This is a genomic window from Pediococcus ethanolidurans (assembly GCF_001437405.1).
Classification (GTDB): Bacteria; Bacillota; Bacilli; order Lactobacillales; family Lactobacillaceae; genus Pediococcus; species Pediococcus ethanolidurans.
In genome coordinates this window covers 1-57319 of the sequence record NZ_JQBY01000002.1, presented here as the reverse complement: position 1 = coordinate 57319, position 57319 = coordinate 1, and the positions used below count along the sequence as shown (strand labels likewise).

Here is a 57319-nt window from a genome sequence, read left to right as displayed (position 1 = left end):
GAAGTTGCAGAAAAAATGGGAACAAATACATCAACATTAAGATATTACGATAAAAAAGGATTACTGCCATTTGTAGATCGGGATACTGCGGGTCGACGCAAATTTAAAGATAATGATTTTAATTTTCTGGAAGTAATTGATTGTTTAAAGAAAAGTGGCGTTCCAATCAAAGATATTGGTAAGTTTATTAACCTGTGTTTACAAGGTGACGGAACGTTGCAAGAACGTTATGATTATTTAGATAAAGAAGAGAACGTGTTGGAGAAAAAGGTTCAAGAAATGCAGGATCAACTAGATTTTCTGAGATTCAAAAAGTGGTACTACAAAACATCTGTTGAAGCAGGTACTGAAACAATTCATTTCACACCAGGAACAAATTTTGTGGATCCAGGTACACATAACCAGTATCGTGCTAAATTGAAGCAGGCTAAAAACGTACATGACTTAATCAATTTAAAAAACTAATGTTGCCAGTCAGCGAGTGATTGAATCGGCCGGCGGTGTTTACGAAAATATGGTAATTGAAGAAAGTACCGGTTATCGGTTGAAACGGTATTGAATTGGCTTAACAACGTGATATAAATGTAGATAAAACGAACTAGAAAATTTGTTGAGCTTCGTTCGTGATTGTTACTTTCTACTAGTTTAATATACAAAGTAAGTATATAAGTTTAGAGATAGAAGGTGGCGACATGGGCAAAATCTTGTCGGTAAATTTGGGAAGCTCAACACTCAAATGGCGATTGTTTGAAATGCCAGAAGAACGACAAATTGCTTCTGGATTAGTTGATTTTTTTGATAACTCGAAAGCAAAAATTACGGTGAAATATGGGGATCAACAACGAGAACGAACCTTTGATAAAAAATTAAGTCTTAAAGATGCCATTATGATTTTAATGGATGAATTGAAAAGGTTGAAGCTAGTTGAACATCTTCATGAAATTGTTGGTATTGGCCATCGCGTGGTTGCTGGTGGTGAAGTATTTAAAGCATCCACCGTGATTACGGAAACTGTGCTAAAACAAATTGATGATTTAGGTATTTTTGCCCCACTCCATAATCATGTGGAGGTTGGGGGTATTGAACTTTTTCGCCAATTAATGCCATGGACCACACAAGTGGCTGTGTTTGATTCCGCATTTCACCAGACCATGAGCGAAGAAAACTATCTGTATGGTATTCCCTATGAATATTATCAAAAATATGGTGCTCGTAAATATGGTGCGCATGGAACTAGTGTGCGTTATGTTTCTAAACGCACAACCAAACTTTTGAACAAACCATTATCAGATTTACGATTGATTGTCATGCACCTAGGCGCTGGCTCGAGTATTACGGCTGTTAAAAATGGTCGTTCGGTTGATACGTCAATGGGATTTAGTCCACTAGATGGCTTAATCATGAATACCCGTAGTGGTCAAATTGATGCGTCATTAGTCACGTACTTGATGCAAAAGTTAAATCTGAAAGACCCGGAAGAAATAATAGATATTTTAAACAATCAATCTGGGTTATTGGGAATTTCGGGTCTTTCTGATGATCAGCGTGAATTAAAAAAATTGGCTGAAACGCATCCTCGCGCGCAATTGGCATTAAACATGTATGCTAATCGGGTGATTAAATTTGTGGGAAGCTATCTTGCTTTGATGAACGGGGTTGATGCACTTGTCTTTACTGGCGGAGTTGGCGAAAACAGTTTTGAAATGCGTGCCCAGATTATGGCGTCTTTTGGTTATGTTGGCGCCACAATTGATCTTGCTAAAAATAAAGTAATGGGTAAAGAGATCGATATTAGTACTTCTGACGCCAAAATTAAGACACTGATTGTTCCAACTAATGAAGAATTGATGATTGCTAGGGATGTTTACACCCGTTTATAGGTGAAATGATCTTAACAAAAAAGAAAGCTCTCAAAACGAATTTTTCGAATTGAGGGCTTTTAGTGACCGTTTATGCAGGCCAATTATGTTGAATATAGGTAATAACCGGAGCGACACGCTTTTTCTGTTCCTTTAAATAGTTAAAGTAAATTTTCATTTGCGCACTACTGTCAGTGATTGGAATAAGCACGCGGTTATCGTTATTTTTAAGTTTTGTAAAGGATAGATCAACTGCAGAAAGATTGGTACTAAAATAAGGAAAATCTGAATACTTTGTAATTTCGGCAAAGGCCTCTCGCTGAGCTTGATAAAGAAATTTAGCATCAGTAATTTCTTTTTGAATGATTTCTCGCCACGGTCCAATGTCGCTTAACACAACGAAACTTAAATCTTTTAATTCACTGAAACTGATTGTTGATTGATTGGCCTGAAACATAAATTTATCAAGATTAACAGCTAGTTTTTCAGTGCCCAGATAGTGAGAAGTAATGGTTGTTGTGGCAAGTGCTTGATTAGAAATTATTCCTGCATAGGCGTTAGTTGAAATTAGTTGTTCAGTTTTAACGGCCGAGAGTAACTTACTAGTTATTTGTAGATTTTGAGGAGAAGGGGTTACTAAATTTTTGAGCAGAATTAGCGGTCCTGGAATGACGGACCCAATTTGAAGACTACGCTGACTTTGATCAAAGTTATGAATTTTATCAATCATTTGTTGATTAGCTTGAACTAGATTAACGGCTTCTTTTGCGGCCAGTTTACCAGTTTCAGTGAGGGTGATTCGATTGGGCTGGCGGTCAAATAAGCGCACACCAAAATCATCTTCTAATTTCTGCATACCACGGGTCACAGTGGGCTGAGTCACGTTCAACTGTTCGGCCGTTTTAGCTAGGGTACCAGTTTGCAAAAAGACGGCTAATTCTTTTAATAGATAAGTTTCAATCATAATTTCACTTCCTAGCATACGATAACTGTATACTAGCATGCTTAACTAGTAATTTTCAAATGATTACTATGCGTTTATTATAAGGATGTTGAATAAAGTTGAGGTTAAAAATAGAAAGGATGTTTTAGAATGACAAAAGTACCAACAATTAAATTAAATAACGGCGTAGAGATGCCACAATTAGGATTTGGTGTTTTTCAAGTTCCTGATTTGAGTCAGGCTGAAGAGGCGGTTACCAATGCGTTACAGGCAGGTTATCGTTTGATTGATACCGCAACTGCTTATCAAAACGAAGAAGCGGTTGGTCGTGCCATTAAGAAGAGTGGCGTTAAACGGGAAGATATTTTCGTGACGTCAAAACTGTGGGTATCTGATTTCACCTATGATCGTGCGAAAAAGGGAATTGATGCTTCTTTACAAAAATTGGGCTTAGATTACATGGATCTTTATTTACTTCACCAACCATATGGGGATGTCATGGGTGCTTGGAGAGCATTGCAAGAAGCATACAAGGCTGGTAAGATTCGTGCAATCGGTGTTTCTAATTTCTATGCCGACCAATTAAAAAATCTTGAATTGACGATGCCGGTTAAACCAGTTATCAATCAGATTGAAGTTAATCCATGGTATCAACAAAAAGCAGAAGTTAAATTTAATCAAAACGAAGACATTCGAGTTGAGGCTTGGGCACCATTTGCGGAAGGTAAGCATGATATTTTCACAAACGAAACAATTGCCAAAATTGCGCAAAAGTATAATAAGGCAAACGGCCAGGTTATTTTACGGTGGCTCTTACAGCGTGGCATCACGGTTATTCCTAAGTCGGTTCATCGTAATCGCATGGAAGAAAACATGAATGTTTTCGATTTTGAATTAACAGATGCAGAAATGAAAACGATGGCTTCTTTAGATAAGAATGAAAGTCAGTTCTTCGACCACCGTGATCCTGTGACAATTGAACAAATCTTTGGTTCTAGTTTGAAACAATTACAGTAATCAGTCCTTAATAAGGAGAGTTTGAAAATGACAGCAATTAATACACCTAAAGTTAAATTAAACGATGGTACAGAAATCCCGGCAATTGGATTTGGAACTTTTCAGATTCCTAGTGATGGTTCGACTTATAAAGCTGTAAGTGAAGCTTTGAGAATTGGGTATCGTCATATTGATACAGCGGTAGCTTACTTTAATGAAGCAGAAGTTGGTAAAGCTGTTAAAGATAGCGGCATTCCACGGGATCAAATCTGGGTTACCAGTAAATTATGGTTACAAGATTTTGGTTATGAACCAGCTAAAAAGGCAATTGATCTTTCGCTGAAAAAACTAGGACTTGATTATATTGATTTATATTTAATTCATCAACCATATGGAGATGTTCCCGGAGCTTGGCAGGCTATGGAAGAAGCTAAGCGGGCTGGAAAGATTAAATCGATTGGTGTTTCTAATATGACACCAAAGATTTGGAATCATTTCGTGCCATTATTTGCAACGTTACCATCAGTTAATCAAGTTGAGTTTAATCCCTATTTTCAACAGAAACCATTACGCAAGATTTTGAATGCAGCTAATGTGAAAATTGAGGCCTGGGCACCATTGGGTCAAGGTAATCATGACTTGTTAAATGAACCAGTCATTACCAAATTAGCTGATAAATATGGTAAAAATGCGGGACAAGTTATTTTACGTTTTGAAAATCAGGAAGGCATTATTGTCTTTCCAAAGTCAGTTCATGAAAGTCGCATTAAGAGTAATCTTGATATCTTTGATTTTAAATTAACTGATGAAGAAATAGCACAAATTCGTGGTTTAGATAAAGGTAAAGGGAATCATGATCCGGATGCACCTGGTGTGCAAGAACGATTAGCGGGATATGATGTTCATGCTAATGATTAGAAAAACAAGAAATTGAGGAAAATAATTTTTCTCAATTTTTTAATACATATAGAAAAAATAACTTCAAACATCTGATTCTAATTCTATTGCGTACTTTATTTTGTCTGGTTTAATCAACGAGTTTGTTTCCCGTATGTTTTGTACAAAATATGGGTATAATATTGTACAAAAGAAGGAGATGCTTATGATGACAACTGAAGAAAAATTGACTTTAACCTACACACCATCAAATTTTCGAAAACAACAATCAAAATTACTAAAACAAGTGGCTAATAGTAATTCTCCGATTCGGATTACCCTTCCAAATAAAGAAGAAGGACCTAATCAAGACTTATTTGTTATAAGTGCTCAAGATTATGCAGAATATCAGAAATTAAAGAAAGATTATATGCAACAAATAGATTATGAAATTGGCGAATTATCGAATGCGATTCCTCACACAAAGACCTCGGATACTAAGAAAGTCGAGGAATGGTTGCGTGAAGATTAATGATATTGCAACTGCATTTGTACGTTATCTTAAATTTGATGATGGAAAAAGGCGTCCAATTTTAATTGTTAAGGTGAAGAATGAATTTGTTTTGGCGTTTAAGATTACTTCTAAATTTGCGTCTAAATCGAAATCAGTGAGAAAAAATTATTTTGAGATCACTCAATGGAAAAAGGCAAATTTAAAGAAACCATCGTGGGTGAATCTTAATGCGCAGCCATTGGAATTTCCTATTAAAATGGTTGGGAAATCATTTGGTCATTTAAGTGAAAAGGATCGCGTATCTTTTTATGAATTCTTGAAAAAACGTTATTAAGTTTCATTAACTGAATTAGATACCTCAAGATAGGTTTTTTGTCATAAATGCCGTATAATGAAATTATTCTAAAAAATCAAGGAGAGTATTATGGCAGAAATAACACGTTTTTATGAGACATTTCAACCCACTCACTATGATGTCTATTTAGATATCAATCGTGAAGCAAAACAATTTACGGGAAAAACCTCAATTACAGGTGATGCAAAAAGCAAGCAGGTTTCTATTCATCAAAAAGGTTTGACTGTTGATGCAGTACAAGCAGATGGAAAAGAGGTTTCATTTACAACAGACGATAACGCCGATGCTATTCGTATTGACCTCCCCAAATCTGGTGAGACGACTTTAACCATTACATATAAAGCACAACTTACTGACAGTATGATGGGCATTTATCCTTCATATTATGAAGTTGATGGCGAAAAGAAACAGATTATTGGAACTCAATTTGAAACTAATTTTGCCCGTCAAGCATTTCCATGTGTGGATGAACCCGAAGCTAAAGCAACGTTTAGTTTGGCAATCAAGTATGACGAACATGAAGGCGAAACAACCATCAGTAACATGCCCGAAACACGGGTTGAAAATGGTGTTCACTATTTCGATACCACGGTTCGGATGTCAACTTATCTAGTTGCGTTTGCGTTTGGTGAGTTACAAAGCAAACAAACGACTACTAAGAGTGGCGTTAAAGTTGGTGTCTTTGGGACGAAAGCACATAAGGCCAATGAACTTGATTTTGCACTTGATATTGCAAAACGTTCCATCGAATTTTATGAAGACTTCTATCAAACACCATATCCACTCCCACATTCATGGCAATTAGCTTTACCTGATTTCTCAGCTGGAGCTATGGAGAACTGGGGCCTTGTCACTTATCGAGAAGCCTATTTATTATTAGATCCTGATAATACAGCTTTAGATATGAAACAACTTGTTGCTACAGTTATTGCGCACGAACTGGCTCATCAATGGTTTGGTGATTTAGTTACCATGAAGTGGTGGGATGATCTATGGTTAAACGAAAGTTTTGCCAACATGATGGAATATGTCGCTATTGATGCCATTGAACCAGACTGGCACATTTGGGAAATGTTCCAAACTTCTGAGGCTTCATCTGCGCTACAACGGGATGCCATCGATGGCGTGCAATCTGTCCATGTACAAGTAAATAACCCAGCTGAAATTGATGCCTTGTTTGATGGAGCTATCGTTTATGCTAAGGGCGCTCGGATGTTAGTTATGGTGCGCGCTTTGCTTGGTGATGATGCTTTACGTGCGGGATTGAAGAAGTACTTTGCTAGTCATAAATATGGAAATGCGACTGGGGCAGACTTGTGGGCTGCTTTAGGAACTGCTTCTGATCTTGATGTTGGTGCCATCATGAATTCCTGGTTGGAACAACCCGGATATCCGGTTGTTAGTGCAGCAGTTGTGGATGGTAAGTTAACCTTGTCACAAAAGCAGTTCTTTAGTGGTGAAGGTAAAGACGTTGATCGTCATTGGCAAATTCCACTCAACAGTAATTATGAAGTGGCGCCAACGATTATGGCTGAAAAGAGCCTAACCCTTGGTGAGTATGCCGAATTACGGAATGAAAACGGCAAACCTTTCCGTTTGAACGTTGGAAATAACTCACACTTTATCGTGAAATATGATGAAACACTATTAAATGATATTTTGAACCATGTGAATGACTTGGATGCCATTTCACAATTACAAATTTTACAGGATTTGCGCTTATTAGCAGAAGGACGTCAGATTTCCTATGCTGCTGTTGTCCCATTGTTGAAACAGTTTGCAGATAGTCATTCTAACGTTGTGAATGCGGCATTGTACACAGTTACCAACAATTTGAAGAAATTTGTAACACCAGATTCAAAAGAAGAAAAAGACTTACAAAGTTTCTACGATCAATTAAGCGAAAAACAAGTGACACGTTTGGGCTGGACACCTAAGATTGGTGAATCTAACGACGATCAGTTAACACGGCCATATGTTTTGAGTGCTGCTTTGTATGCTAAAAACGAAGATGCTCAAAAAGCAGCTCATGAATTATTCGTTGCCAATCAAGATCGTTTAGAAACATTATCGGCTGACACACGTGTCTTCATTTTACGAAATGAAGTTAAAAATTATGGTAGTGCTGAATTATTTGACAAGCTCTTAGCAGCTCATCGTCAATCCTCAGATGCTAGTTATAAAGCAGACATTTGTGCAGCGCTAACTAGCACACCAGATGCTAAATTGATTGCGAAATTAATCGAGAAATTTGAAGATGCTGATACGATTAAACCACAAGATTTACGTGCTTGGTTCCGGGGCGTTTTAGCTAACGATAAGGGCCAACAAGCAGCTTGGGATTGGATTCGTAACGACTGGCAATGGTTGGAAGATACTGTTGGTGGTGATATGGAATTTACAACCTATATCACGGTTACAGCAGGAATTTTCCACACACCACAACGACTTGCAGAATTCAAAGCTTTCTTTGAGCCTAAATTAAACACACCAGGTTTGACCCGTGAAATTAAAATGGACACTAAAGTGATTGAGAGTCGTGTCGACTTGATTGAAGCTGAAAAAGATGCTGTTCATGAAGCGGTGGCTAATTCTTTAAATAAGTAAGTTAGATTTAAAACTAAATAGCGTAAAAGGTCCGCCATAACGAAAATGTGAATCACTCACAGTTCTCGTTATGACGGACCTTTTTAATTAGCTATTGTGTGTTATTTTCAAGGATTCCGGATAAAAGTACCGAGAATTTTTTTAGGAAAATATAGTTAATTTTAAGATTAAATGTAAATTCTTAAAGCTTTAGAAACGTGTTAATAGAGAAAAGCAGCGTATCAGGTTATACTTTGAGGCAATCATTGATCTTAATGAAGGAGGGATCCTAATGTTTGATTGGAAAGTATGGAACCTGCAGCGTATAGTCGGAAAGTTAGATATTTTCATTCGGTTAATTCCAACTTCTCCTGCCAAACAGAAAGTTGTTGAAGATCTTGGGAGCATAATTCATTATTCACTAACATTTTAAAAATGGTTGTCACGTTAACAGCATAAAGCTTTATGAGAGTTCGGCTTTTGGTACTCTTTTTTGATAACTCGGTGATGATTACTTTTTGAAATTTTTCTTCTAAACCAAGTGTAGGGTCATTGCGAATGGCTAACAAAACGCGCAACTGAGGCTGAGATGGGAGTATAAATTGGTTAATTAGTTGCTGGGAAATATATTCAAAATGGGTTGTTTGGCTGGATTCTAATCGTCTAGTTAAAAATTTTTGGAATTGAGATACGTAATGATCGGTAATTTCTTCTAGCAGGTCATTCTTTTGGGTATAGTGTGCATAAAAAGTTGAACGGCTGCAAAGCGCTTCCCGGCAAATTTGGTCAATTGTTACTAAAGAGTAGCTTTGCCCCTGTATTAGTAAGCTAAATAAAGCTTGTTGAATATTTCTTTTTGTTTTGAGAACACGAAGATTAGTTGACATGGGAATCCTCCTAATCGGACGAAATCGAACAAAGTGTTCGATAACCAACACTATGTCGTTCTTTGACCTTCACTTTAATCTTTATGATTGCTAAGATCAAGTTTGAAAGGTGATGATAGTATGAAAACGATAACTGGCAATCGTCAATTAGATTTTCAAATTGCTAGGTTTACAATGCCGTTTGCAAATGATCAAGAAGTGATCAATGATCTTAGAGACATGAAATTACATATAAACAATCTTGATGATTGGTACAATTGGTGGTCTGTTCATGCTCGAGATTATGAAAAAAAACAGAAATTTGCTATTGCTGCAAATTATTATAAAGCTGCTATGTTTTATTTAGGTGATGATTCATGAAAGAATATATTGTATGAAAGTTTTATTCGGTGCTTTTACAAATCTTATCATGATTTTCCCTTCACACGTGGGTGGGTTCCGTATGAAAATTCCTACTTACCAACTCTGTATTTAAAAAATAAGAACGCCAAAAAAACATTGTTAGTAATAGGTGGTTTTGATGGCTACTTGGAAGAAGTGGCTGGATTTTTTAAGTATTTGAAAGGTACCAATTATAATATTCTCATCTTTGATGGACCAGGCCAAGGGAACACATCCATGCATGGTCTGCATTTTATTCCGAATTTTGAAAGACCAGTTTCAGCAGTTTTAGATTACTATGGTCTGAAATCAGTTGTAGCGATTGGCCTATCGTGGGGTGGTTTGCTGGTCTTGCGAGCTGCAGCGTTTGAAAAACGAATTAAAAAAATAATTTGTATGGATATATTTTATACACCGATGGATACTTTGGCGATGAATTTAGGCCGTGTGAAGTATGGCATGCTACGCCTTTTACTTTGGGTTCGAGCACAAAAAATCGTGAATTTATTATTTACTGAAATTATGAAGAATAATATCGATATGACGTGGAAGATCAATAATGGATACTTGTTGACAGGAGAGAATTCTCCATTTCATTTAATCCAAAATTTACAACGACATAATGCTAAAAAATTCTTACCGCTGATTAACCAAGACTGCTTATTATTAGCAGGAAAGGAAGATCAATATGTGCCATATAAGCGCCTTCGGCAAATACAAAGGGAATTAATTAATTCTAGTTACGTGCAATTTAAATTATTTACCAAGGAAACTGGTGGGGAACAGCACTGTCAGGTGGGACAAATGAATTTGGCTTTTGATGAAATTAGACAATTTTTAAATGAAAATTGATCGCGTTTTAAAAGAACAAAAACAAAAGTGATGATCTTAACAAAATTTAGGGCTGGAATGCCATAACTGTTTTGCTTGAAAATAAGATTATTTAATATAAATAAAATAAACCACAAATAAATATGAAGTGCCTCGTAAACCGGTCTGTTGCACTTCATATTTTTTGAGATCTAATTTTATATATTCTTATTTTAAACGATACGCATGTTTCAACAGCAAGGGTGCCAGTAAGGTTGTCAATACGATGGCAGTGATAATGGCGGAGTAGTAAGTTGAAGAAATGAGGTGTGCGCTGTACCCAATTTGTGCAATGATCAACGCCATTTCGCCACGCGATACCATTCCGGACCCGACAATATAGGAATCTTTTAAGCTGAATTGCGAAAGCTTGGCACCCAATCCAGCACCTAATAACTTTGTGAAAGTGGCAAGAACTGTCAGTAAAACGATAAAAATAAAGTTTTTCATGAACCCTGCAAACGATAGCGATAGACCAATGCTAACGAAGAAAACGGGAATGAAAAAAGCATAACCGATTGGTTCAATGTTGGCTTCTACTTCATGTTTGACGGTGGTTTGTGAGATCGCAATTCCCGCAAAAAAGGCACCCACTACTGAACTTAAGCCAATGGCATCGGCTAGTAGTGCCATACTCAAACATAAAATAACAGCGATGAGGGTGGGGCCACCGACGACAAACAACCGTTTGCCAACGCTAGTGAGAATTGGAGCTATAAATTTAACCACAAAGTAAATGCCGACAAAAAAGAAGAGTTGATACATGAATGTAAGCCATAAATTTCCAGTGGTAGAGGGCGATGTCCCCATTAAACTCACCATAACGCTGAGAATAACAACGGCTAGGACATCATCCACAACGGCAGCTCCCAAAATTGTGGCCCCGGCCTTACCATGCAGGCCGCCTAATTCCTTTAAAACGGCAACCGAAATGGACACGGAGGTAGCAGCAAAGATCACCCCAATAAAGATACTTTCTGCTTGTGGAAGATGGAAAAGTAAGCTTAGTCCATATATTACGCCAACTGGCAGGATGACACCCAATAGGGCAACTAAAGTGCTGGGACGCAAATATTTTTTTAATAGCTGAAGATCACTTTCCATACCTGCGGTGAACATCAAAATAATGACGCCAATCTCTGAAAATAGGTGGGTAAATTCGTCTCCCTTAATCCAGCCCAAAACAGCGGGACCAATTAAAATCCCAATTAGTAGCTGACCCACCACGGCTGGCATCCCTAACCGGGCGCTATAGTGACCCGCAATCGTCGTGGCCACTAGAATTAAACAAAGTTCTGCAATTTCCTGCATGCTTTCACCTCAAAAATAGATTTTAAAGTTTCATGAGTATAAAAAATGAGCGCTAAACTTCAAGACTTTCTCACACCCCTGAGAAAGGAAAAAACTTGAAGCTTGCGCCCAACCGATTGAAACTATTTTAATTATCTTCATAAGTCTATCATAATTCATAAAACCTGTCATGAAATTAGTTTGTTCTGACCCCAAGCAGCTAGCATGTTAAATTTTACGAAAGTAACTGTGTTGAATACTTGGGAAGGTATAGATAAAGCGCTGCACCTGATCGTGTGTTAAACGCAATTCAATGATATCTAATAATCCGTTGATGGCATCTACTGCTTCATTACTGTATTCAACTGCCCCGACGAGAATGTGTTTCTTATCAAAAACGAGGGTTAAGGCTGCATCGATTTCGTTTTGAACCTGTTTGAACCAATCATCTCCATATTCAAAATGTGCAACTGTATATTTATCTGGAAAGTTTGCTGCCACATCAGGATTGATACCCACTTGAGAAATCCGTGGGGAAGAAAAGACAGTAGTCGCAACGCTTGGGTATTGAATCGCATCTGTGGTTTGCCCCGTAAATAACTGCGCCAAATACTGTGATTCAAAAATAGCAGTTGGCGTGATTTTAGGTTCGGTCTTGTCAAGCACGTCACCAGTTGCATAGACTCCGGGGACATTTGTTTGTAGATGATCATCCACCGTAATGCCACGTTTGGTGGTAGCGATGCCTAAGTTCTCAAGCCCAGTACCTTCAAGATTTGGTAACCGACCACTTGCGTCAATGATGTACTCACTTGCAAGTTCAAATTGATCCGGACCATGTAAGACCAGACCGGCATCGTCACGCGTAACACTTGTGAGTTGTTGATCATAGAAAAATTTAACGCCACGTTGTCGTAAGCTTTCGACCAAGCGTTTGACGTAAGGTTGATAAAAATCACGTAGAGGTTGATGACTATCTAAGACAACATTGACAGATGCTCCCGCAGCGTTGGCAATAGAAGCAAATTCCATACCGACATAACCGGCCCCAATAATGGTCAGACGTTTTGGCATTTTCGTGATTGATAGAAAATCTGTACTATCATGCAAAAGTTCTTTTCCAGGGATAGCTAAACGATGGGGATGCTGCCCCAGAGCTAACACAATTTTTTTTGCTTGATAGGCGGTATCACCAACTTGAACAGTCTGTGAATCCACTAAATTCGCGTGACCGATGATGACTTTGACGCCACCGTCAATTAACTTTTGTTTGTTACTTTCGGCAAGTTTTCCAATTACCTCGTGTTTATGACCCATTAAGTCTGGCCAGTTAATTTTAGGCACACTGTCGAATCCACGACCTTGTAGTTGCTCGATGGTCCGAACTAAATCAACGGGCTTATCTAAAGTAATTTTGGCATTACAGCCTCGATTGGTGCAAACACCACCAAATAAACCTTCTTCAACAACTGCTACTTTTAAACCGGCTTGACTCATTGGAATGGCACCATTCCAAGCACCTTGACCACTCCCAATAAATAACACATCATACATTCTTATCAGCTCCTTAACCGCTTACATTTAGTCTTAAATTAACACTTAACTAGCTGGTGAGCAAAAGAAACGCTTGAATTTGGCATTTAAAAAACAAATTTAGAAATACGTAAAGCTATATTGGACACTCTCAAAGTTCTTGTGCGCCAAATAAAAAGCATCCTATGCTATAATGGGGCTACTAAAAAAGAAATGAGATGAAGTTTTATGGCAATTGTAATTAAAGGTAGTCAGATGGCGGAGGTACGGATAGCCTAGACTTATCTAAACCTCCAGGATGAAATTTTACGGAGGCATCAGATTCATTGCAAAATAAACAATTAAAAGCTTGGGGATTACCAACAAATTTAGCAGATCAAACCTATCCACGAGGACTAATTATGGGACGGGTCGTTGGTCAAAATCATACCATGTATAAAGTAAAAACAGCTGCCGATGAGAGGCAAGCTGCCGTTTCCGGTCGCTTAGCCAATTTAGCGATTGAGGCGCAGGATTATCCCGCGGTGGGCGATTGGGTATTACTGCGCGAAAATACAGCAAGTGCCGACATGGCGATTATTGAGCGCCTATTACCACGTCACAGTTTGTTTCTACGAAAAACGGCGGGACGAAAAAGCACAGCCCAAATTGTGGCTACTAATGTCGATACCGTTTTTATATGTATGGCGTTAGATGAGAATTATAATTTGAATCGGTTGGCGCGCTATTTGGTAGTGGCCTGGGATAGTGGAGCAACGCCAGTAGTGGTCTTGACCAAGGCAGATCTCACGAATCAGTTGACCCAACGAGTTACACAGGTCACACAGATGGCAGCGGGGGCCCAAGTTGTGACTTGTTCGGTGACAAATGACACTGCACAGTATAGTACCATACGTGCGGCCTAGCGAGACCGTGGCCTTTATTGGGTCATCTGGTGTGGGGAAGACCACATTGATTAATCAGTTAATGGGTGAACAAGTTGGCCAAACGCAGGCAGTGCGCGAAAGTGATGCACACGGCCGCCATACCACTACGAGCCGCGACTTATTGCAGTTACCGAATGGCGGTTTGGTTATTGATACGCCAGGGATGCGGGAGCTTTCAGTTTTGAATGGTGATTTCAAAACCACCTTTGCTGATATTGAAGATCTTGCTAGAATGTGTAAATTCAATGATTGTACGCATACTAGTGAACCTGGCTGTGCGGTGCAAGCTGCCATTCAAGCAGGCCATTTGAGTCAGGAACGACTCGATAGCTATCGTCAGTTAAGTGAAGAAGCTACGACGAATCAAGCGTTGCATGGCAAGGCTCGTGAGGACGCTAAGTTGGCTCGCATGTTTGGAAGTAAAAAAACAAATGAAAGCAGTGATCAAGGAACGGCGTAAACATCGACGTTAAATGATCAAATAGGCTGGGAATTTTCCTAGCCTATTTAATTTGGTCGCTTGATGGTTGCTTGCAGACGGTGGAGAAATAACTGAGCCACGTTGGATAGCGTTTGATTTTTCTTCCATATAATTGTAATGGGATCAGTTACTTCGGGAGCCAGCCGTCGGAAAGTTAACTTAGAATTTTTGCTGGTGTCAATTAAATGCTCAAAGGCAAGGGTATAACCACTTCCGTTTTTCGCCAGCAAGGCAGCGTTGAAGATCAGATTATATGTGCCAACGATGTTCATCTGTTCACCAAGGTTTCCCCACCAATCTAAGAACCGCGATTGCATGAGTGCTTGTTCGGAAATGATAAGCGGTTGGCCCAATAAATCAGCAGGATGAATAACAGTTTGAGTGGCTAATCGAGCGTGGACAGGCATCAAGACACCCCAATGATCGACTTCCGGTAAGCGCAACGTATTGTACTGTTGTAAAGGTTGCTCACCCATGATTACGCCAAAATCCAAAACACCAGCATCCAATTTGGCTGCCACATCTCCAAAATCACCACTATGTAGCCGAATATGGACCTCTGGGTAATCCTTTAAAATATGGCTGATCACGTCCATAATGCGTTGCATCCCCACACTCTCGCCGGCCCCAATATCTAGGCGACCACTGATAATAACTTGGTTGGATTGTAAGTTAAACGCGGTTTTGTCGACCAAGGTAACAATTTCATTGGCTCGTTCTCGCAAATAATGACCATCTTGTGTGAGCTTGATTTCACGTGGGCCACGATCAAATAATTTGGTCCCTAATTCGGTTTCTAAATCATGCATTTGTCGGGACAAAGCAGGTTGTGACACGTGTAAAACCTGCGCAGCGTGTGAAATACTCCGTTCTTGGGCGATTGCTAAAAAGTATCGTAAAACACGAACATCCATTTACTCATCTCCATAACAATTAGTTATATCATGACATTAATTATAGGTATTTTACATATAATGACAAGCATTTTATACTGAAACTATCCTAAGAAATGAGGTGAAAAAATGCTTCCAGATAAGTTACAGAATCAAATTATTGATCAAAATCAGCGTTTAATTCAACATTTGAATTCAGGACAACATACACAAGCCGAAGTTCGTCAATTAGTGGGTGAAATCACAGGCCAAACCATCGATGACTCAGTGGAGATTAGATTGCCTTTCTACTCGGATTATGGTCGTAATCTTAAAATTGGCCGTGAGGTTTTTATTAATAGTAACGCCATGATGGTTGACTTGGGCGGAATTACGATCGCGGACCATGCCTTAATTGGTCCTGGGGCTTACCTCATTTCGGTTAATCATTACCTCGACGTTGACAAAAGGCGTGGTGTGACATTAAAACCAGTTCATATTGGTAAGAATGCTTGGATTGGGGCACGTGCCGTTGTCTTACCCGGCGTGAGTGTTGGGGAAAATACGGTGGTTGCGGCTGGCGCAGTAGTTTCAAAAAATGTGGCCGCCAATACTGTCGTTGCTGGGGTACCAGCTAAAGTCATTAAAATACTAGAAAATCATAAGGAGGAAATATAAATGAGTATTCAAGATAAGGTTGTTGTCATTACAGGAGCTTCTTCAGGAATTGGGGCCGCAACTGCCAAATTATTGGCTAAGAAGGGTGCCAAAGTTATCTTAGGTGCCCGTAGAGAAGCTCGCTTACAAGAATTAGTCGCAGAAATTGGTGAGAATGCCAGCTATCAAGTAACGGATGTCGCTAAAGCTGAAGATGTGCAAGCTTTAATTGAGTTAGCGGTGAAAAAATATGGCCGACTAGATGTGTTATATAACAACGCGGGCATTATGCCGCGTGAAAAGCTTGCTGATGCCAAATATGATAATTGGGAAAAAGAAATCCAAATTAATATTATGGGCGTTTTGCATGGCATCGGGGCAGCACTGCCTATCATGCAAAAACAAAATGATGGCCTAATTATCACCACTGATTCAGTGGCCGGTCATGTGGTGTACCCAGAGTCGGCTGTCTATAATGGCACCAAGTACGCAGTTCGTGCCATTATGGAAGGCTTACGCCAAGAAGAACGACTACATGGCATTCGTTCCACTATTGTGTCTCCTGGTGCAGTGGGCACTGAGTTAAATAAAACGATTGATAATCCAGAGATGCAAGCCGAGATTGATAAGGTCTTTAAAAATAGTACTTCGGAACAGCGGCGGATGAATACCTTGGATCCAGAAGATATTGCCAACGCTGTGGCTTATGTAGCGGCTCAACCTAAACACGTCGCCATTTCAGACATGCTGATCCGACCAACGGCACAAGAAGTTTAAGATAAGCAAGTCGGTCTAAAATAGTATCACCGGTGCTAGTCATTTTAAATAAAGAAGCAATCAAGATTTTATAACAAATTTCTTGATTGCTTTTTTGTTAGATTTATTTATTGTCGATAAGTTTTCGCAGCTTGTGTGCGCAACTTTCGAATGGCAAATAAGGTATTGTCGATGCGTGGTTTATGTCTTTTTTCAAGGGCCGTCACTTCGTCAAGTAGCTCATTGCCAAGCGTCCAATCACCAAAGTAAAGTTCCCAAATGCCGATCCAAAATTGTTGAGCCAAACGGCCATCCCAATTCAAGTTGTGGGAATTAAGTGCCGTGATTTTAGATTTGAGTTGTCGAGCAGCTTGATAGTCGTGAAAATTTAAATAGGTTTGTAGGAGAGTACCATAAAATTCAACAAGGTTATTTAACACGTTAAACGGGTCACCCCATTTTGTCTGGTAATGAAGACAGTTAGCTACCATGCGTTCCGTAAGGGGATGTAATGCAGATAATCCCTTTGTGGTGGCTACAATTGGAACCAAGATATTAACAAGCTTTAGTTCCTGAATAGTCCACATTTTTGCCTGTTGAAGATGCAAATAGATTGGACGCGTCGTTGTCGTGATGCCAATGGAACTGTGATCATAAGCAAGCAATAAAATACTTGCATAACTGGACACTAATTTGTCGTATGCATGCGGACTATGTGAATGTTCCTGAATCCACTGTGAAATAGCCGGAAAATTTTGAGCAGCATAAGCTTTCATGACGGTGAGCAAAGCCTGTTCTAAAGGTGAAGGTTGATAGTTCTGTTGAATATAGCGTAATTCGTCAGCCGAAATTGCCAAATTATCTAGAATTAAAAATAATTTACTAGCGCCAATATCGTTTGCCCCTTTTTCAAAGCGTGATGCGAAGGAACGCGAAACTATTTTGCCATACACTTCCTTTTGAGTTAGCCCTTTTTCAATGCGAATTCTATGTATTGTGCAGCCAATTTTTTCCATTTCAATTCCTCCAATGTGGCATATTTGCAACATGTCCATTAAGTTTACCACGTGAATGCCTGATAGGATGAACTCAATGTTTAAAAGGAGAGATGAAATATGCTAAAAATTTTGAAGAATCATACGTTACAAACTATTGCCAGCGCTAATTTCTTTGCAACGTTAGGAGTAAGTATTTTTAATATTATTTTATTGACCTATGCCAAAAGTTTTCCGAATCCGCATTGGTTTGTGTCAGTCGTGTCAATTGTTACGGTTGTACCAGCTGTGTTTGGCGGTGTTACTGGGCGAGTAGCTGATCAGACGAGTAAGAAGACTAACTGGTTAGTTGGTACCAAGTTAATTCAGGCAGGCTTATATTTGGTACTTGCTCAAATCATTAATCAACGAACAGTTTTTATTTTTTACATCATCGTTGTCATTAATTTGTTTTCAGATATTATCGGCAATTATGCTGGTAACTTGTTAACAATTGTCATTCAGGACCGAATCATGGGAGAAGATAGGCAACAAGTTATGGGCATTAATACCAGTGTAGGCACCATTATGGAGCCAATTGGTCAGACTCTTGGTGTTATTATTATTTCACAAACTCATAATTATGCCTTAGCAGGAGTTATTAATGCAGTGACTTTTATTTTATCAGCAGTATGTTTGACGATGGGGTATCATGCCGTTTTGTCTACCAAAAAAGTGGCACCCCAGCCTGTGACCGAAGGCGTTTGGCAAGTAATTCGCAAAGTTATGATTAAAACGACAGGTATGGGCGCTGTCAGCTATCTAGGAATCATTATGATTTTGAATGGCGTATCTGTTGGGTTGGATGCCATTTTGAATTTACTTTTTATTGATTTAGCACCGTCTTTAAACATTGATTATTCCTTTGCCATTTTACTAATTAACATTGTTTATGTGATGGGAAGTGTTTTAGGGAGCATTACTAAGGATACGTGGATTGATCATTTAGACTTATTTCAATTATTGTTAGTCACTTTAGGAGCACCAGTTATTGCTTACAGCACCTTGCTTTTATACCCTAAACTAATACCAATTTTAGTTAGCATGTTTGCGGTGGCTTTTATGAGTGGCAAGCTGGATCCTAAAATGTTTGCAACAATGATGCCGCAAATTGATCCCCATCTAACGGGAACTGTTTTTGGAACCATAAGTACCATTGTGACTGTGGCATCACCAGTCGGTAGTGTGGGAATTGTTTTGCTATATAATTTAGTTGATGGCACATTTGCTTGTGTGGACTTAGGATGAAAGTGTGGATACATCAAAAAATAGCCAAGCTGCAGATAAAGGATTAGAATTACCTAAAATGAATTTGTTGAGTGATGTTTGTATTTATTTTGGGATTAATGCTTTGTTTTTGCCAAGCCGTTTAAACATTTTTCTTAAAAATGGGGAGCGAGTCATAAAGGTCGGACATAATAATTGTAAAAGCTAAAAGAAAAATGAGAAGTAAAGAGTTCCTGAAGACTTAACTTTTTATCAGGGGTGGAATGCCTGTGTTGATAGTATTGGGGCATGAAGAAGAAGTGTTTGTACAGTTGAAAGACAGTAAAGAAATTCGTGAATTCAAACGACTGGCAAGCATACAGATAAAAAATGAGAAGATGGTCGAATGACAACTGGTGAGTCGCTTTATTTAGGTGGTCCGTTGTTTTATGTCGTAACCGTCGTGCTTATTTTAATGATTTGCATGATTGGTTATTTTATTTTTAAAATTTTTCGTCATTTCAAATAATTTGAGAAGATAGAAGGCATTCCGATGAAAAAAGTAATTAGAATTATCGTACCGATTATTCTGGTGATTGGTTATGTTTATTTGTATTATTCAGTTTCGCATGACACTTTGCAATCTGCATTAATTATTGGCGGTGTTTTGTTGCTCATATTTGGGTTAATGATCGGGCTTGGCAATTTGGAAAGTAAGGACCAGTTGCCGCCTGTTCAGGCAGGTAATCCCAATGTGCCACAACGACTAAACGTTTTCATGAAAACCGGAAAATTTTTAAAACAGTCACGGCATCTGGTATTTAATGAGGCCTCAATCTGGCTGATTGGCGTTGCACTTTCTTTAATTCTTTACGGCTTTTTGTTTTATTGGCGGGTTATATAGGAAGAAAGTATGAGCTAGATGATTCTTGTGATTATAATGTTGTTGATTGTTTTAACCACGTATAGTCCCATAGCGGAATTAAAATAAATACAAGAAGACCAGTAAGCTGTGAAAAACTTACTGGTCTTTTTATACGATCAAGACATTTATTTTTTTGAGTGACTCTGTGAGAACTTCGGAAAAATTAATATGTTGTTCTTTTCCTAATTCATTTAGATAATTTGGAATAGATGGTGTTTTTTTAATAACCTTATTATCATGTTTACGTTTATATTTGTCAGGATGAGCTTGGATGAGTGAAATGATTTGATTATTTTTCCGATCAGGCAGGTTGGTATTTGAGGGTGGTAATTCGTTGTTGAAACTATACCGCACCAACAAAATCAATGGCCATGTCTAAGGGATCGCTGACACTATTTCCTTCCGTCATGCCATCAATATCTAGAATTTTAACTGTAAAAGCGTTTGGTTCAGATACTTTAGGCGTAATAATTACTGGATAAATATATTCTCTATTTTTAACAGATATAGTAAGATTCCTTTCTAAGTGTCCATTTGTCCAAACAGCATGCTTGTCGCCATGACGTTTCAGCCGCCATCCCAGTCTTTGCATAGTTAAAACTCCCTAATAAAGTTATATACGTGGTGAATACGAATGTTTTGTTAAACAGAAGAGAAACTATCTACAATTGTTTGAACACTAAAAGTGAAAGTACGGTTGATATCCTTTAAAATAAAAGCAGCACAACCACAAATCGGAGGGATGCATAATGCGACAAGTTCAATTTTATGGTGCGATTTCGTTAGATGGGTATTTAGCCACTGCACAGCATGATTTACAATGGTTATTTGACACTGCGGGCGGAGACAAAGCTAATTCGGATCAATTTTTTAAGCAGGTTGATACGACTATTATGGGACGAAAAACTTATGAGGTGACAAAAAACACGATGGGCGATGAGCTTTTGTTTCCCGACAAAACGAATTATGTGCTTTCTAGAACGCGAGAAGGGCAAACAAGGGATGCCACTTATATGAACCAGTCACCAGTGGACTTAGTACGCCACTTACAAGCGCAATCTGGAGGCAACATTTGGATTGTGGGTGGTGGGCAAATTGTCACCGATTTAGTGGCTGAGGATCTGATTGATGAATGGTGGATTCAAATTGCGCCGGTATTATTAGGAAAAGGGATTCGGTTATTTCCAGAAGGTGATTGTATGACTGGCTTAAATTTGAAGGCAGTTGCCCGATACGATCAGCTTGCGGAATTGTATTTTAAAAGAAATTCCAAACAAGTTTGACAACAAATTGAAATACCCGTTAAGTTGCTGTCAGACTATAATAACAGCATTTAAACGCGGAAAAGATGATGCTATATCGTACTTGTGATAAAAGACAACAAGTCGGTGGCGGTAAGGAGTAGCTAAACGTATCTGAGCTTCTACGAGTATGATAGAAAATAAGTCGTTTAGATTTCAAACGTAGCTACGTGGAAAAATCTAAACGACTTATTTTTTGATATAAAGCTCATTCACACAATTAGAAGTGACAAAACTATTTAAATAAGGAGATGGCTTCCAAAAGGTTAGGCAAAACTCTGACTGCTTTTTGACGTATTTCGGGTTCTGGATCTATCCAGTCAGGAACAAGCACAACGTCAAGCCCAGCACTAGCCGCAGATAGAATACCGGTTGTGGCATCTTCAAAAACAACGGTTTCGCTTTTAGTTGCATGTGATTTTTCTAGTGCGTATAAGTAAAGATCAGGGGCTGGTTTATTGTGCTTAACTTCATCACCGCTAATAAAATCGGTAAAGTACTGCGCAATTCCAGTAATTTCAGCAGTTTGAATAATCGTTTCTTTAGCAGCCGAAGAGGTGACATAGCATTTTCTATGCGTTTGGTGTAAAAAATTTAGTAGCTCAACTGCACCAGTTTTAACCCGCACATCACCATTTTCCAAACGTTGTCGATAAAGATCCATAGCTTCATTAAAAACCCGTTTTCCTAAGTTGGCATCACCAACCAATTGGGTTAGTTTTTGAATGGTCACCGGGAAACCTTTCGCGATATATTCAGTATGATCTTCTTTTCTAAAGGTATATCCATATTTAGCTAATATATCTCTACGGGTTTCAAAATATAGTTTTTCAGTATCTAGTAGCAGTCCATCCATATCGAAAAAAATCACGTTTTTGTTGCTTAACAATTTTAAGATCACCACTTTCAAAATCAATTTTTAAATAAAATGATAGCGCTATTACTGATTGATTTCATTCTAATAGTTGATTTGCAATTAGGCAATTAAAATTCAATTAAATGAGATTATTTTTAATTAAGGTGTCAACGGCTGCAAGTACAGTTTCTTCATTGTTAAAAGATGGTTTCCAATTAAGGACCTGTTTGGCTTTTTGGTTGCTGACATGCCGATTGATGGCTAAGAGTAACTTGCCTTCTTTAGCCTGTTCGTTAAAAGGGGCAGCCAATTGAATGAACCAGTTGGGTAAAATTTTGGTGACAGTTTGATTTGCCAACTGTGGTCGTTTGGTCTGAATTAAATGAGCAATTTCCGGCAATGAAATCTGACCGTCGGCACTTGCAATAAAACGTTGACCGTTGGCTTCGGGAGTCAACAGTGCCGCAATGTGTAAGCTAGCCACATCGCGGGCATCGACAACATTTAACGGCAGATTAGGAATCCGTTTTTGACTGCCATCTAGGAGACCAGTAAGCAAACTGAAACTGCCCGAAACATGGTTATTGAGGGCGGGACCAAAAATTGCCACAGGATTAACAGTTGTGAACTCTAATTGGTGATTAGATTGTTTAATGAATTGCCAAGCCGCTTTTTCAGCTAATAATTTCGATTTTTCATAGGGAGATAAGCCCTTCTCTTCAGGATTTGTCCAGTTGTTTTCCGTAGTGATAGAATGCTTGTCCTTGTTGCTGAAACCGACCGCACCAAAATTGGCAGTCATTACCACTCGTTTGACAGTAGCTTGCTGGGCAAATTTTAAAATTCGTAAAATACCAGCGGTCGCATTGTTTTCCGTAGCTTTAGTGGTTGAAAATAATGGTGAAGCGACACTTAAAACGTATGTGATATCGGTCATAGCTTTTTTCCAACCAGCATCATGGGTAAGATCCGCTGTGACGAAGCTCAAATTTTCAAGATTACTGACATGATTTTTTTGAAGGGCCTGTTTAACTTCGGTGGCTTTCTGCAGGTTGCGGAGCGTTGTCCGAACCTGAAAACCCTGATTTAAGAGTTGAAGAATGATGTGTAAACTTAGAAAACCATTACCACCTGTGACTAAAATTTTTTTATTCATAATTGCCTCCGTTTTGTTGAATATTTTTGAATTTTCAATTATGCTTATGACTATAAACCCTAGACAATACTCTAGGGCAAATAAAAATTGATAAAGAAGTGACAAAATGACCTATACCATTAAAGAAGTTGCCCAAAAATTTGATTTGTCTATTTATACTTTACGGTTCTATGATAAACAAGGGTTACTGCCATTTGTTCAACGCAACGAGGCTGGGTACCGTGTATTTACGGATACGGATTTAAGTTTGATTAAAACGATTTGTTGTTTAAAAGATACGGACATGAAGATTCGCGATATTCGTCAATACATTGATTATGTGATGGCGGGACCATGCACGATCAAACAAAGAGAACAGTTATTAACCAAACAGCGAAATAAGGTTCTGGCAAAGCAACAACAATTAACTGAGAACTTGAAGGAAATTGACTACAAATTACAGATCTATCGTTCACCAAAAGCCAAAGAACTTATCACAGCAGCGCGTCAGGTGGTGAAGAACGAAAAAAGTTTAATGAAGTGACTGAATGTAAAAAACGAGTTTATGACAGAATTTGCCATAAGCTCGTTTTTTCTTGAACAAAATTACTAAACGTCAATTTTTGGGAGTGCTTTAGTTAAAGCTGCTGAAAATTTGCGCTAGTAAGTGAAGGAAAAGACTGTAATAATAAGATGAAACAGACAAAAAAGTGTGAGGAGTAAACACATGAAAAAATGGATCTTTTTAATGATAGGTACCTTATTGGTCGGTGGATTTTTGACTGCTTGTAGTCAAAAGTCAAATAAAAAGACAGTAACTCCCAAGCAAGCATCGAGTAAAATTCTCAATCGTTCGGAAACAATTTGGCAACAAACAGCTTATATTAAAGCTACGGCAAATGATAAAGGCAAGTTGTCTAATATGAAGACTGAAAAAGTCAGTGAAAATGGCGGTTCTTCAATTTGGACAACCTATGGTGGCAAGTTTTCCGGAAATTACGTCCGTACCAATTATGCGACAATTAAAAAGATCTTGAAACAAAATACTGAAGACAGTGAGTATAAATCACGTTTCTTCAGTATTAAAGAATTGAATGCAGTTTTAAAGAAAGCAAAGGCACCCATCAGAATTCATAAGTATAGTGATTTGGTGTATTTAAAGAACAGCAAAATTGATGGTGGCCAAGCGATGGGATTCATTGCCAGTGGCCATAAATTATATGCACTTGGTTTGAAATACAGTTATTCAGCCACTCAACCTAATGGAACCGTGGATCGTTGTTATATTTTTAGTGATCAAGAGTATCAGGTCCCTAAACTGCATTACAGCGCTCAACAATTGACTGGACGATGGGCAGCTAGCGATGATCGTTCTGATCAATTAGTCATGCGAAAAGATTGGCTTTATCAATCCCAAAAAGTTGGCATCAATACACAATACAAGCGCATTAAGATTCAGGATTTAAACAAAGTATCAGCGTCAACACTCTACACAAATACCACGTTTAGTTATGCACAGACCCAGGCTTTAAGCCAGGGCTATGCAATGCCTAGAGTGACTACTCAAGCGGGAAGTGATGGCAGCTACATTTATTTGTTTGTAAATGTCAAAACACTCGTTCAAATTGGTAATGGTTCATTAAAGACTTATCAAAAACTTACAGAGGATATTGAAACAAGTGATTTACCAGACAGTGTTCTCAATGTGTTTGATGAATTGGATAAACAAACTCCTAAATATGTAGCGAACAGCCTAACAAGCCAAAGCAACAATCACTATATTGCCGCGTTAACAGACAATGTTAATAAGTTAACTGCTACGGCAATTCAACGACACACCCAAGTTAAAAAAGTGAGCTTGAGTGGTCAACAAATAACCATCAGTAATGTAGATTAATAGGATATCGAAAAGATATTCGTTAAAGAATCAAGAAAGTCACCGGCGATTTTGTGTATGTGATTGTGCAAGTTTATTAGATGAATAGGTTATAAGGTTAATTCATACAAACGCGAGTGACGGTCCGGATAAGGATAGGCAACTTGTAAGTCCTTAGCAGTAATTTGTTTAAATCCATGGTGTTCATAGAAAATGTGTGAACGATGCTCTGCTTCGGGTGTATCTAACACGATTCTTTCAAAGTGATGATCAGTTGCAAAGGTAATCAAGTTTGCGTAAAGTTTGGCACCTAAGTGATGTGGCTCACCACGATAGCTTGGATAAGTAAAAAATTTCTTTAATACGGCCGTGCGGTTATCAATTGGTAATAAGGCAATTGAACCCACGACCTTATTTTTATCTAGAGCAACCCAAAAATTACCACCCGTTTTTTGATAATAATTTTCAATGTTAAAAATGTCTGCCTGTTCAGCCATTTTGATGCCCAAATTTGCTTCAATATTTTGACAGTAATTGATTAAATCGACTAATTCAGCTAAATGGTGATAATCGGTTTGATAGGATTGAATGTTCATAATAAAAACTCCTTTGATTTGATAATTTAAGTTTACCCATTATACGATGATTTGTATAATTGATAATGGTAATACTTAGTATCAAAAGAAATGATAAATAAGGCGATGAACATGGAAATAAGACACTTAATGACTTTTAAAACAATTACAGAAACTCATAGTTTTTCTAAAACGGCCAAATTGTTAGGCTATACACAATCAACAGTCTCTATGCAAATTCGTGCTTTGGAGGAGGATTTGGGGACTAAGGTGGTCCTTTACCAAGATCGTGAAGTTAAGATTACAGATATTGGTCAGCAATTACTGCCCATCATTGAAAAAACTTTAACTGACTTTGCGACTCTAAAAAATTGGCCCCAACAGCATCAAAATTATGGCACTTTACGAATTGCGGCACCCGAATCTTTGAGCGTTTCGATGATCATGCCGTATATTAAAATGTTTACTCAGCACAATCCACTAGTTTCAATACAGCTTCAAAATGCCACCTGTTTGCATAACGAAGAGTTATTGGAGAATAAAAAAGTAGACGTTGCTTTTATGATGTGGCCCAGTCAACCTAGTCAAGATTTGAAGGATTTTGATTTAGGTTTACAGGACATGGTCTTGGTTCAAAGTACGAAAGCACAAAAATACGATGATTTATTGAATGATAAAACAACTACTTTTATCATCAATGAACCAGAATGTAGTTACCGTAATCAATTTGAAACGACCATGTGGCAACGACATCAACGAAAGTTCAAAACGATGTCTTTGCCCAGCATTGCGGCAATTGTGACGGCAGTGGAGAATGGTTTGGGCTTTAGTTATCTACCACGCAAAATGGTGCAAGCAAGTTTGGATTCAGGCACCTTAGTTGAAACGCCCACAGATATTGAAAATCATATTCATGCGCATTTATTAGTGCGCAAAGAAGCTCTTAAAACTGAAATGATGACTAATTTTATTACGTGTTTTCGACCATTAATTGGATAGAGGCACTTTCTTTGCTTGCGTTTTTCTTATATGACATAATTGCTTTATAAAGGAAAATATTATTGTTTGTATAACTTAGCTAAAGCCTGACAGACAGAATTTTTGGGAGGATAAATCAATGGCAAAAATGGTGTTTATTAATTTACCTGTGACTGATATGCAACGTTCTATCAAGTTTTATGAAGCGATTGGATTTAAACAAAATATGGATTACTCTGATGAAAATGGAGCGGGGATGATGTGGGATGACAATATCTGGATTATGTTGTTAACACATGATTTTTATCAACAATTTCTGAGTGGACAGATGGTGGCGAATACTCAAGAAGTCAGTGGCTCGATGACTGCGTTTAGTATGGATAGTATTGAAGAAGTGAAAAAATTTGCGCAAACCGCCAAGGAAAATGGTGGTGATTTCTATCACGTGGAATTGGGAATGCCCGAAGAACAGATGTATGAACTGGAAATAAAAGATCCAGATGGCAATATTTTATCGGCTTCTTGGATGGCAATGTAACTACTAAAAAATAGTTTTTGATGATGTAAGGAGATTGGAGAAAATGATTTTCCAATCTCTTATTTTTCTAGTTTTCATTTTACTAGGAAGTCGGAATTAAATACGATATACTGACTTTAAAATAATCATCAGGAGGCAGAAAACATGAATACTTTTACTGAGTTTATAAGTGCGATTGAAGATCCAAAGCATCGTGCTCGTGTTGAAGAAGTATTGACTTGGGTAAGTGAAACTTTTCCACAATTAAAAACGCGAATTGCTTGGAATCAACCAATGTTTACTGACCATGGTACTTTTATCGTTGGGTTCAGTATCTCTAAAAAGCATATGGCATTTACGCCAGAAGAGGCTGGAATCAGTCATTTTGAAGATGATTTGAAGGCTGCAAAGATTGATCATACGAAGGGAATCGTACGAATGCCATGGGACCAACCATTTAATTATGAACTATTGAAGCAAATGATTGAATTTAACATTCAAGACAAGGCTAAAATTGACAAATTTTGGCGACCCGTAAAACGGACGTGAAAATAAAATCTCTGGTAACTAAAAATAAATCTACGCTCAAATTGAGAGGTAGGTTTATTTTTGTTGGTTCTTTTTATACCAGTGAAAACTAAACACAATAATAAAAATGAGCGGTCCCAAAAGGCTATAAACCAAGTGAATCACAATGCTGTATAGAAAACTGTCAGAATCATCTTCCGCGGAATCGATGGTGTCGTTCATATTATAGGTATTAACGGCACCCCATTTATCTCTTTGATGATTGCGCATGTGATCGTTTAGGCGGTATTTAGCACCGCGTTGTTGAATAGAAGAATTTGGACCGATCAGTAGTTTAGAAAAACGCATTAAATAAAATTGGCAAAGCCAAGAAGCAAACAACCAGATAATGAACCAATTGATGGTAAAGTGGTATTCGAAATTGTTGTCGGCGCTAAAAAAATAGATGAGCAGGGCAGCATAGATAGTTTGTGTGATCATGCGAGCAATGTAACGAAAGACTTTCATATCAACACCTCCATAATCGATCAATTTCTGTTAAAAGAAGCATAGCGCAACCCAATAGAAAAATCATTAGAAAGTCAAAACTTCGCTGCGAGTTAAAATGTTTGATCTTCGTTCTATCAATGTTTAAACTAACAAAGCATTATTACCAGAGTAAATTTAACGAATTAGGAGAAAACATATTATGGCAAAAACATGGATGATTACAGGAACTTCAAGTGGTTTTGGTAAAGAGCTTGCTACAATTGTTGCTCAAGCTGTGGATACTAACTTGGTGGCAACTGCTCGAAAAATGGCTGATTTAGACTACCTTGATGCTTATGACCATGGACAAATTCAAAAAGTGTTGGTGGACGTTGTTAATGAATCCCAAATTAAACAGGCAGCAAAACAGGCTCTTGATCGTTTTGGCAATGTGGATGTATTAGTGAACAATGCCGGTATTGGCTATTTCTCAACAATCGAAGAAAGTGATATGGAACAAGTACGTCACATGTTTGAAGTAAATTTTTTTGGTTTAGTGAATATGACGACAGCTTTATTGCCTAATTTTCGAAAACATAAGAGTGGTACAATTGTAAATATTTCTTCTGCCTTAGCGTTAACAACATTACCTACAATGGGTTATTACAGTGCTTCTAAGTATGCCGTTGAAGGTTATTCAGATACGTTACGACAAGAGGTTGCTGATCTGGGTATCAAAGTTTTCGCGGTTGAACCCAGTGGAGCACGTACAAATTGGGCCGGCAGCTCTTCTAAAAAAGTTGTCCCAAGTATTGCAGATTATGCGAAATTTAAAGACTCGGTCGAAACTACCGATCAATCCGTTACGGATGCACCTGGTGATCCAGCAATCATTGCCAAAATTATTTTTGATCAGGTGAATGCAGGCCAAAACTTACCAAAACATTTACCACTTGGTGAATTTGCTTATGAGGGTGGCTTAAGTAATCTAAGTGGATTAATAGAAGAAATAAAATCGCATCGGGAACTTTCATTGTCATCAGATCAGAAATAAAAGCAGTTTTCTAATTTTGAAAAAAGTATTTTTAATACAATCGAGAACAAATGTTGGTTTTTTTTATTTAAAATCGTTATACTTACTAATAGTAAATAAGAAAAGAGGTATTTTTTATGTCAACAACAGTTGGATTAATTGTAGGAAGTTTGCGTAAGGGTTCATATACAAAGGCAGTTGCGGAACAAGCCGCTGCATTATTGCCAGATGGTTATACCGTAAAAAAAATTAATATTGGTGATTTAGATCTTTACAATCAAGATTTAGATGATGAAAATCGGGTGCCTGAAAGCTGGAGAAAATTCCGTGAAGACATGCAAAGTGTTGATGCTGTAATTTTTGCCACACCAGAATATAACCGTTCAGTTCCTGGAGTTTTAAAGAATGCTATTGATGTTGGTTCACGTCCTTATGGTGCCAGCGTGTGGGACAAGAAACCTGCTATCATTTTGAGTGTTTCACCTGGTGCAATTAGTGGTTTTGGTGCCAATCATCATTTACGTCAATCGTTGGTATTCTTGAACATGCCGGTTGTTCAACAACCAGAAGTATATTTAGGCAATGTCACCAATATCTTAGACGATAATTTAAAGATTACCAACAAGGGAACCATCGGCTTCTTACAAAGTGCAATGGACACGTTTGTTGACTTAATTAACCGATTTAAAGACTAAAATTAAATTTTTAAAGATTGAAAAACAGCTATCAAGGCCACTTTGTTGGATTTGATAGCTGCTTTTTTTGAGGTTTTGGTGATTTGGTTGAGAAACGATACTTTGAGTGTTGTGGATCACTCATACTTGTTTGAACGAGATGGTTATTTTTTTAATACTAAACGGCGCAGTTCACTCGCTTTATCGATAAAGTAGCGTGGCCTTGCAAACATACATAAATGACCAGTTCCCGGAACAATGATCATCTTTTTTCTGGGTGCTTTTATTTGGTTAAAATAAATTTTTGTTGCCTGCGTTGGCGTTATCGGATCATGTTCGCCCTGAAAAATGTAAAATGGTAAATTTGTTTCAGTCAAAAGCCGATTGTAATCAAATGTATCCAGTTCTGTGTGCAGACTATTATATGAAACAATCATCCCTTTAGCAAAAGCAATATAATCTTGTGGTCCATAACTCGGACATTGCAATAAGTTCGGAATAAACAGATTAGTTACCATATTGTCAACATCTGTTTTTTGAAGCGCAGAAAAAATGTTAAATGTTTCGATTTGTTTTGCAGACCACGCATCTGCATTGAACGGATACTTTTGTAACCAGTTTTGTTTTAAGAAACGATGACTAGTTTCAAACATTAATTGATTAAATGCATACTGATGTGAGAATCTGGTCATTTGCTCAGTTCCGATATATGCAGTGTAGAGTGATTCAGCCTGTTGCACCATCAAATTAGCAGTGATACTTCCAATTGAACTTCCTAGTAAGATAATTGGTACTTTTGGTAGAAGTTGTTTAATTTTCTTGGAAAGTTCGATGCCATCGTCGACCAAGTTTTGTAAACTTTTCGGAACAACGGGCTGTTTGCGATAGGTTTTGCCGGCACCACGCTGATCCCAATGGACAACTGTGAGTTTTTGTGAAAAAAGTTGCGTTGCTCGGGTAAAAACAGAATAGGTAGATGCCGGACCACCATGAATGATGAGCAACACTGGATTGGTCGTTGCTTGACCAACGATGCTTACCCATTGTTGAATACCATTGAGCGTTAAGTAACCTTGAAAATGAACACCAGGATTTGAAAAAACTGTCAAAATTGAAAACACCTCGATTTGATTAATTGTCTTGTTTAACATCAGCTTAAGAAGTTAGTGGCAACTTTGCAACTGAAATGAATACGGTTACTAAAAAAATCTTATCATTCTGATTGACAATAACTATTCAAATCTATATAGTTAGCTACCGTTCTATGAAAAGATAGGTTTTTAATGTAAAAACTAAAGGTTGAAAGCACAAAAACGCATCTCATTGTCTGATACAAAAGTGTCCATGGTAACAAAATTAGATTTAAATGCCGTCTTCCAGCAAATTTGGGCTGGAACGTAGTGGGCACGACTTAGAGCCGAAGTACACGTCTCTAAGCTCGGCCTTTATCTAAGCGAAACCCGCTAAGATAAATGTCACTACTGAGCCCATTTGCTTCCAGACTAAGTCTAATCTTTGCAATCTATACAGCGATATAAAGGTTGTTATAGCAGCGTTACTGAGCATCATTGAAGCATCAAACATTCTTAGTCCGGAGGCGATTGGTCTCAGGGGTGAAATTATCCTTAGTAATTTATTACTTAGGATAAGGCCGAGTTTGAAGACAAGTGTTCCTCTTGGCTTCAAATCGTGCCCACCCCGTTCCAGACCATGTGAGCCGCAGGACGGCAGTTAAACTATTTTTTTGAGTCTAAGTCGTTTAACAGCAGTTATTGAAGTGATTTTGATACTTTCAACCTTTAGGTAAAAACATGGTATTAATGTAATCTAATTTCTTATTGCTATTGAATGACAGCAAAATTATCATTAATAAACGAATAGGAGCGATTAACTTTGGCATTTCTTGAGCTTCACGACATTCATAAGTCGTATTATTTAGGTAAAGAAGAGTTTCCAGTATTAAATGGCATCAATTTGAATTTTGAACTTGGTGAATTTGTTTCCATCCTCGGTGAATCTGGTGGTGGGAAATCCACATTGATGAATATCATCGGTGGACTAGATCGTAACTTTGAAGGTCAGGTTATTTTTAACGACCAAAAGTTAGATCATAAAAAAGAAAAGCAACTTGATAACTATCGACGAGGAACAATTGGTTATATTTATCAGTCCTATAACTTGATTAGTCATCTTAACATTGTGGATAATGTTTTGGTTTCTTTAAATATGACTACTTTAAGCGGTAGTGAGCGAAAAAAACGTGCAATTGATTTATTAAAGCAAGTCGGTTTGGGTGAACATTTAAAGAAACATCCTAACCAACTTTCAGGTGGTCAAAAACAACGGGTGGCAATTGCACGTGCATTAGCAAGTGATCCGCAAATTATCATTGCCGATGAGCCAACCGGAGCTTTGGATTCTAAAAATACGGCGGAAGTTTTGGAAATTTTGAGCGGGATTGCGGCACAAGGAAAACTTGTCATTGCGGTTACCCATTCAGAAGAAGTAGCAGATCACGGAACTCGAATTGTTCATTTAGTTGACGGAAAAATTGATGGTGATACTCGTATTAAAGAGGCGTATCCAGTTGTTGACGAAAAACCGGCGTTTAAGCCTAAGGTGCTTTCAGCTACGGCAAGTTACCGAAATGCATTTCAACATTTGTCATTCAACTTTTGGCGTAATTCTTTAATTATGTTAGGAACGGCAATTGGTCTGTTTGCAGTGTTGCTGTTTAGTGGACTTGGCAATGGGGTTAGTGCTTATATTCAAAACCAGATTACTTCAATGGTTAATCCGCAATCAGTGACGGTTTTGAAAAATCCAAGCGGTAAGAAGTCAAGTATGACGAAATTACAACAATCAATTAGTCAGTATGCAAGTAATCCAGAAAAGCTGCTGATTAAGGATTCGCAGGTTAAAAAACTAAAGAATATAAAAAATGTTGATGAAGTGGAACCTGGATACCAGTTTAGTACCTTTACATTGGCATATAATAAGAAAACTCAAAATGGATCAGGTTTTCAAACGTGGACGAAGGCTTATGCAAGCGATACGGTAAAAACTGGGCACAAACCTGGTAAGAATGAAATCGTGATCGATAAATCACAGGCAATTGCACTGACTAGTGATAAAACTTATAAAAAGCTTTTGGGTAAGACGATTAAACTGAGTTTACCTTGGATCGATGCTCATAATAATCCAGTGCAAGTGACTGCTAAACTGAAAGTGGTTGGTTTTGCAAACGGTGGACAGTCTGGATCGATTACCGGTACTAATTATGCAACGATGAAGAACATATTGGAAAAGGCAAAAGCAACAACAGAGGCGAACTTTGTGTCTGTGAATGCGGATAATTCTGATGTGGTCAAAAAAGTTGCCAAACAAGTTAATAACATTAAGGAAAATGGCAAGTATGTGCTGGGGGCAATAACGGTTGGCGATATTCTCGATACGGTCAATCAATATGTCTTGGTTGCTTCAATTATCTTAGCTTCCATTGCTGGGATTTCATTAATTGTTTCTGCGTTGATGATTATTGTGACGATGTACATGTCTGTTTCTGAACGAACCAAGGAAATTGGCATTTTGCGGGCATTGGGTGAACGCAGAAAAGATATTCGCCGATTGTTTACGGCCGAATCTGTCTTTATTGGCTTGTTCTCAGCTGCTTTATCCTTGATTTTGGCATATGGAGCTAGCATTTTGCTTAATCAGGTATTGTATAAGATCGTCAAGTTTAATATGGTTCAAATTACATGGGGAAATGTGTTGTTTACCGTCATCATTGCGATTGTCATTTCGTTTATAGCGGCACTTCTTCCTGCACGAAGAGCTTCCCGTTTGAACCCAATTGATGCATTATCAGCAGATTAAAATAGACAAATTTAAGGAGATTTAATATGGCATATCCACAACTTAATTTAAAAAATGCAAAAGGACCAAAGGCAACAATTCAAACTAATCAAGGTGATGTGTTAGTTCAGCTTTTTCCAGAACAAGCACCAAAAGCTGTTGAAAACTTTGTAACTTTGGCACAGCAAGGTTACTATGATGGCATTATTTTTCATCGTGTGATTCCTGATTTCATGATTCAAGGCGGCGACCCAACTGGAACAGGTGCAGGTGGTCAAAGTAGTTTTGGTCATGAATTTGAAGACGAATTTTCAAATGAAGTCTTTAATATGAAAGGTGCGTTATCCATGGCTAATGCTGGTCCCAATACTAACGGCAGTCAGTTCTTTATTGTTTCCAATGAGCACGTTTCGGCTGATATGCTTGATAGTATGGCACAAGCAGGTTACCCAAGTGAGGTCGTTGAGGCTTATAAACAGGGAGGAACTCCTTGGCTTGATCATCGACACACAGTTTTTGGTCAAGTGGTGACAGGTATGGACGTAGTTGAGAATATCAGCAATGTTGCGCGGGATGCACAAGATAAACCCAATGAAGATGTGACAATTAAAACAATTTCGATTGACGAACAATAAATTTATAACTAAACGCGATGTTTGCAGGTTTTCTGCTCATCGCGTTTTTGTATAAATGAAATTTGTTTTTTACTGAAAGTGATCAATCTGTTGAAAAATGAAGAAATATACTATAAGTTGTGTTTTTTATAGATATATAACTGATATAATGAAGTTTATTAGCGATACAGTGGAGGTAGTGTGAAATGAATTATAAGTTAATTGCCTGGGGATTGGGCTTTTTAATAATCATAGTTCTAGTTGTGTTCTATTTTGCGTACTCAAAATATGCGCTTCAAAAGGCTGGAAGAAACGCGATTAATGGATTAACGCGTGTGATTAAACGAACACGGTTAATTCTAATAATTCTGATCATAGCGTTAGCTGGTGATTTAGGTTACGGACATTTTTCCAATCAAAATAGTACCATTCATTTAAATCTAATTTCGCGAACGGGCAGATTATTTAGTTCTGTAAAGAATAAATTCTTTGATAAATCTGCAGAAAGTTCTTCCTCTAGTGAGTCTGCAAAAAAAGCTCGAGAAAGTTCTAAACTCGCCTCATCAAAAAAGAAAGCCAAAGAAATGACCGGAGCAAAGGCAGTTGCGATTGTTAAAAACTACTATGCAAAACAAAAAACCGAATCAGATGTTGAACAGTATAAGTTTATTAAGTCAAAAATAAGTACGGTTTCGCAAAAAAAAGTTTACGAAGTAGGGGCGTATAAAACTGAGAATGGAAAACTTGTTCAGGTACACGATTTTGAGGTAAATGCCAAAGGAAAATTTGATTTATTGTACTAAAATATTACATATTAAGTAAAAAAAGGGCATGTTAAAAGTGACTCTGTTGTTAAGTGTTTATCATTTAAGAGTAATCTCGTTGCTGTTCTTGGTATCTTAGGTACCATGGTGCATTGTTTGGTTTAGCTGGCGTTCGTCGCAAACGTGAATTCTAAATTAAAATTATCCCAATTCAAAAAAGTCGATCAAATTGATCGGCTTTTTTTGTGTCTAAAATGTTATAGTAAAAAAGTAAGTTAATAATAAGAATAAAGCAAAAATGGGGCTATCTTATGAAAAAAACGTTGTACTTAATGCGACACGGTGAAACAGTTTTTAATGTTCGTAAAAAAATTCAAGGATGGTGTGATTCACCTTTGACTTCTAAAGGTATCTGGCAAGCTCAAGAGGCGAGTAAGTACTTTGATACTGTTCAATTAGACCATGCTTATTGTTCGACGTCAGAGAGGAGCTCAGACACACTAGAAATTGTGACACATCACAAAATGGATTACACACGGTTAAAAAATTTACGCGAAATGAATTTTGGTGAATTTGAAGCTCAAGATGAAACTTTAAACCCAAAATCTCGCAAGGATTACAATACTTTTTTCGTTCCCTATGGTGGTGAATCCGTGACTCAGGTTAAGAACCGAATGGTGACAACTTTAACTAAAATTATGCAAAAGCCCGATCATCAAAATGTGCTAGCTGTTTCACACGCAGGCGCATGTGTGAATTTCCTACAAGCTTGGGAAGATCCAGAAAAAGTATTAAATCAGCGTTTTACTAACTGTGGGATTTTGAAATTTTCCTTTGATGAGGGAAAGTTTACTCTAGAAGAAGTTATTCAAAGCACAAAATAAATTTGTGAAAATGCGTATTTAATCTTTAGGACTGTAATGACGTTCAGGTAATTTATTGCTGATTCGTTGTCCTAGAGAACGATCTCGAAGTTCCTGATAGTCTTTCAGGAGATCTTGTTTATCTTTATTTAAAGAAACTACCTGTTGCTGCAAAGCAATGTATTGTTGTGGATCTAAATTCTTATTTTGCAGTTCTAGTTTTTTGGCTTCTAAATCTGCATTAGCTTGATCATATTCTTTGGTAGAACGAGTAATTTTTTTAGAAAGCTCAGTCTCTTGACGAGTCAAAACTTCGAAACGAGCGTATAAGTTATTGATGATTTGAGTATTTTTAATAATTTCTGCTTCTAAAGATTCCTTTTGTTTGGATAATTCCTCAATTTTTTTTGAAGTTTTTGCTTCAGACATAGGATGCAGCCTCTTTTCAAAAGTTAGTTTAAGTATTCATATCATAACGCTTTGCTGAGTTTCCGTCACGTTATGCATTAAAAAATGACAAAATTAGTAAGCTGGAATTTCATTTTACCGAGATTTCCGTTAAGATGGATAAGTAGATCTTAGAGAAAGAATGGCAAAGTATGACACCAGAAACAATTTTAAAAGAAAAATTTGGTTATGATTCGTTTCGCGACGGACAAAAACAAGTAATCGACGACATTCTAAACGACCAAAATGTGTTGGCAATCATGCCTACTGGTGGTGGGAAATCGCTTTGTTATCAAATCCCGGCGATGTTATTTGATGGCTTAACTTTAGTGATTTCTCCGTTGATTGCGCTAATGAAAGATCAGGTCGATGCCTTAAATGAAAATGGGATTCCGGCTACTTTCATTAATAGTAGTTTAGATAATATGGAGATGAATCAACGGTTTAAATTGGCGGCTGATGGGCAAGTCAAATTGCTGTATATTGCACCAGAACGATTGGATTCCAGTTATTTTTTAGCACAACTGCAAGAACTTGACATTGCATTAGTGGCGGTCGATGAAGCTCATTGTATTTCGCAGTGGGGCCATGACTTTCGGCCGAGTTATTTACGCTTAACAGACACGCTTGCACAATTACCAACACACCCAGTGACGGTTGCGTTAACGGCTACGGCAACACCCAAAGTGGCTGAAGACATCAAAAACCGTTTGCATATTGAAGCAGATCATGAAGTGAAAACGGACTTTGCGCGCGACAATCTTTCTTTTCAGGTTATTAAAGATCAAAATAGTGATCAATTTTTATTAGATTACCTACATGCCAATAAAACGGAGCCCGGAATCATTTATGCAAGCACCCGTAAAGAAGTTGAACGATTAACTAAGCTTTTAAAGAAACGTAAAGTTAGTGTCACTAAGTATCATGGAGGCATGACCGAAAATGATCGTCGTCAAAATCAAGAAGATTTCTTGTACGACCGAAAACGGGTGATGGTTGCAACCAATGCGTTTGGGATGGGAATTGATAAAAGCAACGTTCGTTTTGTCATCCATGCGCAGGTACCCGGAAGTTTGGAAGCTTATTACCAAGAAGCTGGGCGAGCTGGGCGTGACGGTTTACCTAGTGATGTGATTTTGTTGTTTAAGTTGCATGACGTTCAGATTCAACACTTTTTCATTGATCAATCTGAAATGGACGAACCTAATAAACGGCGAGAATATCAAAAATTACAGGATATGACGCAATATGCAAATACCCAACAGTGTCTGCAACAATATATCTTAAATTATTTTGGTGAAGATGGTCCTGTCTGTGGCAAGTGTAGCAACTGTTTGGATGAACGTGATTCGCAAGATATTACGGTAGAGGCTCAAAAAGTTCTATCGTGTGTCAAACGCATGCATGAAAATTTTGGTAAAGTGCTTATTGCCCAGGTACTAGCGGGATCTAGGAATCAACGCATCAAGCAATTTCATTTTGATCAACTTAGTACGTATGGGTTATTAAAAAACAAGGCACAAAAACAGCTGACCGAATTAATTGATTTTCTTTCAGCTTCAGGCTATCTTCAAGCTTCTAACGGACAGTATCCAGTCTTATCACTTTCAACAGCTGGCGTCAGAGTTTTACAAGGTAAGGAACAGGTTTTTCGAAAAATGGCTGTACCAGTGAAAACGAATATTTTGGAAGACAGTGAGTTGTTCACCAAGTTACGCATGCTACGCCGTTCTTTGGCAGAAGCACAAGGTGTCCCGCCATTTGTTATTTTCTCCGACAAAACACTTCGTGCGATGTGTGAGTTGATGCCGCAAACACTTAGTGAAATGGCCGAGGTTAAAGGTGTCGGAAATCAAAAATTAGAAAAATATGGTCGTCAATTTATTGAAGTACTTAAAAGTGACAGTGATGTGCTTGAAAAAGCTGCAGAAAAATAAATAAAAAATCTAGGTGTGGTTCTTAATAAGAACTCAACCTAGATTTTTTATTAGTTTTCAAGATTCAATTTAACACCGCCAGAGTGAGTGTGGCCCGTAACTTGATAATGGGGATGCTCACCTACATGACCAATTTGATAGGCACTACCACTATGTTCAAGAACGGCCGTGCCATTTACCTTTGCTCTGCCACTTTTGGTATCCAGTTCAAAATTAAAAGGTACGGTAGTTGGTAAAGCCAATTGAACAGACCCACTGTGTGTATCAGCGGCGACATCACCAGTTAAATGATCAAAATTAAGTCGTACTGAACCACCACTGGTATGGAATTTACCGGAGCCTTTTCCGTGCATTAAACGTACTGAGCCGCCACTACTCTTCAAATTCATCAAACTTGTGACAGACTCAAGCGCAACTGAACCACTATGGGAAAAGGCAGCTAAATTAGTTGTTTGAATGTCTTTGCCATGGATTGATCCTGAAAAAGCTTCCAGGTTAAATTGAGAAATTTTGACCTGTTCTGCGTTGGCACTCCCAGAATGCGAAACGACATTCAGCTTTAACTGCTCATTGTGTAAATCTTGAACCTGAATTCGGCCATCACGAGTATCAGCTTTTAATGAGTGCGCATAATTTGTAGGAATCAGAATTTCTACTTTAACGTTGATATGCCAGAGTAGGGGACGGTCGCCTTGACGAATGGTCAATTCATGCTCAGAAGCACTGTTCTGTAAGTAGTAACGGTCATTGTTGCGACTCATATATTCGTTCACAATTAATTGATCGCCATCAGTTTGGCGAATGGTGAGTGAGGCATCTCGATAAATGACATTAATATGCGTAAGATCTTGAATCGGAAATGCTTGAGAATTTACAAGTGCCAAGGATTCCATATACATTTTTGAAGGGGTTTTACCATTAATTTTAACGTCACCGTCTGTTACTTTGATAAATCCATTGCCGATATCGACATTATCACCATCAACTTTAAGCAGCTTGCCAATTTCAACTTTGTCACCATCAACGAGCGTTTGATTACCTAAGCGAACTTTGCCATTCTCAATATCAAGGTTGCCAATGTGCACACTATTTTTCTTCTGGTTAGTTGTATCTTCGCTTTCGGTGTCTTGGTTTTGTTCATTATTAATTTCTTGAATAAGTTCATCGAGATTGCCCAGACGATCAAATGCGCTTTGAATCGCCTGATTTTCTGACATACCATCAGTTAAATTGTCATTGGTAGCTTCAGTAAGATCGGAAACCAATTCTTCTTTTAGTTCAGTTAACTCAGTAGAGGGTGAGTAAGTCATAAATAATTGATCTAACTTTGTGCGAATTTTTGTTTCAATGTTTGTCATAAGCGATACTTCCTTTAATTAGTTTTTCAATAATTTTTTTTGAAAAATCCCATTGTTGAACATTTGATGCCAATAGTTGTTGACCAGTCTCCGTGATTCGGTAGTATTTACGCCGCGCACCTTGCGTTTCATCACCCCAATAGCTTTCAATATCTTGATGTTTTTCGAGACGACGAAACACGGTGTAAAGAGTGGCCTCGTTAATTTCATACGCATCGTTACTCAAATATTTAACCTGTTTAGCAATTTGGTAACCATAACTGTCTTGTTGATTCAAAAGGTTAAGGATAATTGTATCGGTGTTGCCCCGAATTAAATCCTTAGAAATTTGCATAAATTCAAAGCCTCCTTAAAGTTGATTTTTTTGATTGTTTAAAATGTATCACATATTACTGTGTGTGTCAAAGTAATATGTGGAAAATAGTAAAAATACAAAATGGTTGGTAAATTTTAAAAAATGTGATATAAATGGTAACAGTTACTATTTAAGGCAAAAAGGAGAGCAAGTCGGATGACGAAAACAATGGATTTGGCGACAGCGTATCGACGATTAAAGAGCCCGAGTTTAAAGACAAGAAAGTCAGCGCTCCGGACGATTAAAGCTGCAAAAAAGCAGAAGAAAGGAAATCTGTAAATGGCAAAGAAGTCAAAAATTATTAAGGAACAAAGAATTGAAGCAACGGTGGCAAAATATGCGTCACTGCGAAAACAATTGAAAAAGAATCATGATTATGAGGCATTGAGCAAGTTGCCAAGGAATGCTTCGCCAACAAGAATTCATAGAAGGGATCATTTGGATGGCAGGCCGCATGCATATTTGAGAAAGTTTGGGTTGTCGCGTTTGAACTTTAGGAGGCTGGCACATGAGGGTCAGATTCCAGGAGTGAGAAAGGCGAGTTGGTAAAACAAGAGCGTGGAAAAAAACGGGAGACTGCGAGCATTAACGTAGCTTCGGGAATGAACCACGGGTTGTGCGGTTCATTTTCGAAGGTGGGTTAAGCGGAGTGGTCTGTTTTTTGGAGCGCGTTTAAAAACAAGAGTGTGAAGAAAAACGGGAGACTATGAGCATTAACGTAGCTTCGGGAATGGACCACGGGTTATGCGGTTCGTTTTCGAAGGTGGGTTAAGCGGAGTGGTCTATTTTTTGGAGCGCGTTTAAAAACAAGAGTGTGAAGAAAAACGAAAGACTGCGAGCACCAGTATGACTTACCATATTGTTCACGTTTTTTGTGAATGATGTGGTAAGTTGGGCTGGGCGGAGTAGTCTGTTTTTTGGAACACGTTTAAAATAAAAAGTGTGGAAAAAACGAAGTAATCTCCCAACTAAAATTTCTCAGTTTAAACGATAAAAACACAAAACACGCATCTTTCAATGATTGAGCTAACTATACTTGACCCTAATCATTGAAAGATGCGTGTTTTTTTAATTGATTTTACTCTTGGCTTTGTTGAGGAACTTTGCCAACATTTAAATGACGTTTGACGAGATAGCAGGCAACGCCTAAAACCATTCCTAGCAAAGCTGGTAACAGCCAGTCGAGTCCATATTGAGCAAGTGGCAGATAAGCTTGTTGAAAGCTTGTCATGGCTTTACCAAGGGCACTTTGACTGACGACAGATGGGAAAGCAGACATCATATCAAACAGTGCTGGGATAACCGTGAAAGTTACGACAAATTTATAAACAATCGGATCACGATGAAACAGGGGAGATAAAACTGAAAGTAAGATAAGTGCCATCGCTAATGGATACAAAAACATTAAGAATGGTGTTGACCAAGCGATAATTTGATTTAAACCAAGATTAGCCGTTAAGAATGATGCAAGACTTGTAAATGCTAACCAAGTTTTGTAGCTGATCTTTGGAAAGTGTTTGTGGAAATCTTGTGCAAACGCAGCAACTAAGCCAATGGCAGTAGTTAAACAGGTTAAAGTAATTAAAGCAGCTAGAATAGACTGACCAACAACACCAAGATAGTGATTAACAATTTGATCAAACGCAACACCACCGTTAGCACTTAATTTGAATTTACCAAGTGACATTGCCCCCAATAAAATTAAGGCAACATAGATAACAGCTTCAAATCCCATCGAAAGAAGGCCAGCACGGGCAGTGACAAAAGCAATGCTGTTTGCATTTTTCTTGCCCATAAACTTAATTGCCGTCACAACGGTAACTCCAAACGCCAAACCGGCCAGGGCATCCATAGTGTTGTAACCTTGTAAAAAGCCGTTTGTGAAAGCACCAGTTTTATAGGCAGTTGTGACGGCCTGACTTGCGGGTGTTCCTAAGGGATGACTGAAACCAAGGATAAATACAAAAACTAGTAAGGTCAGAAAAACGGGATTCAAGAGTTTACCAACGTTAGAAACAATTTTATTTTGTTCAACTGAAAATAGGTAGGCAAGGCCAAAGAAAACAGCAGAAAAAATAACAAGTCCTAAAGTTTGAAAATGAGCAGGAATTAAAGGAGCAACACCAACTGTATAGGAAACAGTGGCGGTTCGTGGTGTTCCAAAAAGTGGGCCAATTGTGCCGTGAATTAAGACCATAAAGGTTAGGGCAAAAACGGCTCCCAGTGGTTTACCAATATCATAGACACCTTCTGAACGGGTGATGCTGATTGCTAGTACCGATAGTAGCGGTAGTAAGACACCAGTTACTAAAAAACCAAGGGCAGCCGGAAACCAGTTTGCGCCGGACAATTGACCTAAATGAAGTGGGAAAATTAAATTTCCAGCTCCAAAGAATAAGGCAAACAGCATGGAACTGACCACCACATAATCTTTTTTAGTTAACTTTTTTTCTTCCATAAATATCACTCCTCGTAAAATTTAAATCAGACGAGTAAAAAAACTGAAAAATAAAAAACGTCCTCATCAGAATAGTTATTCTGACAAGGACGTTTTTAGCGTGTTACCACCTTTGTTTACAGGACTATCACTAATCCTGCCTTTTCGAGTACGAAATTATACTCTAGCCCTGTAATGGGAGCACCCAATGCCTACTCAAATTCGTAAGTATCGCTCAAAGATGATGTTCTGGAAAAATACATTGACGTCCTTTCACCAAATGACGCTCGCTTTGCAATGGGTGTTTTCCATACTTTCTTTTCACAGCTTTTTTCTCATTGATTTATAATATGTTCTTAATCTACTACGAGAATTCTTAAGTGTCAACCTTAAAATGAAAATAAAAAAATAACCCTTCAATTTTCGTGATGAACGTTTGAATGATTATTTCACGGCGATTAGCCTATTATTTAACTTTTGGAGTGTCAACAATTTCTTCTGTCTTGCCCTTAGCGAAACGTTGGATAGCAACGATTCGTGCTTGACGACGGCGACGTTCGCGCTTTCCAGCAACAGGACGACGTTTTGCAAATGAGTTATATGGTGATCTCATGATGTTCCTCCTAAAAAATTTAAGTTACTACCATTGTAATCATAAATGGCCCTAAAAAGCAAATGTATTTTACAAAAAACGTGTAATCTATGGACGTAAAAATTTATTAACGACTCCTTTAAACTTTGGTAACCAAGTTGCAACACTTTATCTGTATTATAAACAACAACTCAATAAATCAGAAGGGAGTCATTTATGATTAAAAACCAGTATCGTTTAGTTAACTGGATTGAACAACAACTCAAAACACAGCGATCGCAACCAGAAAATTTGTTTGTAGCTTTCGGTTACTTGAACCAAGTGATGGGTGCCCTAGAAGACAAACAGGCTGTTAACAAACATTATGATGAACGAACGGTTAGTGCAGCACGAGCACTAATGCAGATGACAAATGAGCAGTTTTTAGGTGAAGTTGCTAAAATTCGGCATAAACCAATCGAACTTTCTGGTGAAGGAATTCAAGTTCTACGCTGGTTTAAAGATCGTAACTTAAATGATCAGGGTAATCTGGTCAGCAATCTTGGATTTTTAACAGAAATTGTAAATGAAACGGATCAAACACAAATTACCAGTTGGGATCGTCAAACAGTTAAGGTGGCTAAAATGGCTAACCGAGTTAGCAATGATGAATTGATTGCTATTCTTCTAAATTGTCAATCCAAAGCTAAAATTGAACAATTAAAAAAAGCAAAGCAAATTTCCCGTTATTCAAGTTTATTTAAACGTACTAAAGGTAGAAAGAACTTTGGATCATTTGAAAATTAAAATAAGGGGTATATATTTAGAAAAAGTCGATAATTTCGGCTTTTTTTTATCGAAAATTCTGATTAATATTCAGTTAAATGCAGTAACTAGTAGTGTCATGGGTAATCTGATTGGGGCAGTTTCTCAAGCGGCTCGATGTTACTAGCAATTTTATCGGAAAGACTGGAAAGATTCATGTTTAACCCAAGAAATAGGAATTAGCTTGTAAGCTACCCACACTGTTCAAATCAGCTCCGGAACAGAACCCAAAAACAGTTAAAAGTTAAAATTAAATCTAATTAGAGGCACTATCTACTAAAACTGGATACATATTCAGCACTAAAGGTTGAAAGCCCAAAACACATCTCGTTGCCTGATATAAAAGCGTTTTTGGTAACAAAATTTGATTGAAATGCCGTCTTCCAGCCCAAATTTGCTGGAAGACGGCATTTTAGACTATTTTTTATAGGCTAAGTCGTTTAACAGCAGTTATTGAAGTGATTTTTATACTTTTAACCTTTAGTTCAGCACTAGAATTGATTCGCGGTGAATGCGAAAGCAGGTTATAATACTTATATTAATGAATAAGTAATGATAAAAGGTTCAAAAAGAAGGGGATGGGCCTTTGAAAATAGATCGAATGCAGGCTTTTAGTGATGGAGTTTACGCTATTTTAATTACCATTTTAGTTTTGGACTTCAAAATTCCAGATTATCATGTGGGTAGTTTGTTCTCGGCTGTGCTTAAACAATGGCCAACAATGTTTGCTTACATTGTTTCTTTTCTGTATGTTGGCACAATTTGGCTGTTTCATCATGATTTTTTTCAAACCCTAAAAGAGACAAATACGAGTCTGAATATCATTAATTTAGTGATGCTTTTTTCAGTCACACTGATTGATTATCCAACGGCACTGGTAGCTAATACCTTAATTTCGGAAAATCAAAATGATATGCAAGTAGCGTTTGTTTACTATGACATTGTTGCTTTATTTATTTCACTGACATTTGCTTGGTTGTACTCGTATGTGCGAAAACATCCTGAATTAACACGCATGAAGAGTGACCAGCCCCATTTTTATTTAGCGATTAGATATGACCCAGTTCGCAGTGTCATTATTTATGGAGCAGCAATTTTAGCAACTTTTTTCTCGATTTGGTTAGGTGCATGTTTATTGTTAGTCGGGGTAGGCTATCATTTTGTTGCCTATCTAAGGCTGAGCAAATCGATGCAAAAGAGTATTAGAGAAGACAGATAATGGAGAGTTTAAATGATTATTAATTTAAAGAATACAACAAAGCAACCAATGAGAATCAAAGCATTTTTGAAGTCAAAGGGTTTAAGTCATCGCTTGATTAGCACCGCGAAACACGAAGGTACAATGAAAATAGATGGCCACAAAGTTAGCACAACTGATGTGCTTGATGCAGGAGCAGAATTAAATTTACGTTTGCCCAAAGAAAAATCGGATGCTAACGTTCCGTTTAGTTTTAAACCGGTGGAGATTGTTTTTGAAGATGATAATTGGTTGGTGATCAATAAACCTGTTGGCCTATCTTCAGTGCCAGGTCCTAGTAACCGAGAAGATACCGTTGTGAATCGAGTTAAAGGACATCTCAAAGATCAGGGCAGCAAAGATTTAATTCCTCATGTGATTACAAGATTAGACCGTGATACCAGTGGTGTAATGCTAATCGCTAAGAATCGGCTAGCAGTTGGTGTCTTAGCCCCACAAATTGAAAATCATGACATTGAGAAAAAATACTTTGCCTTTGTACAAGGAACGCTTAAAGAAAAAGAAGGATTAATTGATAAGCCAATTGCCCGTGCTGAAGATGGAATTCATCGTGAAGTAAGTGAAACGGGACAACAAGCGCAAACGCGGTTTCAATTAATTCAGCAATATGATACTTATGCGTTGGTTGAAGTCGAACTATTGACTGGTAGAACCCATCAAATTCGGGTACATTTTGCAAGTTTGGGGCATCCTTTATTAGGTGACCAGCTTTATGGTGGACCAATGGACAAGAAAATTGTTCGGCAAGCCTTACATGCTACTTCGTTGAAATTTGTAGATCCGTTAACTGACCAAACGCATTTGTTTGAAGTACCAATGCCACAGGATATGGAGAATCTAAAAAATGTTTAAAAATGAAGGAATTTCGGGTAAAATCTTAGCCCAAAAAGAAATCTATAGGGGACCGATTTTTACCTTAAATAAGCAGAAAATCAAAACACCTGATGGTTTAACGATTGATCGCGATGTAATTTTGCATGGTTCAGCTGTGACCATCTTGGCATTTACAGCCGATCAACATGTTTTGCTAAATTCAGAATATCGAGTGGGTGTTAATGCCGAAAGTTTATCATTGCCGGCAGGATTAATTAATGAAGGTGAAACTCCTGTTCAAGCAGCCAAACGGGAATTAATCGAAGAAACTGGGTATCAGGCTAAAAAGATTGAAATTATGACGACATCCACGGTGTCAGCTGGTTTTTCAACTGAAAAAGTTGTTTTGGTTTTGGCTCAAATTGAATCTACCAAAACAAAACAACAACATTTCGATAGCGATGAATTTGTAAATAGTCAGTTGATTCGGTATAGCCATTTGAAGCAATTAATTGCTCAGGGACGGGTGCGCTCATCGCAAGCTATTGCCACGGTGGGATACTATGAAATGTTTTGTAAAGATAAACAGTAGTTTTTTTACATTTGCAAACAACTTTACATTTTTACGATAATCCCGTAATCTATTAGATAGATTAAAGGAGGATTTTTGTGATAATTATACGTGAAGCTGATAAAGATGATGCCGGTCAGATAGCCCCGTTGATTAATATTATTTATGATGAAATGGAACTAGATGAACTGGATGATGTCCCTGACCCTGTTTGGATGCGAGTTCTAAAACGTGCCTATCAAACCGATGCTTATACTGGTGAGAAGGCCACTACCATTGTTGCGGAGGATCAAACAACTGGTAAAGTTGTAGGCGTTGCATTCGGTTATCCTGATCAGTATGAAGAAGATCTGGATGCAATTATTGATCGAATTACCCTTAAAGCTAACGTGTTTGATGGTGATGTATTAGATCCAGACTTAGAAGCTTTTAAAAATGAATGGTATCTTGATTCTATAGCGGTTGATCCTGAATATCAGGGTCAAGGAATTGGCGGCCGTTTATTACATGCGCTGCCGGAGTTTGTTCGCCAAGATGGAGATACAATCATTGGTTTAAATGTGGATTTTGAAAATCCTAATGCCAAGCGATTGTATGCAAGACACGGTTTTAAAAAAGTGGGGACCAAAAAGATTGGCGATCATATGTATGATCATATGCAAAAACCAATTGTAACAACACAACCTGTGTTCGCTTAAAAATAATAAAAAATGGAAAACAACTTTCCTTTATTTTCCACATTTTAAATAGAAATTTTGCAAATAAAAAGCAGGAGATTGGTAAGTACTTTGACCAATCTCTTTTTTTGAAAACTTGCTTAAAATAAGTGTGAAATGGTATTTGCTAACTATCACAGTCATTGGAGTATCTTTTGTGAATGGTTTATTATAAAATCAAGAGGAATAATAAAATAAAAATATAATGGGGTAATTAAATTGAGTAAAGATAATGATGATTTTCAAGAAGTTGAATTAACTTTAGGCGACAAGAAATTTGAACAAATGTTAATGGTTTTAAACCATGGCATTTCTAAGAAAAATGCTAGTGAATATAATTTCAATGGCAATGATATGCAAGAGGTTGGTGAGAATGTTTGGGCCGTTCCGGCTTATTTAGCTGACCACTATTCCTTGTTCTTCCTTTATACCCAAATTGATACCAAAGACTGGGTAGTGGCCTTTGCTGAAGGAAAAATGGGAAAAGAACAATTTGAACTTGGTTTGCCAATGACAACTGGTAAAGGTTTAAATGTTTTGGCAGAAAAAGACATGGACCGCGCACAAATGGTTACTGGCTTTGTAAATGATATTTCCAAAGCAGGTGAAGGTGAGTGGCGCATGATTGATGAAGGAAATACAGAAGATAAAAAGGATTAATATCTGAGGTAAGCGCTATGGAACGAAAAGTTGTGCGATACGGCATTATGGGAGCTGCTTCGATTGTGCCGCGTATTATTGCGGGAATTCATGAATCACCCAATAGCCAAGTTGTGGCGATTGCCGCTCGCAACCTCGAAAAAGCTCAAAAAGTAGCTAATCAATTTGAAATCCCAGTGGCATATGGAAGCTATGAGGAACTTTGTGCAGATCAAAATATAGATGTTATCTATATTCCGCTGTGGAATGCAGGTCATTATGCCGGGGCAAAATTGGCGTTACAGCATCATAAGAACGTGTTGTTGGAGAAACCATTTACCTTAACTTATGCACAGGCAAAGGATCTTTTTGAGTTGGCAAGAAAGCAACAATGTTTTTTAATGGAAGGTCAAAAGGCGGCTTTTTTGCCTATTACCGATCAAGTGCGCAGGCAGTTACTAGAACAACATGCCATTGGAAAGATTTGTGGTATTACAATTCAAGAAGCACATCCCGGCATTGAAAAAATCCCCTGGTTTCACGATGTGACGGTTGGTGGCGGCGCATTTTATGGAAGTGCCTCGTATGGATTGGAATATTTACAGTTAGTTTTGCAAACTGACATTGTGGCGTATCAAGGACAGGTTAGTCACACAGCATTGCAGGCAGATGATCAGGCACAATTAAATCTCAAGCTAAAATCAGGTCAGTTGGCCAGTGTATTTATGACCACCCTGAGTCAGCAGGTGCCTAGTCAAATTACCTTTTGGGGAACAAAGGGTTCGTTGACTGTACCTAACTATTGGAAAACGGATGCTTATGAACTGACTGTTAATCAGGTAACTCAAAAGTTTAAACAGACACAAAAGAGTGAGTTTGTTTACGAGTTTAATCATGTTTCAGAGCAAATATTAAACAAACAGCAGGCAAGTTCAGTTATGACTCCGGCCATTACTTTGAAAACAATGAAGATTATTGAGGGCCTTTATCGTCAGTGGTTTCCGACTCAAATGAAAAAGATTCGTTAACTTGTGTCATTTTGCTTGTGAGTTGGTTTTAAAGATGATACTCTTTGGATGGGGTAGGGTTCGATCTAAGTACCAAGGAATACCTGCAATATCAGTCGATTTTTTGGATGGACTGATGCTTGTCATGTTGCAACGTTTTTAAGAAAAAAGTTTTGTGAAAGATTTTTTAATTAGATGCGTACAAATACGCTTTGACTGCGTTTCCTATTGAATCCTAGGAAACGTAAGGAATCGTAATTGAAACAATATGTACCTTGAAACTTTAAGTTTTAGATTGGTATTTAGATCTATCCCCAGGCGCTTTTCAAGTTGAGCAGGTTCTTGAAAAGCGCTTTTTATTTTGGTTATCTAATTTTTGCGACTCTGATCTAAAGAAAATCAAAGTAGGGGTTAAAAACATTGTGATATAATGGGAGATATGAATTTAACGATACTAAAAGGAGGAATTTCAGATGTTTGTTGTGAGTATAGTTGCTTTATTGATTGCCATTGCAATTGGTTTTGAAATTCGAAAAATTGAACATCAGCGTCATTTACGGTTAGCTCATCAACAAGCGCAACAAATTCTGAAAGACGCCGAAAAAGAGGGACAAGTAGCCGCCAAACGAGCCTTAAGTAAGGGCAAACGTGAGACACTAGCTTATCAAGAATCGATTGATCAAGAAATTACGACTGATGTGCAAGATAATAGTCGTAAGGCCACCTGGTTAGATCAGCGTGATCAAGTTTTGAGCGAAAAAGAAGATCTTCTTAACCGACGTTTTGATAATTTTAAAAATAAACAAGAACTGATTAAAGAAAATCGTGAGGCTTTAAAAGAAATTCGAACCCAGGCCACAGATTTAATTGCTAAAAGAGAAGAGACCTTGCAGGATGTGGCTGAAATGAGTCATAACAAGGCACAAGAATACGTTTTGGACGAAACAAAACGTGATTTGAAAGAAGAAGGCAAGCGAACCGTTCGAAATGCAGAAGCTGAGTATCAGAGTAGCAGTGAAAAAGAGGCAAAAAACCTAATTGCTCATGCAATTGAGCATAGTGGAATTCGGTCACATATTTTTCCATCTAATCGAACGATGGATGTACCTTCTAACGAAGCGTTGGGTAAAATTATTGGTAATGCTGGTCAAAATGTGCGAGCACTAGAAGCTTTAACTGGAATTGATATTAATATTGATGATCAACAACGGTTAATTACACTAGATGGCTATGATCCCATGCGACGAGAGATTGCCAAACGTGCAATGACGCAGATTATTCAGGCTAATCGAATTAATCCCGATATTGTGGAACAAATTGTCAATCAAACAGTAAGAACAGTTGATGAACTGATTCGTGGTTTTGGTGAACAGGCGATTAATGAACTCAATATTAAAAATATTCATCCTGATTTGATCAAATTTATTGGGCGAATGCATTTTCGAACTAGCTATGGGCAAAACATATTGGATCATTCGATCGAAGCTGCTAATTTAGCGGGTGTCTTTGCTGCTGAGTTAGGTGAAGATGTTGATTTAGCCAAACGAGCAGGTCTCTTGCATGATATTGGTAAGTCAATTGACCGTGATGTCGAAGCTACGCACGTGGAATTAGGTGTAGAGCTAGCAACTCAGTACCATGAAGATCCGGTTGTAATTAATGCGATTGCTTCTCATCATGGTGATGTCGAAGCTAAGTATGTGATTTCTGATCTGGTAGCTGCTGCTGATGCTATTTCAGGTTCACGCCAAGGTGCGCGAAGTGAATCGGCTGCAGATTATTTGCAACGCATTTCTAGTTTGGAAGGCATTGCCAATCAGTATCCTGGGGTACAGGAGAGTTATGCCATTCAAGCAGGGCGTGAGTTACGCGTGATTGTAAAGCCGAACCAAACCTCTGATAAAAGTATTGAGAAACTGGCTGGAAGTGTTAAGGATCAAATTGAACAAGAAGTTACCTATCCTGGTCAGGTAAAAGTGACGGTTGTTCGAAAGTTACAAATTGTAGAATACGCGGGGTAAAAATGAAGAAATTGAATAATGAAGAAGAAAAAGTTCTGGATACAATTGATAAGTTTGTATTTTCCAAGTTAAATGATGATAGAACAGGGCATGATTATGCGCATATTCAACGTGTGGTCAAACTGGCTCGCCGATTAGCTTTAGAAACTACTGACACAGATGTTGATTTATTTGTTGTGTTGGCTAGTGCTGAATTACATGACGTAATTGATGAGAAAATTGTGGATAATCAAGCAGCTGCTGAAACTGAGGTCAAACAGTTTTTACAGGATCGGAAAGTTAGTGCAAAAAGAATTGCCGCTATTTTCGATATTATTACACACATGTCATTTTCAAAAAACTTGGAACATCATTATCAGTTAACCATAGAAGGCCAGTTAGTCCAGGACTCGGATCGTTTAGATGCAATTGGGGCGATTGGCATTGGTAGAGTATTCTATTATGGTGGTGCGCACGGACACGTAATGTATGATCCTAAGATTGCTCCCCGAGATAAAATGACACATGCCCAATATCGTCAGAATGAAACGGTTATTAATCATTTTTATGAAAAACTTTTGAAACTTGCAGGACTGATGAATACGGCCGCGGCTAAAAAGATTGCCAAACATCGAACAACTGTTTTGGAAGACTTTCTCGAAGAATTCAAAGCAGAATGGAATCAAAATAAATAATTTGGAGTAGCTTATGTTAAAAAATCAAAACTCAATTTCGGCTAAGTCCGCTTGGGCGTCGGGATTAATTTTTATTCTACTAATGTTGTCGGTTAAAGCTAATTTTTCACTGCTATTGAAAATTGATACGGGAATTATTAGTGTGGTTCAAAGCTCGTTTCCATCGTTTGAAACAGCTTTGATGACCATAGTAACTAAGATTGCCGAACCGTCATTTGCAATCGTATATGCTGTTATTATTGCCGGCATATTGTGGTTTATGCGCATGCGTGTAGATGCAATTTGGACCTTGGCAACGATTGGTGGTGGCGATGTCATTGCCTACATATGTAAAGAAATTGTCCAACGAGCACGACCAAGATGGAATCAGATTATTCCAGAAAGTGGTTATAGTTTTCCAAGTGGTCATACATTTGGAGCAGTTATCATTGTGTTCCTGATACTATGGTTTTTCGTTAGTCAGCTGCGTTCAGAAACCTTGCAAAAGGCTTGCCAAATTATATTGATCATTTGGGTTGTATTGGTGATGTACTCGCGTGTTTATTTGGGAGCACATTACCCATCAGATGTGTTTGGTGCTTTTTTCTTGGCGATTGCCTGGTTAGCGATTGCGCGTTGGTTGTATAACAAGCTGTATGATTTTGTTGCTCAGTATGTGGAACCAAAGGCTGAAGGAAAACATAGTCAGCATTAATTGATAATAAAACGTGAGACAAAAGTGATTAAATTCACATTTGTCTCACGTTTTTGTTTATTTAAAAATGATTTGTCTATTCTTTAGTAAGTACCCTTGATAACGAAGAATGATCCCCGAATGACACCTGCTAAACGTGACTTCTGATGAGCAAACTTAAATTTACCTTCAAATTCTTTTGGAATGGGCATACCATTGGATAACTTGAAGCCAACTGCACGTTTACCGCCTTCAGTTAGGCTGTACATGATGTTGACAGCTAAACCATTCTCGTAGAAAACATAGGCCATTTTAGTGCCGTTTACTTCAAATTCTGATACTTCTAAGGGTTTATAGGGAAAATGCATATCTCTTTCTGATAAGATCTTTTCAATCCAGGCGAGCGTGTCTTTGCCTTCACTGGCGGGGATGGTTGTAAAAACATGCTTATACTTATTCCAATAGTAACGTGCCTCGTTTGCCCGTAATCCTGCTAACGCATTGGCTACTGGCGAACTTTCCAAACCCACTGTGGATACTTTCTTGAAATCAACTTCATATGCCACTTTATGTTACCTCATTTCCGTATTTGTTAGTCATAGTATATAAAGTTATGACTGGTCGGTCAATTCAAACGAAGCAAAAAGCGAGATAAAAGAGAAAAAATTGTGCATAATCGAAGCCGCTTTCAAATATGTGATAATTAATCGTCACGATTAGATAGGTTTGTGGTAAAATCGATGTTATCTAGAAGATTTGATGGAGGTGAAAATTTGACACTCAAATTAACCATTCTTTCAACAAGTGATGTGCATGGATTTGTCTATCCTACTAACTTTGTAAAACAACATTTGAATTTACCTTTTGGTTTATTAAAGGCGGCGCAGGTTATCGCAAAGGAACGTCAGAATGCAACTGGACCAGTACTCACGGTTGATGCAGGCGACGTGCTAGAAGGGTCACCTTTGACAGAATATCTTGCAAAGTTTAGCAATCCACCGGCACCACAACGATTAATGAAGGCGTATAATGCGATTGATTATGATGTTGGGGTGTTAGGAAATCATGAATTTAACTATGGATTGAATTATCTAAAAAAGGCCGTTGAGAATACTAATTACCCAATTTTATCGGCGAATATTTTGAATCAGGATGATAACTCATTAGTGGACGGAGCCTATCGAATTTTTTCTAAACAGGGAATTCGAATTGCAGTGTTAGGATTAACAACTGCGTATATCCCATTTTGGGAAGATCCAGTACATATTAAAGGACTTAAGTTTAAAAAGGTTCTCGACACAGCTAAACATTACGTGGAAGAATTAAAGAAAAAAGCAGATGTGCTTGTCGTTGTTTACCATGGAGGATTTGAACGTGATTTGAAGACGGGTAAAGAAACAGAGTCGCTTCGTGGTGAAAACGTTGGTTATGAACTGTTAAAAACAATTAAGGGCATTGATGCTTTGGTTTCTGCGCATCAACATCGGTTAATTGCGACTAAATTATTTGGTGTTCCGACTGTTCAAGCAGGTCATCGAGGGGCAGCGGTTGGCAAAATCACTTTAGAAATTGATCCACAACAAACCCATATGGTGGTTGGCTCAACTGCTGAATTGATTTCAACAGCAAAATATCCAGTACATAAAGAATTAAAAGCAATCATGACTGATGTGGAAACAGATACACAGACATGGCTAGATCAACCATTAGGAAAAGTTCAGGGGAACATGAAAATTACCGATCCCTTTAAGGCAAGAATTGAAGAATCAGCCTTTATTGAATTTATTCAAAAAGTTCAAATGGAAGCCACGGGGACTTCTATTTCGGCCACCGCCTTGTTTAATGATGAAGCAACCGGATTTGACGAACAAATCACCATGCGCGAAGTCGTGACTAACTATGTTTATCCGAATTCATTGGCTGTTTTACGCGTCTCAGGAGCTGATATTCGTGCAGCACTTGAGGTAAGTGCCAAGTATTTTATGGTTAATGAAAAAAATGAGTTTATTGTGAATCCAAGGTATCTATCGCCTAAAAAACGTCACTACAATTATGATATGTATGAAGGCATCGATTATACTTTAGACATTTCAAAACCGGTGGGTAGTCGTGTGGTCCGTTTGGCAACGAAGGGACATCCAATTGAAGCCAAGGACTCATTTGAAATTGTCCTTAATAAGTATCGTGCAGTTGGTGGTGGACACTATCCGATGTTTTCAGAAGGTAAAATTATTCGCGAAAATACAGAGGCAATGTCAGAGTTAATTGCGGATTATTTACAAAAACATCCCGTGATTACCGCTACAGTAAATAATAATTTCAAGATTATTAAATGACCAAACAACCTAAAATTGACTTGAATAAGGAATTTCGTCTTATTTCTTACTTGAATTAATCTTAGGTTGTTTGTGATTTTAAGGATTGTTGTTATCAACAATATTTTTAATTTTTCTAACCTTTATGTTGGCTTGCTTAGTAGTTTGTTTTAGCCGATAATTAACACAGAGGGGGAGATACAGATGTATAAAAATTCTAGAATGAGCGGATTACGTTTTTTGCTGGTAACCGTTTTAAACGCATTAATCACCGTGGTGGAACTTATCGGTGGACTCTTATCTGGTAGTTTGGCATTGCTCTCGGATGCTTTTCATAATCTTGGTGATTCTGCATCCGTTGTTTTGGCGTATGTTGCCAGTCGCATCGGACTTAAGAATTCAAATACTTCAAAAACATTTGGGTACCGACGTGCTGAAATCATTTCTGCTTTTGTGAATTCTGTATTTTTAATTGTCGTTTCAGTTTTTTTGATTATTGAAAGTGCTCATCGAATTTTAAACCCGGAGCCAGTAAATGGCGGTATTATGCTAATTGTGGCAATTGTGGGAACGTTAGCTAATTTTGTTTCTGCCTTATTATTGAGCCGTGGTGCAAAAAATAATTTAAACATTAAAGCCACTTATCTGCACATTTTAAGTGATGCGATGTCTTCATTTGGGATTATCATTGGTGCAATTATTATTCAGATTTGGCATATTAACATCGTTGATCCAATTGTCACAATTTTAGTTTCAGGATACATAATGTGGGAAACGTGGCCCGTTTTAAAAGAGGCCATCAATATTTTGATGCAGGCTGCACCTAATCTTGATTTTGAAGCAATGAAACATGATATGTTAAAAGAACCTGGGGTAGTTAACGTCCATCATATTCATGCTTGGCAAATTGATGAAAATCGCATTATGTTTTCTGCACATATTAACTTGAATGATCAATTATTAAGTGATGTGGAGCCGATTTATCGTCATTTGGAGAATTTATTGCAAAAAAAATATCACGTGGATCACGTGACTTTGCAAGCTGAAGTTTTTCGTGGAAAAAGTAATGAACTATTTACGCGTGATCGGCATGATATTTAATGCCAGTTGTGAAAGTTAACTTTCGATCACAAGCTGTTTATGAAGCGAGACGAACCAGGTATGCCAAGGAATTTCTGGTGTCCCAGTTAGATTAAATTTTTGGTTAAGATGTTCGATAACCTGAAGATAATCTTTACTTGAAGTTGCAAGACTTAAGTCTAACAAGTTGGCGTGGGTCAAATAACGATTGCGAGCGATAAAAGCATTAATATCGCTAAGATAGCCTGCGGGAACAAATGATGACACAATTTCAAGATTTCCGGCCTTGTAGAGGCGAATATAAAACTGAGCAAATGAACGAACGGCCTTTGCTTGGGTGTCCGAATCTAATTGCGTGATTGACACTAAATTACTCATAATAGCCCTTCCTAACTAAACTTATTACACCTTTAGTATAGACCTTAACTATTAAAAGTGTAAAATTAAAGTTTGGGATGCCTTAGTTGTATTTCTTATGTAAATGAGTTATAAAAGTAGTATTAACAAAATGAGGTGAATAGATTGACCCCGATGAAGGAAGACTATCTTAAAATAATTTTTGAGTTAGGCGGAAAATCAAAGAAAATATCAAATAAACAAATTGCAATGGGACTAAACATTGCAGCTGGTTCTGTAACTGAAATGGTTACAAAGTTAGTAGAAGAAGGATTAGCTAAGCACACACCATATTCTGGAATTTCACTTACGAACAAAGGTATTCAGATTGCAGAAATAATGGTACGTAAGCATCGAATTTGGGAAACCTTTTTGGTGAAAAAATTATCGTATAAGTTGTCCGAAGTTGATGCAGATGCTGAAGTTTTAGAACATGTGACAAGTGAAAAACTTTTAGATTCGCTCGATCAGTTTTTGGGTCATCCTACGCATTGCCCACATGGCGGCGTCATTCCTGATAAGGATGGCAATTATCAAGAAGATAGTCATACATTGTTGGCTGACGTTAAAGAGGGTAGTGTTGTCGTAGTGGATCGATTTATTGATAATCGAGAACTTTTGAACTATCTGGATGAAATTGATTTGGATATTGGTGATAAAATCCAAGTGATTCATCATGCCCCGTTTGAGGGTGCGACAACGGTTAAACTTATTGATAACGAATCAGAAATTGATGAACGACAAATAAGTTATAAAGCAGCTCATTATGTGTTTGTGCAGGAAAGCTAATGGGGGTATAAAAATTAGGTAATTAAAAAAATAAGAGCTTAATTGTAAATTAGCTATCTTTTTCTAAATTTATATGCTACAATTACATTGTATTTTGGTTAGGTAATTTTGGTAAGATCGTTTCATAAAGAAATATCCCCAATTTGCACCGGATCAAGTATTAAAATATTTAGTGCAAAAAGCACTCAGGAGGATTTTCTATTATGGAACATGGTACAGTTAAATGGTTTAACGCAGACAAGGGTTTTGGTTTTATTACTCGCGAAAATGGTAGCGATGTATTCGTACATTTCTCAGCTATCCAAGGCGACGGCTTCAAGACTCTTGAAGAAGGCCAAGCAGTTACTTTCGATGTAGAAGAAAGCGACCGTGGACCACAAGCAGTTAACGTTGTTAAAGACTAATTAAAAATTAGAATTTACTGGGTCTCTGTCAAATCGTATTGGTGGAGAT

The 57319-nt window shown here is 37.8% G+C and carries 64 protein-coding genes and 1 other annotated feature (1 of these 65 cut by a window edge); of the genes, 45 read left to right on the top strand and 19 right to left on the bottom strand.

Annotation, left to right across the window (positions count from 1 at the left end; genetic code table 11):
* Together IV87_RS01115 and IV87_RS01110 are read left to right on the top strand one after the other, a co-directional pair.
* A protein-coding gene (locus IV87_RS01115) for a MerR family transcriptional regulator (RefSeq protein WP_057805068.1) crosses the window boundary here: on the top strand, nucleotides 1-465 show its 3' portion. It extends 18 nt beyond the left edge of the window; 465 of the gene's 483 nt are visible here — the last part of the coding sequence; its start codon lies beyond the left edge, outside the window; its stop codon occupies nucleotides 463-465.
* 227 nt (nucleotides 466-692) lie between these two features.
* Nucleotides 693-1880 carry an acetate/propionate family kinase gene (locus IV87_RS01110; protein WP_057805067.1) on the top strand — a complete coding sequence of 396 codons (1188 nt, stop codon included), beginning with the start codon at nucleotides 693-695 and terminating at the stop codon, nucleotides 1878-1880.
* A 70-nt stretch (nucleotides 1881-1950) separates the two neighbouring features.
* Here the strand turns inward: IV87_RS01110 and IV87_RS01105 are convergent, their stop codons facing one another.
* Complete coding sequence (locus IV87_RS01105) at nucleotides 1951-2823, bottom strand: LysR family transcriptional regulator (RefSeq protein ID WP_057805066.1); 873 nt, start codon at nucleotides 2821-2823, stop codon at nucleotides 1951-1953.
* A gap of 129 nt (nucleotides 2824-2952) precedes the next feature.
* Here IV87_RS01105 and IV87_RS01100 point away from each other — a divergent pair, with 129 nt between their 5' ends.
* From IV87_RS01100 to IV87_RS01080, 5 genes are all read left to right on the top strand, one after another.
* On the top strand, nucleotides 2953-3819 hold the full coding sequence (locus IV87_RS01100; protein ID WP_057805065.1) for an aldo/keto reductase: 867 nt from the start codon (nucleotides 2953-2955) through the stop codon (nucleotides 3817-3819).
* A gap of 27 nt (nucleotides 3820-3846) precedes the next feature.
* Nucleotides 3847-4716: an aldo/keto reductase gene (locus IV87_RS01095; RefSeq protein WP_057805064.1), complete on the top strand. Its 870-nt coding sequence runs from the start codon at nucleotides 3847-3849 to the stop codon at nucleotides 4714-4716.
* Nucleotides 4717-4903: 187 nt separating this feature from the next.
* Nucleotides 4904-5206 carry a type II toxin-antitoxin system Phd/YefM family antitoxin gene (locus IV87_RS01090; protein ID WP_057805063.1) on the top strand — a complete coding sequence of 101 codons (303 nt, stop codon included), beginning with the start codon at nucleotides 4904-4906 and terminating at the stop codon, nucleotides 5204-5206.
* The gene (locus IV87_RS01085; protein ID WP_057805062.1) at nucleotides 5196-5522 is read left to right on the top strand and encodes a hypothetical protein; all 327 of its coding nucleotides are present in this window, start codon (nucleotides 5196-5198) and stop codon (nucleotides 5520-5522) included. The genes IV87_RS01090 and IV87_RS01085 overlap by 11 nt, the downstream gene beginning before the upstream one ends.
* A gap of 90 nt (nucleotides 5523-5612) precedes the next feature.
* Nucleotides 5613-8150 carry a M1 family metallopeptidase gene (locus IV87_RS01080; RefSeq protein ID WP_057805061.1) on the top strand — a complete coding sequence of 846 codons (2538 nt, stop codon included), beginning with the start codon at nucleotides 5613-5615 and terminating at the stop codon, nucleotides 8148-8150.
* A gap of 326 nt (nucleotides 8151-8476) precedes the next feature.
* Here the strand turns inward: IV87_RS01080 and IV87_RS01075 are convergent, their stop codons facing one another.
* Nucleotides 8477-9016: a TetR/AcrR family transcriptional regulator gene (locus IV87_RS01075; RefSeq protein WP_057805060.1), complete on the bottom strand. Its 540-nt coding sequence runs from the start codon at nucleotides 9014-9016 to the stop codon at nucleotides 8477-8479.
* Between the two features lie 120 nt (nucleotides 9017-9136).
* Between IV87_RS01075 and IV87_RS11190 the strand changes: the two genes are divergently transcribed.
* A complete protein-coding gene (locus IV87_RS11190; RefSeq protein WP_236698951.1) occupies nucleotides 9137-9376 on the top strand; it encodes a hypothetical protein in 240 nt (79 codons plus the stop codon).
* Between the two features lie 9 nt (nucleotides 9377-9385).
* Nucleotides 9386-10249 carry an alpha/beta hydrolase gene (locus IV87_RS01070; RefSeq protein WP_236698950.1) on the top strand — a complete coding sequence of 288 codons (864 nt, stop codon included), beginning with the start codon at nucleotides 9386-9388 and terminating at the stop codon, nucleotides 10247-10249.
* Nucleotides 10250-10435: 186 nt separating this feature from the next.
* On the opposite strand, the gene IV87_RS01065 is transcribed toward IV87_RS01070, so the two are convergent.
* A complete protein-coding gene (locus IV87_RS01065; protein ID WP_057805059.1) occupies nucleotides 10436-11578 on the bottom strand; it encodes a cation:proton antiporter in 1143 nt (380 codons plus the stop codon).
* Between the two features lie 207 nt (nucleotides 11579-11785).
* Nucleotides 11786-13111 (bottom strand): dihydrolipoyl dehydrogenase family protein, encoded by a 1326-nt coding sequence (locus IV87_RS01060; protein WP_057805058.1) that lies wholly within the window; start codon nucleotides 13109-13111, stop codon nucleotides 11786-11788.
* A 305-nt stretch (nucleotides 13112-13416) separates the two neighbouring features.
* On the opposite strand from IV87_RS01060, the gene rsgA (IV87_RS11345) reads away from it, so the two are divergent.
* Complete coding sequence (gene rsgA, locus IV87_RS11345; protein ID WP_258390190.1) at nucleotides 13417-13995, top strand: GTPase RsgA; 579 nt, start codon at nucleotides 13417-13419, stop codon at nucleotides 13993-13995.
* Complete coding sequence (rsgA, locus tag IV87_RS11340; protein WP_258390189.1) at nucleotides 13958-14476, top strand: ribosome small subunit-dependent GTPase A; 519 nt, start codon at nucleotides 13958-13960, stop codon at nucleotides 14474-14476. The genes rsgA (IV87_RS11345) and rsgA (IV87_RS11340) overlap by 38 nt, the downstream gene beginning before the upstream one ends.
* A gap of 47 nt (nucleotides 14477-14523) precedes the next feature.
* Here the strand turns inward: rsgA (IV87_RS11340) and IV87_RS01050 are convergent, their stop codons facing one another.
* On the bottom strand, nucleotides 14524-15411 hold the full coding sequence (locus IV87_RS01050) for a LysR family transcriptional regulator (protein WP_057805057.1): 888 nt from the start codon (nucleotides 15409-15411) through the stop codon (nucleotides 14524-14526).
* Nucleotides 15412-15519: 108 nt separating this feature from the next.
* Here IV87_RS01050 and IV87_RS01045 point away from each other — a divergent pair, with 108 nt between their 5' ends.
* Entirely contained in the window at nucleotides 15520-16047 is a 528-nt protein-coding gene (locus tag IV87_RS01045) for a DapH/DapD/GlmU-related protein (protein WP_057805056.1), read from the top strand.
* Nucleotides 16048-16803 (top strand): SDR family oxidoreductase, encoded by a 756-nt coding sequence (locus tag IV87_RS01040; protein ID WP_057805055.1) that lies wholly within the window; start codon nucleotides 16048-16050, stop codon nucleotides 16801-16803.
* A gap of 107 nt (nucleotides 16804-16910) precedes the next feature.
* On the opposite strand, the gene IV87_RS01035 is transcribed toward IV87_RS01040, so the two are convergent.
* Nucleotides 16911-17798 carry a helix-turn-helix domain-containing protein gene (locus IV87_RS01035; protein WP_057805054.1) on the bottom strand — a complete coding sequence of 296 codons (888 nt, stop codon included), beginning with the start codon at nucleotides 17796-17798 and terminating at the stop codon, nucleotides 16911-16913.
* 99 nt (nucleotides 17799-17897) lie between these two features.
* On the opposite strand from IV87_RS01035, the gene IV87_RS01030 reads away from it, so the two are divergent.
* The 3 genes from IV87_RS01030 to IV87_RS01020 all read left to right on the top strand — a co-directional run bounded on the left by IV87_RS01030 (nucleotide 17898) and on the right by IV87_RS01020 (nucleotide 19926).
* Nucleotides 17898-19064, top strand: a complete 1167-nt coding sequence (locus IV87_RS01030) for an MFS transporter (RefSeq protein ID WP_057805053.1) — start codon at nucleotides 17898-17900, stop codon at nucleotides 19062-19064.
* Nucleotides 19065-19068: 4 nt separating this feature from the next.
* Nucleotides 19069-19251: a hypothetical protein gene (locus IV87_RS01025; protein ID WP_057805052.1), complete on the top strand. Its 183-nt coding sequence runs from the start codon at nucleotides 19069-19071 to the stop codon at nucleotides 19249-19251.
* Between the two features lie 324 nt (nucleotides 19252-19575).
* Complete coding sequence (locus tag IV87_RS01020) at nucleotides 19576-19926, top strand: hypothetical protein (RefSeq protein ID WP_057805051.1); 351 nt, start codon at nucleotides 19576-19578, stop codon at nucleotides 19924-19926.
* A 364-nt stretch (nucleotides 19927-20290) separates the two neighbouring features.
* Here IV87_RS01020 and IV87_RS11185 read toward each other — a convergent pair whose 3' ends face one another.
* Nucleotides 20291-20539, bottom strand: a complete 249-nt coding sequence (locus IV87_RS11185) for a hypothetical protein (protein WP_236698949.1) — start codon at nucleotides 20537-20539, stop codon at nucleotides 20291-20293.
* 157 nt (nucleotides 20540-20696) lie between these two features.
* On the opposite strand from IV87_RS11185, the gene IV87_RS01010 reads away from it, so the two are divergent.
* A complete protein-coding gene (locus IV87_RS01010; protein WP_057805050.1) occupies nucleotides 20697-21230 on the top strand; it encodes a dihydrofolate reductase family protein in 534 nt (177 codons plus the stop codon).
* A 253-nt stretch (nucleotides 21231-21483) separates the two neighbouring features.
* Here the strand turns inward: IV87_RS01010 and IV87_RS01005 are convergent, their stop codons facing one another.
* Complete coding sequence (locus tag IV87_RS01005; protein ID WP_236698948.1) at nucleotides 21484-22137, bottom strand: HAD family hydrolase; 654 nt, start codon at nucleotides 22135-22137, stop codon at nucleotides 21484-21486.
* A 106-nt stretch (nucleotides 22138-22243) separates the two neighbouring features.
* Nucleotides 22244-23260 carry an NAD-dependent epimerase/dehydratase family protein gene (locus tag IV87_RS01000; RefSeq protein WP_057805049.1) on the bottom strand — a complete coding sequence of 339 codons (1017 nt, stop codon included), beginning with the start codon at nucleotides 23258-23260 and terminating at the stop codon, nucleotides 22244-22246.
* Between the two features lie 106 nt (nucleotides 23261-23366).
* On the opposite strand from IV87_RS01000, the gene IV87_RS00995 reads away from it, so the two are divergent.
* A complete protein-coding gene (locus tag IV87_RS00995; RefSeq protein ID WP_057805048.1) occupies nucleotides 23367-23783 on the top strand; it encodes a MerR family transcriptional regulator in 417 nt (138 codons plus the stop codon).
* Nucleotides 23784-23966: 183 nt separating this feature from the next.
* Nucleotides 23967-25136: a hypothetical protein gene (locus IV87_RS00990; protein WP_057805047.1), complete on the top strand. Its 1170-nt coding sequence runs from the start codon at nucleotides 23967-23969 to the stop codon at nucleotides 25134-25136.
* 89 nt (nucleotides 25137-25225) lie between these two features.
* On the opposite strand, the gene IV87_RS00985 is transcribed toward IV87_RS00990, so the two are convergent.
* Entirely contained in the window at nucleotides 25226-25711 is a 486-nt protein-coding gene (locus IV87_RS00985; RefSeq protein WP_057805046.1) for a GNAT family N-acetyltransferase, read from the bottom strand.
* Between the two features lie 111 nt (nucleotides 25712-25822).
* Between IV87_RS00985 and IV87_RS00980 the strand changes: the two genes are divergently transcribed.
* The 3 genes from IV87_RS00980 (at nucleotide 25823) to IV87_RS00970 (ending at nucleotide 27734) form a co-directional block, all read left to right on the top strand.
* The gene (locus IV87_RS00980; protein ID WP_074693844.1) at nucleotides 25823-26689 is read left to right on the top strand and encodes a LysR family transcriptional regulator; all 867 of its coding nucleotides are present in this window, start codon (nucleotides 25823-25825) and stop codon (nucleotides 26687-26689) included.
* Between the two features lie 118 nt (nucleotides 26690-26807).
* Nucleotides 26808-27206 carry a VOC family protein gene (locus IV87_RS00975; protein ID WP_057805044.1) on the top strand — a complete coding sequence of 133 codons (399 nt, stop codon included), beginning with the start codon at nucleotides 26808-26810 and terminating at the stop codon, nucleotides 27204-27206.
* Nucleotides 27207-27350: 144 nt separating this feature from the next.
* On the top strand, nucleotides 27351-27734 hold the full coding sequence (locus IV87_RS00970; RefSeq protein ID WP_057805043.1) for an iron chaperone: 384 nt from the start codon (nucleotides 27351-27353) through the stop codon (nucleotides 27732-27734).
* A 54-nt stretch (nucleotides 27735-27788) separates the two neighbouring features.
* Here the strand turns inward: IV87_RS00970 and IV87_RS00965 are convergent, their stop codons facing one another.
* Nucleotides 27789-28220: a hypothetical protein gene (locus IV87_RS00965; protein ID WP_057805042.1), complete on the bottom strand. Its 432-nt coding sequence runs from the start codon at nucleotides 28218-28220 to the stop codon at nucleotides 27789-27791.
* Nucleotides 28221-28401: 181 nt separating this feature from the next.
* On the opposite strand from IV87_RS00965, the gene IV87_RS00960 reads away from it, so the two are divergent.
* Both IV87_RS00960 and IV87_RS00955 read left to right on the top strand, forming a co-directional pair.
* Entirely contained in the window at nucleotides 28402-29235 is an 834-nt protein-coding gene (locus IV87_RS00960; RefSeq protein ID WP_057805041.1) for an SDR family NAD(P)-dependent oxidoreductase, read from the top strand.
* Nucleotides 29236-29351: 116 nt separating this feature from the next.
* Nucleotides 29352-29909: an NADPH-dependent FMN reductase gene (locus IV87_RS00955; RefSeq protein ID WP_057805040.1), complete on the top strand. Its 558-nt coding sequence runs from the start codon at nucleotides 29352-29354 to the stop codon at nucleotides 29907-29909.
* 143 nt (nucleotides 29910-30052) lie between these two features.
* On the opposite strand, the gene IV87_RS00950 is transcribed toward IV87_RS00955, so the two are convergent.
* Nucleotides 30053-30997, bottom strand: coding sequence for an alpha/beta fold hydrolase (locus IV87_RS00950; protein WP_057805039.1), 945 nt, complete (start codon nucleotides 30995-30997; stop codon nucleotides 30053-30055).
* Nucleotides 30998-31781: 784 nt separating this feature from the next.
* Between IV87_RS00950 and IV87_RS00940 the strand changes: the two genes are divergently transcribed.
* The 4 genes from IV87_RS00940 (at nucleotide 31782) to IV87_RS00925 (ending at nucleotide 36005) form a co-directional block, all read left to right on the top strand.
* Entirely contained in the window at nucleotides 31782-33764 is a 1983-nt protein-coding gene (locus tag IV87_RS00940) for an ABC transporter ATP-binding protein/permease (protein ID WP_057805037.1), read from the top strand.
* A 26-nt stretch (nucleotides 33765-33790) separates the two neighbouring features.
* On the top strand, nucleotides 33791-34378 hold the full coding sequence (locus tag IV87_RS00935) for a peptidylprolyl isomerase (protein ID WP_057805036.1): 588 nt from the start codon (nucleotides 33791-33793) through the stop codon (nucleotides 34376-34378).
* Nucleotides 34379-34563: 185 nt separating this feature from the next.
* Nucleotides 34564-35160, top strand: coding sequence for a hypothetical protein (locus IV87_RS00930; protein ID WP_057805035.1), 597 nt, complete (start codon nucleotides 34564-34566; stop codon nucleotides 35158-35160).
* A 272-nt stretch (nucleotides 35161-35432) separates the two neighbouring features.
* Nucleotides 35433-36005 (top strand): histidine phosphatase family protein, encoded by a 573-nt coding sequence (locus IV87_RS00925; RefSeq protein ID WP_057805034.1) that lies wholly within the window; start codon nucleotides 35433-35435, stop codon nucleotides 36003-36005.
* 18 nt (nucleotides 36006-36023) lie between these two features.
* On the opposite strand, the gene IV87_RS00920 is transcribed toward IV87_RS00925, so the two are convergent.
* Nucleotides 36024-36413, bottom strand: a complete 390-nt coding sequence (locus IV87_RS00920) for a hypothetical protein (protein WP_057805033.1) — start codon at nucleotides 36411-36413, stop codon at nucleotides 36024-36026.
* A gap of 170 nt (nucleotides 36414-36583) precedes the next feature.
* Between IV87_RS00920 and recQ the strand changes: the two genes are divergently transcribed.
* Nucleotides 36584-38368, top strand: coding sequence for a DNA helicase RecQ (gene recQ / locus IV87_RS00915; protein WP_057805032.1), 1785 nt, complete (start codon nucleotides 36584-36586; stop codon nucleotides 38366-38368).
* Between the two features lie 50 nt (nucleotides 38369-38418).
* Here the strand turns inward: recQ and IV87_RS00910 are convergent, their stop codons facing one another.
* On the bottom strand, nucleotides 38419-39726 hold the full coding sequence (locus IV87_RS00910; protein ID WP_057805031.1) for a DUF4097 family beta strand repeat-containing protein: 1308 nt from the start codon (nucleotides 39724-39726) through the stop codon (nucleotides 38419-38421).
* A complete protein-coding gene (locus IV87_RS00905) occupies nucleotides 39713-40060 on the bottom strand; it encodes a PadR family transcriptional regulator (protein ID WP_057805030.1) in 348 nt (115 codons plus the stop codon). The genes IV87_RS00910 and IV87_RS00905 overlap by 14 nt, the downstream gene beginning before the upstream one ends.
* 177 nt (nucleotides 40061-40237) lie before the next feature.
* Between IV87_RS00905 and IV87_RS11100 the strand changes: the two genes are divergently transcribed.
* A complete protein-coding gene (locus IV87_RS11100) occupies nucleotides 40238-40360 on the top strand; it encodes a putative metal homeostasis protein (RefSeq protein ID WP_162259946.1) in 123 nt (40 codons plus the stop codon).
* Nucleotides 40361-40630 carry a 30S ribosomal protein S14 gene (rpsN, locus tag IV87_RS00900; protein ID WP_057805029.1) on the top strand — a complete coding sequence of 90 codons (270 nt, stop codon included), beginning with the start codon at nucleotides 40361-40363 and terminating at the stop codon, nucleotides 40628-40630.
* A gap of 529 nt (nucleotides 40631-41159) precedes the next feature.
* Here the strand turns inward: rpsN and brnQ are convergent.
* The gene (brnQ, locus tag IV87_RS00895) at nucleotides 41160-42539 is read right to left on the bottom strand and encodes a branched-chain amino acid transport system II carrier protein (RefSeq protein ID WP_057805028.1); all 1380 of its coding nucleotides are present in this window, start codon (nucleotides 42537-42539) and stop codon (nucleotides 41160-41162) included.
* A gap of 82 nt (nucleotides 42540-42621) precedes the next feature.
* Nucleotides 42622-42852 (bottom strand) — a binding site (T-box leader).
* 132 nt (nucleotides 42853-42984) lie between these two features.
* Nucleotides 42985-43131: a hypothetical protein gene (locus tag IV87_RS11135; RefSeq protein WP_164481576.1), complete on the bottom strand. Its 147-nt coding sequence runs from the start codon at nucleotides 43129-43131 to the stop codon at nucleotides 42985-42987.
* Between the two features lie 195 nt (nucleotides 43132-43326).
* Here IV87_RS11135 and IV87_RS00890 point away from each other — a divergent pair, with 195 nt between their 5' ends.
* From IV87_RS00890 to IV87_RS00845, 10 genes are all read left to right on the top strand, one after another.
* Nucleotides 43327-43896 carry a hypothetical protein gene (locus IV87_RS00890; RefSeq protein WP_057805027.1) on the top strand — a complete coding sequence of 190 codons (570 nt, stop codon included), beginning with the start codon at nucleotides 43327-43329 and terminating at the stop codon, nucleotides 43894-43896.
* 604 nt (nucleotides 43897-44500) lie between these two features.
* The gene (locus IV87_RS00885) at nucleotides 44501-45133 is read left to right on the top strand and encodes a TMEM175 family protein (protein WP_057805026.1); all 633 of its coding nucleotides are present in this window, start codon (nucleotides 44501-44503) and stop codon (nucleotides 45131-45133) included.
* A gap of 12 nt (nucleotides 45134-45145) precedes the next feature.
* The gene (locus IV87_RS00880; protein WP_057805025.1) at nucleotides 45146-46024 is read left to right on the top strand and encodes an RluA family pseudouridine synthase; all 879 of its coding nucleotides are present in this window, start codon (nucleotides 45146-45148) and stop codon (nucleotides 46022-46024) included.
* Nucleotides 46017-46577 carry an NUDIX hydrolase gene (locus IV87_RS00875; protein ID WP_057805024.1) on the top strand — a complete coding sequence of 187 codons (561 nt, stop codon included), beginning with the start codon at nucleotides 46017-46019 and terminating at the stop codon, nucleotides 46575-46577. The genes IV87_RS00880 and IV87_RS00875 overlap by 8 nt, the downstream gene beginning before the upstream one ends.
* Before the next feature lie 77 nt (nucleotides 46578-46654).
* Nucleotides 46655-47254: a GNAT family N-acetyltransferase gene (locus IV87_RS00870; RefSeq protein ID WP_057805023.1), complete on the top strand. Its 600-nt coding sequence runs from the start codon at nucleotides 46655-46657 to the stop codon at nucleotides 47252-47254.
* 237 nt (nucleotides 47255-47491) lie between these two features.
* Entirely contained in the window at nucleotides 47492-47932 is a 441-nt protein-coding gene (locus IV87_RS00865) for a hypothetical protein (protein ID WP_057805022.1), read from the top strand.
* A gap of 17 nt (nucleotides 47933-47949) precedes the next feature.
* A complete protein-coding gene (locus tag IV87_RS00860) occupies nucleotides 47950-48939 on the top strand; it encodes a Gfo/Idh/MocA family protein (protein ID WP_057805021.1) in 990 nt (329 codons plus the stop codon).
* Nucleotides 48940-49391: 452 nt separating this feature from the next.
* The gene (gene rny / locus IV87_RS00855) at nucleotides 49392-50939 is read left to right on the top strand and encodes a ribonuclease Y (protein WP_057805020.1); all 1548 of its coding nucleotides are present in this window, start codon (nucleotides 49392-49394) and stop codon (nucleotides 50937-50939) included.
* Between the two features lie 2 nt (nucleotides 50940-50941).
* Nucleotides 50942-51613: an HD domain-containing protein gene (locus tag IV87_RS00850; protein WP_057805019.1), complete on the top strand. Its 672-nt coding sequence runs from the start codon at nucleotides 50942-50944 to the stop codon at nucleotides 51611-51613.
* A 13-nt stretch (nucleotides 51614-51626) separates the two neighbouring features.
* A complete protein-coding gene (locus IV87_RS00845) occupies nucleotides 51627-52307 on the top strand; it encodes a phosphatase PAP2 family protein (RefSeq protein ID WP_057805018.1) in 681 nt (226 codons plus the stop codon).
* A gap of 83 nt (nucleotides 52308-52390) precedes the next feature.
* Here IV87_RS00845 and IV87_RS00840 read toward each other — a convergent pair whose 3' ends face one another.
* Nucleotides 52391-52852 (bottom strand): hypothetical protein, encoded by a 462-nt coding sequence (locus IV87_RS00840; RefSeq protein ID WP_057805017.1) that lies wholly within the window; start codon nucleotides 52850-52852, stop codon nucleotides 52391-52393.
* 207 nt (nucleotides 52853-53059) lie between these two features.
* Here IV87_RS00840 and IV87_RS00835 point away from each other — a divergent pair, with 207 nt between their 5' ends.
* Both IV87_RS00835 and IV87_RS00830 read left to right on the top strand, forming a co-directional pair.
* Nucleotides 53060-54622, top strand: coding sequence for a bifunctional metallophosphatase/5'-nucleotidase (locus IV87_RS00835; RefSeq protein ID WP_236698947.1), 1563 nt, complete (start codon nucleotides 53060-53062; stop codon nucleotides 54620-54622).
* Nucleotides 54623-54805: 183 nt separating this feature from the next.
* On the top strand, nucleotides 54806-55702 hold the full coding sequence (locus IV87_RS00830; RefSeq protein WP_057805015.1) for a cation diffusion facilitator family transporter: 897 nt from the start codon (nucleotides 54806-54808) through the stop codon (nucleotides 55700-55702).
* Between the two features lie 15 nt (nucleotides 55703-55717).
* On the opposite strand, the gene IV87_RS00825 is transcribed toward IV87_RS00830, so the two are convergent.
* The gene (locus tag IV87_RS00825; protein ID WP_057805014.1) at nucleotides 55718-56059 is read right to left on the bottom strand and encodes a hypothetical protein; all 342 of its coding nucleotides are present in this window, start codon (nucleotides 56057-56059) and stop codon (nucleotides 55718-55720) included.
* 144 nt (nucleotides 56060-56203) lie between these two features.
* On the opposite strand from IV87_RS00825, the gene IV87_RS00820 reads away from it, so the two are divergent.
* On the top strand, nucleotides 56204-56866 hold the full coding sequence (locus IV87_RS00820) for a metal-dependent transcriptional regulator (protein ID WP_057805013.1): 663 nt from the start codon (nucleotides 56204-56206) through the stop codon (nucleotides 56864-56866).
* 203 nt (nucleotides 56867-57069) lie between these two features.
* Nucleotides 57070-57270, top strand: a complete 201-nt coding sequence (locus IV87_RS00815; protein ID WP_057748686.1) for a cold-shock protein — start codon at nucleotides 57070-57072, stop codon at nucleotides 57268-57270.
* Nucleotides 57271-57319: the final 49 nt, after the last annotated feature.

Coding starts and splice junctions, on each gene's coding strand:
- IV87_RS00925 (WP_057805034.1), top strand. CDS start 35,433: ATGAAAAAAACGTTGTACTTAATGCGACACGGTGAAACAGTTTTTAAT.
- IV87_RS01095 (WP_057805064.1), top strand. CDS start 3,847: ATGACAGCAATTAATACACCTAAAGTTAAATTAAACGATGGTACAGAA.
- IV87_RS00990 (WP_057805047.1), top strand. CDS start 23,967: ATGAAAAAATGGATCTTTTTAATGATAGGTACCTTATTGGTCGGTGGA.
- IV87_RS00875 (WP_057805024.1), top strand. CDS start 46,017: ATGTTTAAAAATGAAGGAATTTCGGGTAAAATCTTAGCCCAAAAAGAA.
- IV87_RS00930 (WP_057805035.1), top strand. CDS start 34,564: ATGAATTATAAGTTAATTGCCTGGGGATTGGGCTTTTTAATAATCATA.
- IV87_RS01110 (WP_057805067.1), top strand. CDS start 693: ATGGGCAAAATCTTGTCGGTAAATTTGGGAAGCTCAACACTCAAATGG.
- IV87_RS01010 (WP_057805050.1), top strand. CDS start 20,697: ATGCGACAAGTTCAATTTTATGGTGCGATTTCGTTAGATGGGTATTTA.
- brnQ (WP_057805028.1), bottom strand. CDS start 42,539: ATGGAAGAAAAAAAGTTAACTAAAAAAGATTATGTGGTGGTCAGTTCC.
- IV87_RS11190 (WP_236698951.1), top strand. CDS start 9,137: ATGAAAACGATAACTGGCAATCGTCAATTAGATTTTCAAATTGCTAGG.
- IV87_RS01045 (WP_057805056.1), top strand. CDS start 15,520: ATGCTTCCAGATAAGTTACAGAATCAAATTATTGATCAAAATCAGCGT.
- IV87_RS01100 (WP_057805065.1), top strand. CDS start 2,953: ATGACAAAAGTACCAACAATTAAATTAAATAACGGCGTAGAGATGCCA.
- IV87_RS00980 (WP_074693844.1), top strand. CDS start 25,823: ATGGAAATAAGACACTTAATGACTTTTAAAACAATTACAGAAACTCAT.
- IV87_RS01020 (WP_057805051.1), top strand. CDS start 19,576: ATGAAAAAAGTAATTAGAATTATCGTACCGATTATTCTGGTGATTGGT.
- rpsN (WP_057805029.1), top strand. CDS start 40,361: ATGGCAAAGAAGTCAAAAATTATTAAGGAACAAAGAATTGAAGCAACG.
- IV87_RS00975 (WP_057805044.1), top strand. CDS start 26,808: ATGGCAAAAATGGTGTTTATTAATTTACCTGTGACTGATATGCAACGT.
- rny (WP_057805020.1), top strand. CDS start 49,392: ATGTTTGTTGTGAGTATAGTTGCTTTATTGATTGCCATTGCAATTGGT.
- IV87_RS00935 (WP_057805036.1), top strand. CDS start 33,791: ATGGCATATCCACAACTTAATTTAAAAAATGCAAAAGGACCAAAGGCA.
- IV87_RS01090 (WP_057805063.1), top strand. CDS start 4,904: ATGACAACTGAAGAAAAATTGACTTTAACCTACACACCATCAAATTTT.
- IV87_RS01035 (WP_057805054.1), bottom strand. CDS start 17,798: ATGGAAAAAATTGGCTGCACAATACATAGAATTCGCATTGAAAAAGGG.
- IV87_RS00845 (WP_057805018.1), top strand. CDS start 51,627: ATGTTAAAAAATCAAAACTCAATTTCGGCTAAGTCCGCTTGGGCGTCG.
- IV87_RS00880 (WP_057805025.1), top strand. CDS start 45,146: ATGATTATTAATTTAAAGAATACAACAAAGCAACCAATGAGAATCAAA.
- IV87_RS00910 (WP_057805031.1), bottom strand. CDS start 39,726: ATGACAAACATTGAAACAAAAATTCGCACAAAGTTAGATCAATTATTT.
- IV87_RS00955 (WP_057805040.1), top strand. CDS start 29,352: ATGTCAACAACAGTTGGATTAATTGTAGGAAGTTTGCGTAAGGGTTCA.
- IV87_RS00985 (WP_057805046.1), bottom strand. CDS start 25,711: ATGAACATTCAATCCTATCAAACCGATTATCACCATTTAGCTGAATTA.
- IV87_RS01050 (WP_057805057.1), bottom strand. CDS start 15,411: ATGGATGTTCGTGTTTTACGATACTTTTTAGCAATCGCCCAAGAACGG.
- IV87_RS00995 (WP_057805048.1), top strand. CDS start 23,367: ATGACCTATACCATTAAAGAAGTTGCCCAAAAATTTGATTTGTCTATT.
- IV87_RS00850 (WP_057805019.1), top strand. CDS start 50,942: ATGAAGAAATTGAATAATGAAGAAGAAAAAGTTCTGGATACAATTGAT.
- IV87_RS11185 (WP_236698949.1), bottom strand. CDS start 20,539: ATGCAAAGACTGGGATGGCGGCTGAAACGTCATGGCGACAAGCATGCT.
- IV87_RS01065 (WP_057805059.1), bottom strand. CDS start 11,578: ATGCAGGAAATTGCAGAACTTTGTTTAATTCTAGTGGCCACGACGATT.
- IV87_RS00830 (WP_057805015.1), top strand. CDS start 54,806: ATGTATAAAAATTCTAGAATGAGCGGATTACGTTTTTTGCTGGTAACC.
- IV87_RS00960 (WP_057805041.1), top strand. CDS start 28,402: ATGGCAAAAACATGGATGATTACAGGAACTTCAAGTGGTTTTGGTAAA.
- IV87_RS01030 (WP_057805053.1), top strand. CDS start 17,898: ATGCTAAAAATTTTGAAGAATCATACGTTACAAACTATTGCCAGCGCT.
- IV87_RS01040 (WP_057805055.1), top strand. CDS start 16,048: ATGAGTATTCAAGATAAGGTTGTTGTCATTACAGGAGCTTCTTCAGGA.
- IV87_RS01075 (WP_057805060.1), bottom strand. CDS start 9,016: ATGTCAACTAATCTTCGTGTTCTCAAAACAAAAAGAAATATTCAACAA.
- rsgA (WP_258390189.1), top strand. CDS start 13,958: ATGACACTGCACAGTATAGTACCATACGTGCGGCCTAGCGAGACCGTG.
- IV87_RS01105 (WP_057805066.1), bottom strand. CDS start 2,823: ATGATTGAAACTTATCTATTAAAAGAATTAGCCGTCTTTTTGCAAACT.
- IV87_RS00815 (WP_057748686.1), top strand. CDS start 57,070: ATGGAACATGGTACAGTTAAATGGTTTAACGCAGACAAGGGTTTTGGT.
- IV87_RS11135 (WP_164481576.1), bottom strand. CDS start 43,131: ATGAGATCACCATATAACTCATTTGCAAAACGTCGTCCTGTTGCTGGA.
- IV87_RS11100 (WP_162259946.1), top strand. CDS start 40,238: ATGACGAAAACAATGGATTTGGCGACAGCGTATCGACGATTAAAGAGC.
- IV87_RS01060 (WP_057805058.1), bottom strand. CDS start 13,111: ATGTATGATGTGTTATTTATTGGGAGTGGTCAAGGTGCTTGGAATGGT.
- recQ (WP_057805032.1), top strand. CDS start 36,584: ATGACACCAGAAACAATTTTAAAAGAAAAATTTGGTTATGATTCGTTT.
- IV87_RS00825 (WP_057805014.1), bottom strand. CDS start 56,059: ATGAGTAATTTAGTGTCAATCACGCAATTAGATTCGGACACCCAAGCA.
- IV87_RS01000 (WP_057805049.1), bottom strand. CDS start 23,260: ATGAATAAAAAAATTTTAGTCACAGGTGGTAATGGTTTTCTAAGTTTA.
- IV87_RS00970 (WP_057805043.1), top strand. CDS start 27,351: ATGAATACTTTTACTGAGTTTATAAGTGCGATTGAAGATCCAAAGCAT.
- IV87_RS00905 (WP_057805030.1), bottom strand. CDS start 40,060: ATGCAAATTTCTAAGGATTTAATTCGGGGCAACACCGATACAATTATC.
- IV87_RS00965 (WP_057805042.1), bottom strand. CDS start 28,220: ATGAAAGTCTTTCGTTACATTGCTCGCATGATCACACAAACTATCTAT.
- IV87_RS00890 (WP_057805027.1), top strand. CDS start 43,327: ATGATTAAAAACCAGTATCGTTTAGTTAACTGGATTGAACAACAACTC.
- IV87_RS00920 (WP_057805033.1), bottom strand. CDS start 36,413: ATGTCTGAAGCAAAAACTTCAAAAAAAATTGAGGAATTATCCAAACAA.
- IV87_RS01080 (WP_057805061.1), top strand. CDS start 5,613: ATGGCAGAAATAACACGTTTTTATGAGACATTTCAACCCACTCACTAT.
- IV87_RS00860 (WP_057805021.1), top strand. CDS start 47,950: ATGGAACGAAAAGTTGTGCGATACGGCATTATGGGAGCTGCTTCGATT.